General features: G+C 59.9%; 59 protein-coding genes and 1 tRNA gene (2 of these 60 only partly in view). 24 read left to right on the forward strand and 36 right to left on the reverse strand.

What is annotated here, in order from left to right; genetic code table 11:
- The 8 genes from radA to B9P63_RS13600 all read right to left on the reverse strand — a co-directional run.
- Positions 1-104 carry the start of a DNA repair protein RadA gene (radA, locus tag B9P63_RS13565; protein WP_085309717.1) on the reverse strand. The gene continues 1,264 nt to the left of window position 1, outside the view, so 104 of the gene's 1,368 nt are visible here — the first part of the coding sequence; the start codon lies at positions 102-104; the stop codon falls past the left edge of the window.
- Positions 105-134: 30 nt separating this feature from the next.
- Entirely contained in the window at positions 135-581 is a 447-nt protein-coding gene (locus B9P63_RS13570; RefSeq protein ID WP_085310045.1) for a paraquat-inducible protein A, read from the reverse strand.
- 2 nt (positions 582-583) lie between these two features.
- Positions 584-1,000: a hypothetical protein gene (locus tag B9P63_RS13575; protein ID WP_085309719.1), complete on the reverse strand. Its 417-nt coding sequence runs from the start codon at positions 998-1,000 to the stop codon at positions 584-586.
- Between the two features lie 106 nt (positions 1,001-1,106).
- Positions 1,107-1,853, reverse strand: a complete 747-nt coding sequence (locus B9P63_RS13580; RefSeq protein ID WP_085309720.1) for an ABC transporter ATP-binding protein — start codon at positions 1,851-1,853, stop codon at positions 1,107-1,109.
- Complete coding sequence (locus tag B9P63_RS13585; RefSeq protein WP_085309722.1) at positions 1,850-2,635, reverse strand: MlaE family ABC transporter permease; 786 nt, start codon at positions 2,633-2,635, stop codon at positions 1,850-1,852. The genes B9P63_RS13580 and B9P63_RS13585 overlap by 4 nt, the downstream gene beginning before the upstream one ends.
- Positions 2,632-3,666, reverse strand: a complete 1,035-nt coding sequence (gene alr / locus B9P63_RS13590) for an alanine racemase (RefSeq protein ID WP_085309724.1) — start codon at positions 3,664-3,666, stop codon at positions 2,632-2,634. Before alr ends, B9P63_RS13585 begins: the two co-directional genes overlap by 4 nt.
- Positions 3,667-3,870: 204 nt before the next feature.
- Positions 3,871-4,788, reverse strand: a complete 918-nt coding sequence (locus B9P63_RS13595) for an isopenicillin N synthase family dioxygenase (protein WP_085309726.1) — start codon at positions 4,786-4,788, stop codon at positions 3,871-3,873.
- Positions 4,788-5,840, reverse strand: coding sequence for an agmatine deiminase family protein (locus B9P63_RS13600; RefSeq protein ID WP_085309728.1), 1,053 nt, complete (start codon positions 5,838-5,840; stop codon positions 4,788-4,790). The genes B9P63_RS13595 and B9P63_RS13600 overlap by 1 nt, the downstream gene beginning before the upstream one ends.
- A 96-nt stretch (positions 5,841-5,936) precedes the next feature.
- Here B9P63_RS13600 and B9P63_RS13605 point away from each other — a divergent pair, with 96 nt between their 5' ends.
- On the forward strand, positions 5,937-6,662 hold the full coding sequence (locus tag B9P63_RS13605; protein ID WP_085309730.1) for a sterol desaturase family protein: 726 nt from the start codon (positions 5,937-5,939) through the stop codon (positions 6,660-6,662).
- Between the two features lie 62 nt (positions 6,663-6,724).
- Here B9P63_RS13605 and B9P63_RS13610 read toward each other — a convergent pair whose 3' ends face one another.
- From B9P63_RS13610 to pyrC, 3 genes are all read right to left on the reverse strand, one after another.
- A complete protein-coding gene (locus B9P63_RS13610) occupies positions 6,725-8,215 on the reverse strand; it encodes a replicative DNA helicase (protein WP_085309732.1) in 1,491 nt (496 codons plus the stop codon).
- 195 nt (positions 8,216-8,410) lie between these two features.
- Positions 8,411-9,091, reverse strand: coding sequence for an orotate phosphoribosyltransferase (locus tag B9P63_RS13615; RefSeq protein ID WP_085309734.1), 681 nt, complete (start codon positions 9,089-9,091; stop codon positions 8,411-8,413).
- 66 nt (positions 9,092-9,157) lie between these two features.
- Positions 9,158-10,204 carry a dihydroorotase gene (pyrC, locus tag B9P63_RS13620; protein WP_085309736.1) on the reverse strand — a complete coding sequence of 349 codons (1,047 nt, stop codon included), beginning with the start codon at positions 10,202-10,204 and terminating at the stop codon, positions 9,158-9,160.
- Positions 10,205-10,313: 109 nt separating this feature from the next.
- Between pyrC and B9P63_RS13625 the strand changes: the two genes are divergently transcribed.
- Complete coding sequence (locus B9P63_RS13625) at positions 10,314-10,574, forward strand: hypothetical protein (protein WP_085309738.1); 261 nt, start codon at positions 10,314-10,316, stop codon at positions 10,572-10,574.
- A gap of 43 nt (positions 10,575-10,617) precedes the next feature.
- Here B9P63_RS13625 and B9P63_RS13630 read toward each other — a convergent pair whose 3' ends face one another.
- A complete protein-coding gene (locus B9P63_RS13630; protein WP_085309740.1) occupies positions 10,618-11,568 on the reverse strand; it encodes a phosphoadenosine phosphosulfate reductase in 951 nt (316 codons plus the stop codon).
- Between the two features lie 146 nt (positions 11,569-11,714).
- On the opposite strand from B9P63_RS13630, the gene B9P63_RS13635 reads away from it, so the two are divergent.
- The 4 genes from B9P63_RS13635 (at position 11,715) to B9P63_RS13650 (ending at position 15,906) form a co-directional block, all read left to right on the forward strand.
- Entirely contained in the window at positions 11,715-12,614 is a 900-nt protein-coding gene (locus B9P63_RS13635; protein WP_085310047.1) for an AAA family ATPase, read from the forward strand.
- 63 nt (positions 12,615-12,677) lie between these two features.
- Positions 12,678-13,949, forward strand: a complete 1,272-nt coding sequence (locus B9P63_RS13640) for a vWA domain-containing protein (RefSeq protein WP_085309742.1) — start codon at positions 12,678-12,680, stop codon at positions 13,947-13,949.
- Complete coding sequence (locus B9P63_RS13645; RefSeq protein ID WP_085309744.1) at positions 13,946-14,923, forward strand: XdhC family protein; 978 nt, start codon at positions 13,946-13,948, stop codon at positions 14,921-14,923. The genes B9P63_RS13640 and B9P63_RS13645 overlap by 4 nt, the downstream gene beginning before the upstream one ends.
- Entirely contained in the window at positions 14,920-15,906 is a 987-nt protein-coding gene (locus tag B9P63_RS13650; protein WP_085309746.1) for a molybdopterin-binding protein, read from the forward strand. Before B9P63_RS13645 ends, B9P63_RS13650 begins: the two co-directional genes overlap by 4 nt.
- Here the strand turns inward: B9P63_RS13650 and B9P63_RS13655 are convergent.
- Both B9P63_RS13655 and infC read right to left on the reverse strand, forming a co-directional pair.
- Positions 15,903-16,499, reverse strand: a complete 597-nt coding sequence (locus B9P63_RS13655) for a class I SAM-dependent methyltransferase (RefSeq protein ID WP_085309748.1) — start codon at positions 16,497-16,499, stop codon at positions 15,903-15,905. The two genes, B9P63_RS13650 and B9P63_RS13655, sit on opposite strands and share 4 nt — an antisense overlap.
- A 72-nt stretch (positions 16,500-16,571) precedes the next feature.
- Complete coding sequence (infC, locus tag B9P63_RS13660; RefSeq protein WP_342743603.1) at positions 16,572-17,054, reverse strand: translation initiation factor IF-3; 483 nt, start codon at positions 17,052-17,054, stop codon at positions 16,572-16,574.
- Here infC and B9P63_RS19430 point away from each other — a divergent pair.
- Together B9P63_RS19430 and B9P63_RS13665 are read left to right on the forward strand one after the other, a co-directional pair.
- Complete coding sequence (locus B9P63_RS19430) at positions 16,995-17,327, forward strand: hypothetical protein (protein WP_245830674.1); 333 nt, start codon at positions 16,995-16,997, stop codon at positions 17,325-17,327. The two genes, infC and B9P63_RS19430, sit on opposite strands and share 60 nt — an antisense overlap.
- A gap of 12 nt (positions 17,328-17,339) precedes the next feature.
- Entirely contained in the window at positions 17,340-18,068 is a 729-nt protein-coding gene (locus B9P63_RS13665; protein WP_085309752.1) for a hypothetical protein, read from the forward strand.
- Positions 18,069-18,323: 255 nt separating this feature from the next.
- On the opposite strand, the gene B9P63_RS13670 is transcribed toward B9P63_RS13665, so the two are convergent.
- From B9P63_RS13670 to cysG, 6 genes are all read right to left on the reverse strand, one after another.
- Complete coding sequence (locus B9P63_RS13670; protein WP_085309754.1) at positions 18,324-19,172, reverse strand: ferredoxin--NADP reductase; 849 nt, start codon at positions 19,170-19,172, stop codon at positions 18,324-18,326.
- A 133-nt stretch (positions 19,173-19,305) separates the two neighbouring features.
- Positions 19,306-19,683, reverse strand: a complete 378-nt coding sequence (locus B9P63_RS13675; protein ID WP_085309756.1) for a DUF934 domain-containing protein — start codon at positions 19,681-19,683, stop codon at positions 19,306-19,308.
- The gene (locus B9P63_RS13680) at positions 19,680-20,441 is read right to left on the reverse strand and encodes a phosphoadenylyl-sulfate reductase (protein ID WP_085309758.1); all 762 of its coding nucleotides are present in this window, start codon (positions 20,439-20,441) and stop codon (positions 19,680-19,682) included. The genes B9P63_RS13675 and B9P63_RS13680 overlap by 4 nt, the downstream gene beginning before the upstream one ends.
- A complete protein-coding gene (locus tag B9P63_RS13685) occupies positions 20,431-22,098 on the reverse strand; it encodes a nitrite/sulfite reductase (RefSeq protein WP_085309759.1) in 1,668 nt (555 codons plus the stop codon). Before B9P63_RS13685 ends, B9P63_RS13680 begins: the two co-directional genes overlap by 11 nt.
- Positions 22,098-22,406: a DUF2849 domain-containing protein gene (locus tag B9P63_RS13690; protein ID WP_085309761.1), complete on the reverse strand. Its 309-nt coding sequence runs from the start codon at positions 22,404-22,406 to the stop codon at positions 22,098-22,100. Before B9P63_RS13690 ends, B9P63_RS13685 begins: the two co-directional genes overlap by 1 nt.
- Entirely contained in the window at positions 22,406-23,788 is a 1,383-nt protein-coding gene (gene cysG / locus B9P63_RS13695) for a siroheme synthase CysG (protein WP_085309763.1), read from the reverse strand. The genes B9P63_RS13690 and cysG overlap by 1 nt, the downstream gene beginning before the upstream one ends.
- A gap of 143 nt (positions 23,789-23,931) precedes the next feature.
- On the opposite strand from cysG, the gene B9P63_RS13700 reads away from it, so the two are divergent.
- Positions 23,932-24,393 (forward strand): Lrp/AsnC family transcriptional regulator, encoded by a 462-nt coding sequence (locus B9P63_RS13700; RefSeq protein WP_085309765.1) that lies wholly within the window; start codon positions 23,932-23,934, stop codon positions 24,391-24,393.
- An 83-nt stretch (positions 24,394-24,476) separates the two neighbouring features.
- On the opposite strand, the gene B9P63_RS13705 is transcribed toward B9P63_RS13700, so the two are convergent.
- Complete coding sequence (locus tag B9P63_RS13705; protein WP_085309767.1) at positions 24,477-25,655, reverse strand: cytochrome P450; 1,179 nt, start codon at positions 25,653-25,655, stop codon at positions 24,477-24,479.
- Positions 25,656-25,717: 62 nt separating this feature from the next.
- On the opposite strand from B9P63_RS13705, the gene B9P63_RS13710 reads away from it, so the two are divergent.
- On the forward strand, positions 25,718-27,457 hold the full coding sequence (locus B9P63_RS13710) for an ATP-binding protein (RefSeq protein ID WP_085309769.1): 1,740 nt from the start codon (positions 25,718-25,720) through the stop codon (positions 27,455-27,457).
- Entirely contained in the window at positions 27,454-28,671 is a 1,218-nt protein-coding gene (locus tag B9P63_RS13715) for a sigma-54-dependent transcriptional regulator (protein ID WP_085309771.1), read from the forward strand. The genes B9P63_RS13710 and B9P63_RS13715 overlap by 4 nt, the downstream gene beginning before the upstream one ends.
- Positions 28,672-28,730: 59 nt before the next feature.
- Here B9P63_RS13715 and B9P63_RS13720 read toward each other — a convergent pair whose 3' ends face one another.
- Complete coding sequence (locus B9P63_RS13720) at positions 28,731-28,946, reverse strand: hypothetical protein (protein WP_085309773.1); 216 nt, start codon at positions 28,944-28,946, stop codon at positions 28,731-28,733.
- 318 nt (positions 28,947-29,264) lie between these two features.
- Here B9P63_RS13720 and B9P63_RS13725 point away from each other — a divergent pair, with 318 nt between their 5' ends.
- The 3 genes from B9P63_RS13725 (at position 29,265) to B9P63_RS13735 (ending at position 32,413) form a co-directional block, all read left to right on the forward strand.
- Positions 29,265-30,266 carry a DctP family TRAP transporter solute-binding subunit gene (locus B9P63_RS13725; RefSeq protein ID WP_085309774.1) on the forward strand — a complete coding sequence of 334 codons (1,002 nt, stop codon included), beginning with the start codon at positions 29,265-29,267 and terminating at the stop codon, positions 30,264-30,266.
- Between the two features lie 85 nt (positions 30,267-30,351).
- Complete coding sequence (locus tag B9P63_RS13730) at positions 30,352-31,032, forward strand: TRAP transporter small permease (protein WP_085309776.1); 681 nt, start codon at positions 30,352-30,354, stop codon at positions 31,030-31,032.
- Positions 31,033-31,036: 4 nt separating this feature from the next.
- Positions 31,037-32,413, forward strand: a complete 1,377-nt coding sequence (locus B9P63_RS13735; RefSeq protein WP_085309778.1) for a TRAP transporter large permease — start codon at positions 31,037-31,039, stop codon at positions 32,411-32,413.
- A 275-nt stretch (positions 32,414-32,688) separates the two neighbouring features.
- Here B9P63_RS13735 and B9P63_RS13740 read toward each other — a convergent pair.
- From B9P63_RS13740 to B9P63_RS13765, 6 genes are all read right to left on the reverse strand, one after another.
- Positions 32,689-32,763, reverse strand: a tRNA-Glu gene (locus B9P63_RS13740).
- Positions 32,764-32,855: 92 nt separating this feature from the next.
- The gene (gene recJ / locus B9P63_RS13745) at positions 32,856-34,598 is read right to left on the reverse strand and encodes a single-stranded-DNA-specific exonuclease RecJ (protein ID WP_085309780.1); all 1,743 of its coding nucleotides are present in this window, start codon (positions 34,596-34,598) and stop codon (positions 32,856-32,858) included.
- Between the two features lie 4 nt (positions 34,599-34,602).
- The gene (gene glpX / locus B9P63_RS13750) at positions 34,603-35,571 is read right to left on the reverse strand and encodes a class II fructose-bisphosphatase (protein ID WP_085309782.1); all 969 of its coding nucleotides are present in this window, start codon (positions 35,569-35,571) and stop codon (positions 34,603-34,605) included.
- 167 nt (positions 35,572-35,738) lie between these two features.
- Positions 35,739-36,431, reverse strand: coding sequence for a ceramidase domain-containing protein (locus tag B9P63_RS13755; RefSeq protein WP_085309784.1), 693 nt, complete (start codon positions 36,429-36,431; stop codon positions 35,739-35,741).
- An 11-nt stretch (positions 36,432-36,442) separates the two neighbouring features.
- Positions 36,443-37,735 (reverse strand): homoserine dehydrogenase, encoded by a 1,293-nt coding sequence (locus tag B9P63_RS13760; protein ID WP_085309786.1) that lies wholly within the window; start codon positions 37,733-37,735, stop codon positions 36,443-36,445.
- A gap of 105 nt (positions 37,736-37,840) precedes the next feature.
- Positions 37,841-38,215, reverse strand: a complete 375-nt coding sequence (locus B9P63_RS13765) for a hypothetical protein (RefSeq protein WP_085309788.1) — start codon at positions 38,213-38,215, stop codon at positions 37,841-37,843.
- 125 nt (positions 38,216-38,340) lie between these two features.
- Here B9P63_RS13765 and B9P63_RS13770 point away from each other — a divergent pair, with 125 nt between their 5' ends.
- Positions 38,341-38,931 (forward strand): TetR/AcrR family transcriptional regulator, encoded by a 591-nt coding sequence (locus B9P63_RS13770; RefSeq protein WP_085309790.1) that lies wholly within the window; start codon positions 38,341-38,343, stop codon positions 38,929-38,931.
- A gap of 133 nt (positions 38,932-39,064) precedes the next feature.
- Here the strand turns inward: B9P63_RS13770 and B9P63_RS13775 are convergent, their stop codons facing one another.
- Positions 39,065-39,976 carry a pirin family protein gene (locus B9P63_RS13775; protein WP_085309792.1) on the reverse strand — a complete coding sequence of 304 codons (912 nt, stop codon included), beginning with the start codon at positions 39,974-39,976 and terminating at the stop codon, positions 39,065-39,067.
- A 100-nt stretch (positions 39,977-40,076) separates the two neighbouring features.
- Positions 40,077-41,084: a GTP 3',8-cyclase MoaA gene (moaA, locus tag B9P63_RS13780; protein ID WP_085309794.1), complete on the reverse strand. Its 1,008-nt coding sequence runs from the start codon at positions 41,082-41,084 to the stop codon at positions 40,077-40,079.
- A gap of 97 nt (positions 41,085-41,181) precedes the next feature.
- Here moaA and B9P63_RS13785 point away from each other — a divergent pair, with 97 nt between their 5' ends.
- Positions 41,182-41,670: a hypothetical protein gene (locus tag B9P63_RS13785; RefSeq protein WP_085309796.1), complete on the forward strand. Its 489-nt coding sequence runs from the start codon at positions 41,182-41,184 to the stop codon at positions 41,668-41,670.
- A gap of 24 nt (positions 41,671-41,694) precedes the next feature.
- On the opposite strand, the gene B9P63_RS13790 is transcribed toward B9P63_RS13785, so the two are convergent.
- From B9P63_RS13790 to glmU, 3 genes are read right to left on the reverse strand one after another with little or no spacing between them, the layout of a single operon-like run.
- On the reverse strand, positions 41,695-42,378 hold the full coding sequence (locus B9P63_RS13790) for a DNA alkylation repair protein (RefSeq protein ID WP_085309798.1): 684 nt from the start codon (positions 42,376-42,378) through the stop codon (positions 41,695-41,697).
- Positions 42,375-44,195 carry a glutamine--fructose-6-phosphate transaminase (isomerizing) gene (glmS, locus tag B9P63_RS13795; protein ID WP_085309800.1) on the reverse strand — a complete coding sequence of 607 codons (1,821 nt, stop codon included), beginning with the start codon at positions 44,193-44,195 and terminating at the stop codon, positions 42,375-42,377. The genes B9P63_RS13790 and glmS overlap by 4 nt, the downstream gene beginning before the upstream one ends.
- Positions 44,195-45,550: a bifunctional UDP-N-acetylglucosamine diphosphorylase/glucosamine-1-phosphate N-acetyltransferase GlmU gene (glmU, locus tag B9P63_RS13800; protein WP_085309802.1), complete on the reverse strand. Its 1,356-nt coding sequence runs from the start codon at positions 45,548-45,550 to the stop codon at positions 44,195-44,197. Before glmU ends, glmS begins: the two co-directional genes overlap by 1 nt.
- 140 nt (positions 45,551-45,690) lie before the next feature.
- On the opposite strand from glmU, the gene B9P63_RS13805 reads away from it, so the two are divergent.
- Positions 45,691-46,374 carry an HAD-IA family hydrolase gene (locus B9P63_RS13805; protein ID WP_085309804.1) on the forward strand — a complete coding sequence of 228 codons (684 nt, stop codon included), beginning with the start codon at positions 45,691-45,693 and terminating at the stop codon, positions 46,372-46,374.
- A gap of 1 nt (position 46,375) precedes the next feature.
- Positions 46,376-47,569 (forward strand): DegT/DnrJ/EryC1/StrS family aminotransferase, encoded by a 1,194-nt coding sequence (locus B9P63_RS13810; RefSeq protein WP_085309806.1) that lies wholly within the window; start codon positions 46,376-46,378, stop codon positions 47,567-47,569.
- On the opposite strand, the gene B9P63_RS13815 is transcribed toward B9P63_RS13810, so the two are convergent.
- Complete coding sequence (locus tag B9P63_RS13815; RefSeq protein ID WP_085309808.1) at positions 47,566-48,429, reverse strand: helix-turn-helix domain-containing protein; 864 nt, start codon at positions 48,427-48,429, stop codon at positions 47,566-47,568. The two genes, B9P63_RS13810 and B9P63_RS13815, sit on opposite strands and share 4 nt — an antisense overlap.
- A gap of 47 nt (positions 48,430-48,476) precedes the next feature.
- On the opposite strand from B9P63_RS13815, the gene B9P63_RS13820 reads away from it, so the two are divergent.
- The 3 genes from B9P63_RS13820 to B9P63_RS13830 are packed head-to-tail and all read left to right on the forward strand — an operon-like array spanning position 48,477 to position 50,569.
- Positions 48,477-48,770: a DUF2061 domain-containing protein gene (locus tag B9P63_RS13820; protein WP_342743600.1), complete on the forward strand. Its 294-nt coding sequence runs from the start codon at positions 48,477-48,479 to the stop codon at positions 48,768-48,770.
- Entirely contained in the window at positions 48,748-49,647 is a 900-nt protein-coding gene (locus B9P63_RS13825; RefSeq protein WP_085309810.1) for a fatty acid desaturase, read from the forward strand. Before B9P63_RS13820 ends, B9P63_RS13825 begins: the two co-directional genes overlap by 23 nt.
- A 16-nt stretch (positions 49,648-49,663) precedes the next feature.
- A complete protein-coding gene (locus B9P63_RS13830; protein ID WP_085309812.1) occupies positions 49,664-50,569 on the forward strand; it encodes a DMT family transporter in 906 nt (301 codons plus the stop codon).
- A gap of 66 nt (positions 50,570-50,635) precedes the next feature.
- Here B9P63_RS13830 and B9P63_RS13835 read toward each other — a convergent pair whose 3' ends face one another.
- Both B9P63_RS13835 and B9P63_RS13840 read right to left on the reverse strand, forming a co-directional pair.
- On the reverse strand, positions 50,636-51,361 hold the full coding sequence (locus tag B9P63_RS13835) for an NUDIX hydrolase (protein ID WP_085309814.1): 726 nt from the start codon (positions 51,359-51,361) through the stop codon (positions 50,636-50,638).
- A 45-nt stretch (positions 51,362-51,406) separates the two neighbouring features.
- Entirely contained in the window at positions 51,407-51,889 is a 483-nt protein-coding gene (locus B9P63_RS13840) for a DUF983 domain-containing protein (protein WP_095533049.1), read from the reverse strand.
- A gap of 228 nt (positions 51,890-52,117) precedes the next feature.
- Here B9P63_RS13840 and B9P63_RS13845 point away from each other — a divergent pair, with 228 nt between their 5' ends.
- The 3 genes from B9P63_RS13845 to B9P63_RS13855 all read left to right on the forward strand — a co-directional run.
- On the forward strand, positions 52,118-52,615 hold the full coding sequence (locus B9P63_RS13845) for an EF-hand domain-containing protein (protein ID WP_245830676.1): 498 nt from the start codon (positions 52,118-52,120) through the stop codon (positions 52,613-52,615).
- Between the two features lie 91 nt (positions 52,616-52,706).
- On the forward strand, positions 52,707-53,297 hold the full coding sequence (locus B9P63_RS13850; RefSeq protein WP_085309816.1) for an RNA polymerase sigma factor: 591 nt from the start codon (positions 52,707-52,709) through the stop codon (positions 53,295-53,297).
- A protein-coding gene (locus tag B9P63_RS13855) for a hypothetical protein (RefSeq protein ID WP_085309818.1) crosses the window boundary here: on the forward strand, positions 53,294-53,659 show its 5' portion. 24 nt of this gene lie beyond the right edge of the window; 366 of the gene's 390 nt are visible here — the first part of the coding sequence; it begins with the start codon at positions 53,294-53,296; the stop codon falls past the right edge of the window. The genes B9P63_RS13850 and B9P63_RS13855 overlap by 4 nt, the downstream gene beginning before the upstream one ends.

Here is a 53,659-nt window from a genome sequence, read left to right on the forward strand (position 1 = left end):
TCCTCGACGATGGAATTCCACGCGCCGCACGCCTCGCAGCGCCCTGACCATTTCGAGGTGATGTTTGCGCATTCGTTACAAGAGAATGAAGGTTTTTTAGCCATACTGTCTTTTGGCCGAGTGCAACCGCCGCGTCAATTGGATGTTCTCATCTTGTTCCGCTTTTTTGTAAGCATTCCCAAGGCCAATTGCAGCAAAATACAGCCCGAGAACAGATAAAGCCCCCAAGCTGTCTCGATCCGCCCGACGCCGATGCCTTTGGAGACGGTGATATAAACCGCGATCAAGAAGATATCCGCCATAGCCAGTTTGCCAAGGATCGCCAGCGCAGGCAGGGCGCGCGCGCTGAGCAGATCGAAATGCACCAAGGCCAACCCGAGCGTTTTCACATAAGGCGCGAACAGCGCAAAGAAGGTAACGAGCAGCGCAAGAAAAACATCACTGCTCCAAAGGCTTTGCAGCCCTGAAATTATGCTTATTTCGCTAAGGCCGAACAGGGGTAAAATCCCGGCGCGCATCAAGGGGGCGAACCATGCGACTGGAAAGGCGATCAGCAGCGCGAGGTTGAGCAGTTTGAGCAATTTCATAGTTGCGTGATCGCCCAAAGCCCGAAAAAGCCGAGCGCGGCGATCAGGTGCAGCGCATCCAGCGCCCACCAGCGCCGTCCCTGCATGCGCCACGACAGCGCGAACAGGAACGTCACGGCCACAGGCAGCGCCATGCCCGATCCTGCAGTGATCACGCCCTGGTTGATGATCTGCGATGCGAGGCGCGCGATGTCTGTTCCGCTCAAACTGGCGAGGGGCGGCACATATTTCGCGGCGATCCCGACAAACGCGATCGTGAAAGCGCCAAGCGCCGCAATACGCGAGGGGCCTTTGGCGCTGAAGACGCGGATCAGGGCCAACGCGCCGATGAATTCGATATATAGGAAAGTCTTGATCATCAAGAATGTGAGGATCGTGTAGTTTGGCTCGAAAAGCGTGCTGAAATTGCTCACGTGCAGGTCGCCTCGATTATGCCTACTGAAACCAAGGTGGCGGTAAATGCAACGCGTTGCAAGTGGGGAGGGACTTCGAATTTCCGAGAAAATTCGTGCGCGCAGTTCAGCGCACCGATTCAATCGGCCCGTTTGCGCGTCCATGAATGAATTGATCCAGATAGGGATCGCCTGCATTGTCCATATCGCCTACGGGGCCGGTCCATTGGATAACTCCGTCGTGCAACATCGCCACATGATCGGCGATCGCGCGTACAGAGCTCATGTCATGGGTAATCGTCATTGCGGTCGCGCCCATTTCCACCACGATTTCGCGGATCAGATCGTTGATCACGCCCGACATGATCGGATCGAGGCCCGTTGTCGGCTCGTCGAAAAAGATGATCTCCGGCTCGGCGGCAATCGCGCGCGCAAGGCCGACGCGCTTTTGCATGCCCCCCGAAAGCTCCGCAGGCAGGCGATCGGCGACATCCGCCTTGAGACCCACGCGGCGCAGTTTTTCAATTGCAATCTCGCGTGCTTCGTCCTTGGGCCGCTTCAGCGCGCCGCGCATCAAACGGAATGCAACATTCTGCCAGACGGGCAGGCTATCGAACAAGGCGCCGCCCTGAAACAGCATCCCGAAGCGGGCGAGAAAGGCATCGCGCTCGGCTTTGGCGGCGTCCTGACCATCGACCATAATCACGCCGCTGTCGGGCGTCACGAGGCCAAGTACGCATTTTAACGCCACGGATTTTCCCGTGCCGGAACCGCCGATAATCACCATCGACGTGCCGCGCGCGATCTCCAGATCGACGCCGCGCAGGACGTGGTTGTCGCCGAAGGATTTTTTGACATTAGAGAGCGTGATCATACCGAGAAGAACACCCCCGTCAGAACGAAATTCGCGGCCAAAATCAAGATCGCTGCCGCTTCGACCGAGCCTTTGGTCGCAGCGCCCACGCCTTGCGCGCCGCGCCCCGAGTTCATGCCGTAATAGCAGCCCATGAGCGTTGCAATCACGCCAAATACCGCGCCCTTGGCAAGGGACGAGAACACATCCCGTAGCTCCAGAAAGTCAACAGTGTTCACTATGTAGGTCGAGGCGTTGAAGCCCAGCGTGCCCGTCGCCACTGCATATCCGCCCAGGATACCGATAATATCGCCAACGCCCACCAAGATCGGCACGCAGATCAAGCCTGCCAACACGCGCGGCACCGTGAGGTATTGCATTGGATGGGTCGAAAGCGTGACAAGCGCGTCAATCTGCTCGGTCACTTTCATCGTCGCGATTTCAGCGGCAATGGAGGAGGTCACGCGCGCCGCAATCATCAAGCCGACCAAAACGGGGCCAAGTTCGCGCACCATGCCGATGGCGACAATCTGCGGCACCACGGCCTCGGCATTGAAGCGTGCGCCGCCCGCGTAGATTTGCAAGGCCAGCGCGCCGCCCGTGAAGATCGCGGTGAGGCCGACAACGGGTAGGGATAGCCATCCCACTTGCATCAGCGCAATGCCAAGTTCCTTGACATAAAAGGGGCGGCGAAACATGTGGCGCAGTGTGCTGAATCCGTAGATTGAAATGCGCCCGAGCGCCGCGAGCATGCCAAGCGTTGCAGCGCCAAGCACTGCGAGGGGATTAAGCAGCAGGCTCATCCCACGTACCGCCGCGCATAGCGCGCGCCGAGCGAGGTCAGGATTTCATAGCCGATCGTGCCGGCATTGCCCGCCAGCGTGTCCACCGATTGGTGCGGTCCGATCACTTCAAGCGCGCCGGGCATCTCGCGTGCGTCAGTGACGTCGACGCAAATGCTGTCCATCGATATGCGCCCCGCGATGGGGACGGGCGTGCCATTGGCAAATAGCTGCGTCTTTGGCCCCAGCGCCCGCAAAATGCCATCCGCATAGCCGCTCGAGACCGTCGCAATCCGGCTGTCACGCGCTGCGATCCATGTGTTGCCATAGCCAACGCTTTCCCCCGCCAGCACGTCGCGGGTCTGGATCACCGGTAGATGCAGCGACACCGCAGGCGCGGCGTCGAAGAACGGCAGCCCGCCATAAAGCCCGATGCCGGGGCGGGTCACGTCGAAATGATACTCGCGCCCCAGCAAGATCCCCCCCGTCGCCGCCAGCGAGCGGGGCGCGTCAATGCCATCGCTCATCTCGTGAAACGCCGCCAGTTGCCGCGCGTTCATCTCGTGCTCGGGCTCGTCCGCGCAGGCCAGATGCGACATGATCAGCTTCGGCCCCTGCGGCACGACGAGCGAGCGCACTGCGCTCCACTCGCCCGCTTCCATGCCAAGGCGGTTCATGCCCGTATCAAGCTGAATGCCAAAGGGCGTGCCGGGCAGCGCTTCGAAATGGCGCAGCATCTGATCGATGGAACTTAGAAGCGGGATCAGTGCCAGATCGGCGATCGTGTCGGTATCGCCAGACATATGCCCCGAGAGCACGTAAATCTCCGGCTCCGGCCCCAGCGCTTGACGGATATCCGCGCCTTCCTCTGCAACGGCGACGAAGAATTTGCGCGCACCGCTCTGTGCAAGGCGGCGCGCGGCGCGCCCGATGCCGGTGCCATAGGCGTCGGCCTTCACGACCGCGCCTGTTTCGGCTGTACTCATCGCGTCGAGGGCAGACCAGTTCGCAGCCATCGCGCCCAGATCGATTGTTAAAGTGCCTGTGCTCATCCCTAAGGTGTTTCGCACGGCAGGCTCGCGCGTCAAGAGTAAAAGCTGCGGCGCTTACGGCTCTCGGGCAATTGGGCACAGGCCGCGGCTGCAATTTATCCAAGCATCCGGAATCAGAATACTCGGGATACTGCATGGAAAGCACCAAGTTGGTGATGAGGGCCGCGCCTGCCTCATTGTCCTACCCATTTCGGCTCAGTCAGCTTATGCGTCTGTACCGGCCGGCTTGTGGGCGTCATAGCTGGCTTCCAGTTCAGAGCGCAAAAATGCCCCGAAATTCAGTGGCTCGAACTTTGGCGCGCCAATCAGCGGCGCGATATCCGCACTCACATTTGGATCATAAAAGAAGGGACAGGAATAGCGCTCGCGCCCCGTTTTGTTGATCACGCGGTGCGGCGTCGAGCGCAGCGCGCCGTTCGACATCCGGTGCAGCATATCGCCTACATTTACCACAAAGGCATCTGCGCGCGGCGGCACGTTGATCCAAGTGCCCGCAGGCGATAGAACCTGCAAGCCGCCTACATCGTCGGTGGCCAGAAAGGTCAACGCGCCGAAATCCGTGTGCGGCGCAGAGCCGTAGAGATCGTCGGGCGCGCTTTCGGGCAGGGGCGGGTAGTGCAAAAGGCGCAGCCATGTGGTTGGCGGCGCGAACATCTGCATCGCCGTGTCTTGCGCGCCAAACGCGCGCAAAGCGATACGCAGCGTGCGATCCGCCAGCGCGCACATCTCGCTGTTGTAGCGCTCCAGGGTTTTGCGAAAACCGCTGAGTTCGGGCCATTTGTTCGGCCCCGACAGATATATCGCCGGATCAATCGCCGCGTCCTCGCGCATCATCATAAAGCTGGCCGATTGGTTGGGCTTGGTCACGTTTGCCAGTGTCGTGGTCACATCGGTGGAGGTGTCGATCCCGATATAGCCGCGATGGGTGTGATCGACCTTGATCCGTTGTTTTTTCGCCATATCCAGCGCATGAAAGCGGCGCGAGGCGTCAAACAGTGCTCTGCGCAATTCAGCCGAAATACCATGCCCGACGAGATAGGCAAAACCCACCTCGCTATAGGCTTTGAAAAAGGCGCGCTCGATATCGGGGGCGTTCAGATCAAGGACGGGAATGCTGTTCATCAGGCGCTCGGGAGTTGCTGGGTGGCACAGTGAATACCGCCGCCGACTTCGCCAAGCGCATCGACGTTCAGGGTCACGATCTCACGCCCCGGATAATGGCGCACAAGCGCTTCGCGGGCGATTTCGTCAGTCTCGGCATCTCCAAACTGCGCCGCGATCACGGCGCCGTTACAGGCATAGTAGTTGGCGTAGGAGGCAACGAATTCGACGTCTTTCACGCGCCGATAGCTTGGCTCTGGAATGACCTCCAGATCGACCCCTGCCGCCTTCAGATTGTCGTAGGTCTCATAGGCGGCCACGTGGAACGGGTCCTCCCAATCAGGATTGTCGCTCAGGTTGATCAACACGCGGTTCGGCCCTGTGAAACGCGCAAGGGAATCGATATGATAATCGGTGATATCCTCGCCGCGCACGCCCTGCGCCCAGATCATCCGCTCTGCGCCAAAGGCTTTGAGCAGACGGCGCTCTACCTCTGCGCAGCTAAGACCGGGATTGCGGTTTTCGTTCACCCAAGAGCTTTCATGCGCCATCAACAGCCCATGCCCGTCATGTTCCACGCCGCCCGCTTCGCCAAAGAGACCGCTGTCCAGAAGATCAAAGCCGAGGCGGTTTGCAATGGCACCAGCGAGAGCGCCGTCGTGCGTGTGAACCTGTTTGTTGCCCCAGCCGTTGAATTTGATGTGACTCACCACGCGGCTTGATCCACGGTGCGCCACAAGCGGCCCTGCATCGCGCGCCCAAAGGTCGTCAGTGGGGATATCCCAAAGCGTGACCTTAGCGCTTAGCATTTGCTTTGCCCGCGCTTGATCACTTGGCGCAGCCAATAGGATCACCGGCTCGAAAGCGGCGATCGTATTGGCGATATCGGCGATGGTGCTCTGCAAGATATCAAGGAACGCGCGCTCTGGATGCACTGCGCGGCTCGCGGGCCACATCATGAACGTCGCTTCATGGGGGCCGTCTTCGGGGCGCACATGCAAAGGTTGGCTGGCCATAGCGGACCTCGCAAAGGGTAGGGCTGCGCTGGCGGCTAGGAAATGACGTCGTTTCATAAAACCCCTCCCACTGGCGCTTTTGCAAAGCTATGCTAGCGTGGCATTCAAAAGCGTGCGCCGCAAGAAAATTGGCGCGGGGCGAGGAGGTATCGGATGACACGGCTTGCGATCTTGATGCGTCACCCCTGCATTGTGCTCATGACGGGCGTTTGCGGGTTTGGTGCGATTGTGCTCGGTCTGTTTGGCCCGCTTTGGGCATGGGGTTTCGTGCCGCTGGGGATCGTGGCGCAATATCTCAACGAGTATAATTTGCACCGCCACATTTTTCACCTTGCGCCGCCGCAGCGGCAATGGGCCTTCGATCTGCTCTACCGCGCGCATTACGGGCATCACGACTTCCCCACCAACGAGAAGTTGTTCTTCGTGCCGATCTGGGTGGCGTTGCCGATGCTTGCGTTCAACTTCCTCGCGCTTTGGGGCGTTCTTGCGCTGTTTGGCGTGGCGTCTGCGCTCTGGATCGCGATCGCCATTGTGCCTGTAGGCGGCGTTGCGACGTTTCTCGGCTATGAGTGGTTCCACATGAGCGCGCATCTCAATATTCCGAAAGGAGCCTTGGCGCGCCGCGTCACAAGGCTTCACAACCAGCATCACTTTCGCGACTTTTCCAAATGGTTCCATGTCTCGCCGGGCGGGGAGATTATCGACCGCGCACAGGGCACGGCGATTGCGCACGGCGCGCTTAAAGCGCAGCAGCGTATGGAGTTTATCCGAACACTGGGACTGCGCCCTGATGACCCACGTCTGGTGTCCGCGCGGATGCGCTTTGCCGCAAAATATGGGCTTGGCGCTGATGAGATCGCACAAGCGGCACGGCGCTAGCGCTTTCTTGGAAAGAAAGCGCCGCGAAAGCCATCAAGGGGTTCGGTTAGCTGCGCGGTTATCTAGAAGCTCGTGTCGTCATTGCCGACCTGCCATGATTTCGCAAGGTTTCCAAAGCGGGTGAATTGGGCTTCAAAGCTCAGCTCGACATTGCCAATCGGGCCGTGGCGCTGTTTGCCAATGATCACATCCGCCTTGCCATGCAAGCGCGCCATTTCGTCCTGCCATGCAGCCATCGCCTCAAGGTTATTGTCGTCAGGCTTTTCGCGCTCTTTGTAATACTCGCCGCGATACACGAACATCACCACATCCGCATCCTGCTCAATCGAGCCGGATTCGCGCAAATCCGAAAGTTGCGGGCGCTTGTCTTCGCGGTTCTCGACTTGGCGCGACAACTGCGACAGGGCGATCACCGGGATTTGCAATTCCTTAGCAATCGCCTTGAGGCCCATGGAAATCTCGCCAATCTCCTGCACGCGGTTCTCTGACGTACCGCGCACCAGCTGAAGATAATCTACGATGAGCACATCAAGCCCGTGGGTCCGTTTGAGGCGGCGCGCACGCGCGGAGAGTTGGGCAATCGGGATCGCGGCTGTGTCGTCGATATAGAGCGGGCAGGCTTCCAGCTCTTTGGCGGCCTCGACAAAGCGGCGGAATTCGAATTCTTCCATATCGCCTTGGCGAATCTTGTGCGACGAAATTTCAGAAGCCTCGGATAGGATACGTCCTGCAAGCTGCTCCGCGCTCATTTCCAGTGAGAAAAAGCCGACCACTCCGCCATCCACTGCGCCCTCTGTGCCATCGGCGAGTTTGCCGTGGCGAAAGGCTTTTGCGACGTTGAACGCAATGTTTGTGGCAAGCGAGGTTTTACCCATGGACGGGCGACCCGCGAGAATTAGAAGGTCGGATTTGTGCAGGCCACCCAGCATCTTGTCCAGATCGACAAGGCCGGTAGAAATGCCCGCCATGCCGCCGCCGCGCTCGTAGGCGGCGTTGGCGACGTTCACCGCATCGGTGATCGCGCGCAAGAAAGATTGAAACCCACTATCCGCGCTGCCCTTTTCCGCCAGCTTATAGAGCGCTTGCTCTGCCTCGACGATTTGCTCGGCTGGCTCGGAAGCCACATCAACATGCGCGGCTTTGGCAGCAATGTCGCGGCCAAGCCCCATAAGTTCGCGGCGGATCGCAAGGTCATAGATGATCTGCGCATAATCGCGCGCGGCAAACGCGGAAATCGCAGCGCCCGCAAGGCGCGCGAGGTACGTGGGGCCGCCGAGTTCCTTGAGGCCTTCATCATCCTCCAGAAACGCCTTGAGCGTGACAGGAGAGGCGAGGTTGTTCTTTGAAATACGCGCTGCTGCGACCTCATAAATACGCTGGTGCACGGGGTCATAGAAATGACGTGGCAGGATAATCGACGCGACGCGGTCATAGATGTCGTTATTGGTCAGGATCGCGCCCAAGAGCTGCTGCTCTGCCTCGATCGAGTTGGGCATGGTTTCAGCGGCGGCAATATCCACCTGCGTTTGATTGATCGACGCAATTTCGTTCATAACTCACCTTCGATATCCCGAGTGATCTGATACAAAAACCAGCGCGGGACATGCAAATTGTATGTTTCTGTGGATAACCTACTTGTGGGTGAAGTTCCACAAGATATTGGGTTTTCGCCTGTGTTGCCCGCTAGATGATGCAAAAGAAAAAGGGCGCGGCAAAGCGCGCGCCCTGATCTGCAATCGGGATCGGACCTAGCCCTTTTTGTTGGCCTCTTGCCAGGCGCGCGGATCATTGAGGAAGGCCTCGACGGCGTCCAAAGTGGCGGTATCAAAGGTATTTTGCGCCTTGGCCTCGGCCAGAACATCCCACCACGTGCACAGATGATGCAGTGTGACGCCGTGATCGCCGAGCGTCTTTTCGGTTTCGGGGAAAATATCGTAATAAAAGATCACAGCGGTATGGGCGCAGGTGGCCCCGGTTTCGCGAATCGCATCGACGAAGCTAAGTTTGGAGCCGCCGTCAGTCGTGAGGTCTTCCACCAGCAGCACGCGCTGGCCCTCACTCATATCGCCCTCGATGCGTGCGCCGCGCCCGTAGCCCTTGGGCTTTTTACGCACATAAGTCATGGGAAGCGCCATACGCTCGGCCACGAGTGCCGCAAAAGAAATGCCTGCGGTTTCTCCGCCTGCGATATTGTCGAACGCCTCAAAGCCCGCATTGCGCATGACGGTGACGGTCATGAAGTCCATCAGCGCCGAGCGGATACGCGGGTAGGAGTTCGGTTTGCGGCAATCAATATAGGTCGGACTGGGCAGGCCGGAGGCGAGAATGAACGGCTCGGCAGCATTGAAATGCACCGCCTTGATTTCCAGCAGCATGCGGGCTGTGAGACGGGCGATTTCTTCGCGGGGGGGATAGCTAGATGGGATCATGATGTGGCTCGTTTTGTGAGTGCGGGGGCGAGAGGGCCAGCCCTCTCGCGCTCTCCCGAGGTATTTTTAGACCGAAGAAGGCAAGACCGACCAATTCAGGGGGAAGCCGGGGTCGAAGACCGTGACCTCGCCAACGCCGGTGATGATTTTCTCGGGGTAGCTGGCGGGCGTTCTGCGCAGGGTGATGGTGTCCTGATTGACGGGCAGGCCGTAGTGCGCGGGGCCATTGAGAGAAGCGAAGGCTTCCAGCTTGTCGAGCGCGCCCGCAGCCTCGAACACCTCGGCAAGGATCGACATGGTGTTGGTCGCGGTGAAGCAGCCCGCGCAGCCGCAAGCGTTTTCCTTGAGATCATCGGAATGGGGTGCGCTATCAGTGCCAAGGAAGAAGCGCGCCTCGCCAGACGTAGCGGCCTCCACCAAAGCGAGGCGATGCTCTTCGCGTTTGGCGACGGGCAGACAGTAGTAATGCGGTTTGATCCCGCCCACGAGGATGTGGTTGCGGTTGATTACAAGGTGATGCGTGGTGATCGTGGCGCCGAGGCTGTCATCCTGCGCGCGCGCGTAATCGACCGCGTCCTTGGTGGTGATATGTTCCATCGTGACCTTGAGGCCCGGGGTCGCGCGGCGCAGCGGATCGAGGATTTTGTCGATGAACACAGCCTCGCGGTCAAAGATGTCAACGTCGTGATCGGTGACTTCGCCGTGTAGGCACAGTGGCAGGCCGATCTCGGCCATAGCGTCCAGCACAGGCTGCACGCGCGCAAAATCGCGCACGCCGCTGGCGGAATTGGTCGTCGCGCCTGCGGGATAGAGTTTCACCGCTTTGATAAGACCGCTCGCATGGGCGGCGCGCATATCGTCCGGATCGGTGTCTTCCGTCAGGTAGAGCGTCATCAGCGGCTCGAACATCATACCATCGGGCAAAGCGGCCAAGATGCGCGCTTGATATGCCAGCGCATCCGCGCCTGTGACCACGGGGGGCACAAGGTTGGGCATGATGATGGCACGCGCGAAATGGCGGGCAGTTTCCGGCAGCACCGCGCGCAGCATATCGCCGTCGCGCAAATGAAGGTGCCAGTCGTCGGGGCGGCGGAGTGTGAGGCTATCTGTCATGCCCGCTCGCATACACCGCCCCTTGTGGTTTGCGCAAGTCTGCGGCGGGCTGTAGAACAGAGTGCATAGTACGCTGGGAGCATCGGGTAGACCCGGAGGGAGTGTCGGTATGATCGTGACGTTGATTGCAGGGTTCTGTGTCGGAGTATTCTTCGGGCAAGCAAGCGTGCGCATCGGCGATCTGCTTGCGAAAGCGGGCATCACCCTAGGCGCTGAGGAAATCACGCTGGCCAGTTTCGCGCTTTGCCTTGCAGGGGTTGCGATGATCTTGCTGTTGATCGGGGTCGACAGCTATCCGGTCTTGCTGTGCCTGTCTGCGGCGATTGGCGTGGCGCGCAAGCCACTGCTCGCGCGTATCACCGGAAAATAGGCAAGGAGAATAGACCGCGACAGAGGCAGCGCGCATGCCGGCCTTAACTTGTCGGAGCGCTGGTTTCTGCAGCTTGCAAGGCGGCAATCTGCTCGCCGCGTTTCTTGAAGCGCGGCGCATTCAGCGCCTTAGCAGCATGATCGCAGATTGCCCGTGCAAGGCTCCAGCGTTTCGCATCTTCCATATCACCTAAGATAGCGCGCAAATAGTTGCGATCCATGCGGCGCTGGCGGTGCAATCTGTAGAACTCGGCTGACACATTCTCGCCCGCGCCAATCGCGCCAAGCAGGGCATAAAGGATATCGAGGCGCATCATCTGGATATCGAGCGCTGCCCCGAAATAGGGCATACGCAGTTTGTCCACGTTAGAGCGCGTGAATAGCGCGGCGTGCATCGCGTCCATCTCGACCCGTGGATCGTAGATCACCGTCGCACGCTCTGCTGCGTCAAGCATGTCGGGCGCATAGCCATAGCGGTCCGTAAAGCTGATCCGGCGCATGCGGCGAAACCGCTCGTCCCACTCGCTGACGCGTGGATCTAGCGTGGCTTGCGGGCTCAGGGCCAGAACCTGTGCGCCGGGCGCTGCAACCGAATAGGCGCAGGCGGCATAACCGCATGATCCTGCGCCATAAAAGATAACCTGTTCGAAATCCTCGAAAAAGCCGTCATCTATCAGGCGGTCGAAATAGCGGTAAACTGCCGGATCGCGAAACCAAGTCTGGCCCTCGCAAAAGAAACTCAACAGCGACCAACCTTCTTCGCGTACCATCTCGAAACCCACAGGATGCGCTTCGCTGCTTGTCGATTGCACTGACTGCAACGTCTCGAACGTCACCAGCAGGGTTTTGCCTGCGTCGATGAACGCTGCGTTATGGCGTGCGCTTAGGGGTTGGAAATATCCGGCCTCGTCGGCAATATCTTCGAGCGCGGACAGCCAGGCTGCGCCGGTTTGCCCGGCCAGCGATTGATCCAGCATATGAAGTGGCTCTTGCATCGACTTAGCTCCTGCACGTCTCGAAACGGCCCGTCTTTTGCGGACCTCTTGCTGGCAATCTGCCTGCGAATTGGGGCAGGATTGGGAAAATGGCGTGCTCATGTCTTGGCAGGGGGCTTTGCGAATCGATGGAAAAGGAACAGGCGATGGACAGTATTGACGATGTGCAAAAGGCGCTGGGCAGCGCCGGATACGTCTGCGGGCGCGATCTTGCGACGGTAGTATTTCTGTCCCTGCGTCTCGGGCGGCCATTGTTTCTTGAGGGCGAGGCGGGCGTCGGCAAAACCGAAATCGCCAAGGCGCTCAGCATCGCGCTGGGCCGCAAGCTGATCCGCCTGCAATGCTATGAAGGGCTCGATGCCTCCAGCGCAGTCTATGAGTGGAACTTTGCCGCGCAGATGATCGCCATTCGCAGCGCCGAGGCCACAGGCGGCGTGGATCGCAAATCTCTCACTTCTGATCTGTTTTCCGAAGAATTCCTGATCGAACGCCCGCTCCTTGATGCGATGCGCCCGCAGGCAGGCGGCGCGCCTGTGCTCTTGATCGACGAGTTGGACCGCACCGATGAGCCATTCGAGGCGTTCCTTCTGGAAGCTCTAAGCGATTTTCAGGTCACTATCCCCGAACTCGGCACGATCAAAGCGCCTGAGCCGCCCATCGTGATTCTGACATCAAATCGCACCCGCGAAATCCACGATGCGCTGAAACGCCGCTGCCTTTATCATTGGGTGGACTACCCCAATTTCGAGCGCGAAATGGAAATCCTCACCGCCAAAGCGCCCGAAGCCAGCGAAAACCTGTCGCGCGAAATCGTCGCTTTCGTGCAAAGGTTGCGCACAGAAGACCTGTTCAAGAAACCGGGCGTGGCGGAAACCATCGACTGGGCCAAATGCCTGCTCGCGCTCGATGTACTGACCCTCAGCCCCGAAGTCATTGCCGACACGCTTGGGGCGATCCTGAAATACCAGGATGACATCGCGCAATTGCAAGGCTCGGAAGCCAAACGCATCTTGGATGATGCCAAACAATCCTTGGAAACCCTCTAATGCTTCTTTGGTCCAGAAATACCTCACGGGGGTCTGGGGGTGTGAAACCCCCAGCCTCGATCCATGGTTGAACACATTCCTCTTGAACTCCCCGAAAACCCGCGCTTTGCGGCAAATATTACCTATTTTGCGCGCGCACTTCGCAAGGCTGGTCTGCCCATCGGTCCGGGCCGCGTCATCGACGCGATCCACGCGGTCGAAGTGGCAGGCTTCACCGACAGGCGCGATTTTTTCTGGACCTTGCAAGCCTGCTTCGTAAGCCGCCCTGAACACCGTGCGGTCTTCTCCCAGGTCTTCCGGCTCTACTGGCGCGATCCGCGTTTTATGGAGCACATGATGGCGATGATGCTCCCTGCGATCCGGGGCGTGCAGGAGGAAAAGCCAGCCAAAGCAGCGGAAAAGCGCGCCGCCGAGGCGCTGCTTGACGGTGCCAACCGCGACGCGCCACAGCCCGAGAGCGCTGAGGACGAGGGCACCGAGATCGAGATCGACACATCGCTCACCATGTCCTCCGAAGAACGTCTGCGCTCCCTTGATTTCGAGCAGATGAGCACCGACGAAGTGGCGCAGGCCAAACGCATTCTCGCTCAGCTCAAACTCCCTGTTGCGCCCCTGAAATCGCGCCGCCTGCGCAGCGATGCCTCCGGCTCCAGCATCGACTTTGCCGCCACCATGCGCGCCTCCATGCGACGCGGCGGCGAAATTCAATCGTTGTCTAAACAATCGCGCCGCATCCGCTGGCCCAACCTCGTGGTGCTCTGCGATATTTCCGGCTCCATGAGCCAGTATTCCCGCCTCGTGCTGCATTTCCTGCACGCGGTGTCCAACGACAAAGGCGCAGGCTGGGCGCAGGTCCACGCCTTCACCTTTGGCACCCGCCTCACCAATATCACCCGTCACCTGAAGCAGCGCGATGTGGACGCCGCGCTTGCTACCGCGGGCGCAGAGGCGCAGGATTGGGAGGGCGGCACGCGTATCGGCGAGTGCATCGAGCGTTTCAACAAGGACTGGTCGCGCCGCGTTCTGGGGCAGGGCGCGCTGGTACTGCTCATCACTGACGGCCTAGATCGCGGCGAACCCGATCGCCTTGCCGCGCAAATGCAGCGCCTGCATCTGTCAAGCAAACGGCTGATCTGGCTCAACCCGCTGCTGCGCTGGAGCGAATTTGCCCCCAAGGCCCAAGGCATCCGCGCCATGCTCCCGCACGTCGACAGTTTTCGCGCGGGCCACTCCATTGCCTCTCTGGAGGATTTGGCGCAGGCTCTCTCAAACGCAAATGACACAGGTGAAAAGTCCCGCCTGATGCGCGCGATATCCATGGAGCAAACCAAATGAGCGAGCCGACATTCGATCTGATCCCCGAGCAGGCCCTCGCGTGGCATCGCGCGGGCACGGGCGCGGCGCTTGCCACGGTGATCGAGACATGGGGCAGCGCCCCGCGCCGCGTCGGCAGCCAGCTCGCGATTAACGGGCAGGGCGAGATTGTCGGCTCGGTTTCGGGCGGCTGCGTCGAGGGCGCGGTGATCGTTGACGCCATTGAAAGCATTGCCATGGGCGATGCGCGCGAGTTGGAATTCGGCGTCTCTGATGGTGATGCTTTCGCCGTTGGCCTTGCCTGCGGGGGCACAATCCGCATCCTGATCGAACCCGTTGGCGCGGTTCTGCCCGAGCAAATGCTTGCCGATCTGATCAGTGCACGCGCCGCCCGCCAGCCCGTCGCTTATGATGTTGATCTCGCCACAAACACCCGCGCGCTGCATATGAACGGATTCACCCAGCGGTTCGCCATGGACCGCTCCGGTTTTGAGGAGGGCACACGCCGCTTCATTGCCATTCACAATCCGCCCCTGCGCATGATCGTTGTCGGTGCGGTCCATATCGCGCAGGCGCTCATGCCTATGGCACAAATGGCAGGCTACGATCCCGTGCTGCTTGATCCGCGTGATAGTTTCGCAAGCGCGGCGCGCTTTCCGGGGCAGCGCATTCTGAACGACTGGCCCGCAGACGCCGTTGCAAAGATTGGCCTCGATACGCGCACCGCCCTTGTATTGCTTACCCATGATCCCAAGCTCGACGATCCCGTCCTTGAAATTGCCCTACGCTCGGATGCCTTCTACATCGGAGCTTTGGGGTCCAAACGCACCCACGCCAAACGTGCCGCGCGCTTGGAAGAGGCCGGGTTTACCTCCGTTGACATCGCCCGCATCCATGGTCCTGTGGGCCTCGACATTGGCGCGTCCAGCCCCTCGGAAATTGCGGTTTCGATCATGGCGCAAATCACCCAAGTGCTGCGCAAGGGCCACCCGTGAAGTTCGGCCCGATTCCGTTAGAGGCGGCCCTCGGCTCCATCCTCGCCCATTCCGTCAGCCTTGAAGCGGGACGTTTGCGCAAAGGCGTTATTCTCGAGGAGCACCATATAAACCAGCTCAAAAAGGCGGGCCTGAACGAGGTCACCGCTGCGACGCTAGAGCAGGGCGATGTCGAGGAAAACGAGGCCGCCCGCCGCCTTGGCGCGGCGCTGCTTGCTGGCACCACGGGCCTATACGCGACACAGGCCGCTACAGGCCGCGTCAATCTTATCGCCGACGGACCGGGCCTTGCGCTCCTTGATGTTGCGCGCGCCACCGCACTCAATGCGGTGAACCCGATGATATCTTTTGCAAGCGTGCCGGCGCATCACCAGATGCACGCAAAGGGCATGCTTGGTACCGTCAAAATTATCTCCTACGCGGTTCACGAGGACGATCTCGCTGCGGCCTGCGCCCATGCGCGCGGGGCTCTGCGCCTTGCGGTCCCGCGTCACAACACAGTCACGCTGATTGTCACGCAAATCAATGAAAACACAGATGAAAGCAAGGCGATCAAAGCCACTGGCGCGCGCCTCGCTGCGCTCGAAAGCCCTTTGATAGAAACCCTGATTTGCGCCCATAATACGGATGCGCTGACCCAAAGTATCCGCGCGGCGCGGGGCGAGGTGATCCTCATTCTCACAGGCTCGGCTACTTCTGATCCCCATGACGTTGCGCCAATGTCATTGATGCTTGCAGGCGGCACGCTTACCCGTTTTGGCATGCCGGTCGATCCCGGCAATCTGCTGTTTCTGGGCGCGCTCGCTGGCAGGTCGGTGATCGGCCTTCCGGGTTGCGCGCGCTCCCCTGCGCTCAATGGCGCGGACAAAGTGCTCTCGCGCGTGCTCTGCGGCGTTGACGTCACCAGCGCGGATATTGCCGGTATGGGGGTCGGGGGGCTGCTCAAAGAAATTCCGACGCGGCCAAGGCCGCGCAGCGCTTAATCTGGCTTGCGCGCAATAAAATCAAGGAGCGCGGACAGGCCCACATGCGCAGAGCCGGAGCGCTGCTCGGCCTCATATTCTTCGCGCGCGAGGATATCACAGCCTGCGAAAATTTCATCAAAATCCTGCGCGGTGTACATGTTTTCCACAAAGGGCGGACCGCCGGTGTCGAAGTCCAACTGCTTTGGCGTATAACCGTGGATCATCACGAGCCCGCCGGGCTTGGTCGCGGCCAGCATATTGCGCCATAAAATATCGCGCTGCGCAGGTCCGACAAACTGAAAGAATAGCCCTAGCGTGATGTCATAGGCCTCGTTCGGCCAGTCCCACTCAAAAAGATCGCTTTGGATGAACGTCGGTGAGGTGCCGTTCTCTGCCGCCAGCTTTTGCGCTTTAGCCACGGCAGAGGGGGCAAACTCGACGCCCGTCACCTCCAGGCCGCGTTTTGCCAAATGCACCCCGTTGCGCCCCTCGCCCTCAGCGATGGAGAGCACCGATTGTCCCGCCTCAAACAGCGCCGCGTGCTTCAACAAAAATGGCACCGGCTCCGTTCCAAACAGATAGCCCTCTTGCGCGAAACGTTTTTCCCACATGCCCGTTTTCCCTAACTGAAAAAGGCCCGACAGACATGTCAGGCCTTTAAATTTAAATGCAATCACACAGCGTTATCTAGGCAGCGGCCCGATCAACATCACCATCTGGCGACCTTCCATTTTTGGAAAGTTCTCCACGCGGCCATGCTCTTTGGTGTCGGCCGCAACACGCTCGAGCAGTTCGCGGCCAAGGTTCTGGTGCGCCATCTCGCGGCCGCGGAAACGCAAAGTGACCTTCACTTTATCGCCGTTCTCCAAGAACTTATAGACGTTGCGCATCTTGACTTCATAGTCATTGGTATCCGTGTTGGGACGGAACTTGACCTCTTTGATCTCGATGATCTTCTGCTTTTTGCGCGCTTCGGCTTCGCGTTTCTGGGTCTCGTATTTGAACTTGCCGAAATCCATGATCTTGCACACCGGCGGGTTCGCGTTGGGCGAGATTTCCACCAGATCGAGGCCGGCTTCTTCAGCCATAACCAATGCTTTGGCCGGATGGATGACACCGACATTCTCGCCGTCCGCACCAATCAGGCGAATCTCGGGAGAGCGGATTTTGTCGTTGACGCGTGGTCCGGTGTCGCGCTGTGGCGGCGCATTATGAGGTCTGCGGGCTATGGGATTTATCCTTTGATAGCTTTAAAATCAGGCCTTCAAGGTACAGGCAGCCGCGCCTCTCTTCAAGCGCCAAATGGGCAAAACTGCGCTCATTTCACGTGTTTTCCCCGTGTTGCTGCCGTGGTTTCCCCTTGCGTCCAAGCCTTTTTGCGCCCATCTCGCGATTGCAGCATTCTGGCAGATGCGCCGGAAGCAAAAGTTTATCTCTAAGGGGAGAGATCCATGAAAAATTTGATCTGGGTTGGGATCGCAGCGCTCGTACTGGGCGGTGGTTATATGCTCTACTCCAACAACGCCGCCGAGCAGGCCGCAATTGTTGAAGCAGAAGCCGCGAAAGCCGCCGAAGCGGCCGCGATTGTCGAAGCCGAGGCTGTGAAAGCCGCTGAAGCGGCCAAGATGGCCGAAGAAGAAGCCGCCGCGAAGCTCGCGCAAGAGGCCAAGATGGCCGAAGAAGCGGCTGCTGCTGCTGCGGAAGAAGCTGCCGCCGCCGCAAAACTGGAAGAAGAAGCCGCTGCAGCTGCCGCCAAGCTGGAAGAAGAAGCCGCCGCCGCTGCCGCTGTTGCAACCGAAGAGGCCGCCGCAGCCGAAGCGGTAACTGAAGAGTTGAGCGAAGAAGCTGCCGCTGTTGCAACAGAAGCGGCTGCCGCAGAAGCCGCTGCCGCTGCTGAAGCCGCTGCCGCTGCTGAAGCCGCTGCCGCTGCTGAAGCCGCCGCCGCTGCTGAAGCCGCCGCAGAAGCCGCCGCCGCTGCAACCGAAGAGGCCGCTGGCGGCATCGCCGATCTGCTGACACCCGAAGGGTTTAGCATGGATAAGGTCGCCGAAATGATTGATGGATCCGAGCTTGGCATGGTTCAAAAGACCACGCTGAAGGCGGCGTTGAACGGTGCCAAGGACAATCCTGACCTGCTCAAAGGCGTTCTTGATCAGATCAAAGGCGCGCTTGGCATGTAAGCCATTCGCCCTTTCGCGAAAACGATCAAACCTCGCTCGTAAGGGCGGGGTTTTTTCTTGTCTGGGCACTGCCGCTCAGGCTTGCTCTGTCGGTGGGTCTTTCAAACATCAGCGGCGCAGTGTGCGCGGGAAAAGGCGCGCAGTGCCACTATGTGATGGGCGATTTGACCGTGAGTTTTAAAAGTTAACAATCTGTTAATAAACAGGAATTGTTTCGCGCGCGAAACAAAATCCGTCCGCGCGCAAGCGAGCTGATCAATCCAGAAATGCTTTCTCGACCACATATTGCGCAGGCTTGGAATTGGCACCTTCCTCCAGTCCTGCAGCCTCAAGCATCGCTTTCAGCTCAAGGTTGAACGCAAGGTTGCCGCAGATCATCGCGCGGTCATTTTGTGGGCAAAGCGGCTCCACTCCAAGCTCCGCATAGGCCTCGCCAGAGTTGATCAGATCAGTAATCCGGCCCATCTTTGCGCTCTGCTCGCGCGTGGTCGTAGGGTAGTATTTGATCTTCTTCCAGAACCCCTCGCCAATCACCTCGTTGAGCATTTCGTCATGCTCCAAGGCCTCGATCAACTCGCGCCCGTACGTCAGCTCTCCGGCGGTGCGGCAGGTGTGGGTGATGATAACCTCATCATAATCCTCGTAGGTTTGCGGTTCGCGCAAAAGCGACGCGAAGGGCGCGAAACCCGTGCCCGTTGCAAAGAACCAAAGCCGCTTTCCGGGGATCAGCGCGTCATGCACCAAAGTGCCAACCGGCTTGGGGCGCATGATAATTTCATCGCCGACTTTGATGTGCTGCAAACGCGAGGTCAAAGGCCCGTCGGGCACCTTGATGGAATAAAACTCCAGTTCTTCGTCCCAAGACGGCGAAGCGATCGAATAGGCACGCAAAAGCGGTTTCGCCTTGCCGGTTTTCTCGTTCACATCGCCCATAAGGCCGATCATCACGAACTCGCCCGAGCGAAAGCGCATTGACGCGGGGCGCGTCATGCGGAACGAAAACAGCCGGTCGGTCCAATGGGTCACCTGCGTGACAGTCTGCGCGTCGGGCAAGGTCGGTAGTTTGGGCGTTGCTATGTCACTCACGGGCATCATCTCATTCATATGCGTACAAACGGAAAGTCTCTCCCGCCTTTCTGTAATCTGGATCGCCGCGCATTGAAAGGGCGCGGGGGCGGCTTGGGATTGCATTTGGGTCTGTGTAGGTGAACCTTGAAACCCACTTCTTTGACATATCTCAAATCACACCTCTCAGACGGGCCTGATAATCGCCCTCTTGCCAGTGCGCGCGTGCCAGCCAGTCTGCTTCGGGTTGGCGCGCGGCCAAATCTGCGCTGATTTCCACCTCGTCAAAGCCTGCACGTCGCGCCATGGCGTATTGATCGGCGATCACATGCCCGCTTGCGCGCAGCCGTCCGCTATAGCCGCGCAGCCGAAGTTGGCGCGCGATACTAAAGCCGCGCCCATCGGCGAAATTCGGAAAATCGACGCGGATCATCTGGATGGTGTCACTCAGGTCCAGAGTGCTTGGATCGGCGTCCGATGGCAGATCGAGTGCGATGTCGCCTGCCGCGTCATCAGGTACGAATCCTGTGTCATTTACCAAGATACTCATGTGGTTTCCTTCGCGCTGTGCGGTGCGCGCGCGGCGCGCCCGTTGATGAAATGCCCGTTGATGAAATGAATACCGCACTCGACCTTTTCGCGGCCGCGCCAACGGCCTGAACGTGCGGTTTCACCCGCTAGTGTAGGGCTGGTGCACGGCGCGCAGCCGATTGACAGATAGCCCTTTGCGAGCAGTGGATGTTTGGGCAGGCGGTTTTCCTCCATATAGGTGCGTAGGTCTTGTGCGCGCCAATGGGCCAGAGGATTAACCTTGATCAAGCCCGTGGCAGGGTCCGCTTCGAACACGTTTAGCGCGCGGCGCGGCCCGCCTTGGTAGCGCTTGCGCCCGGTGATCAGCGCGCCAAGATCGGGTATCGCCTCCAGCGCCGCTTGCAAGGGGGCGCTTTTGCGCAAGGCACAGCAGGCATCGGGGTTTTCGCGGTGCAACTTGCCGCTTGGATCACTGTGCTCCAATGCGGCGCGCGCGGGCTGGATGATGCGCAGATTGCGCAGGTTCAAACGCTCCGCCAATTCTTGTTGATAGACCAGCGTTTCGGCGAAATGCTGCCCCGTCTCAAGGAAGAGAACCGGCAGGTCCGGCTTGCTTACTGCGACAAGATGCAAGAGCACCGCCGCCTCAGCGCCAAAGCTGGAAACAAGCGCGACCTGCCCCAGCTCGGGTGCCTCAAAGCTGATGCGCAGCGCTTGCTCTGCGCTGCGCGAAGCCAGTTGCGCGTTCAGGCTTTGGGCGAGGGTCTCAAGCTGCATTTTCCTGTGCTTTCTCTGGGTAAAGCGCCGCTTTGAACGGGGCCATGCCAAGGCGGCGGTAGCTTTGGATAAAGGTCTCATCCTCGCTCAGGCGCATTTCCAGATAGGCCGCGATCAAGCGCTCTATGGCGGGGATGATCTGCGCGCTGGAAAAGCCGGGGCCTGCGCGCTCGCCGATCGCCGCCGTTTCGGTGTGATCGCCGCCAAGGGTAATCTGGTAGCTTTCCTGCCCCGCGCGATCGAGGCCGAGAATGCCGATATGGGCGACATGGTGATGGCCGCAGGCATTGATGCAGCCGGAAATTTTTATCTTGAGCGCGCCGATATCGTGCTCCAGTTTCAAATCATCAAAACGGGTCGCGATCTGCTGCGCGATGGGGATCGAACGCGCAGTGGCCAGCGCGCAATAATCCATTCCGGGGCAGGCGATGATATCAGAGATCAGGCCGATGTTGGCACTGGCAAGGCCGTGTCGTTTGAGGATGCCGTGCACGTCGGGCAGATGCGATTGATGCACATGGGGCAGGATCACGTTCTGCTCGTGGCTGATGCGCAGCTCGTCATGGCCAAAGCGTTTCGCGATATCCGCGAGCACGCGCATTTGCGCGCCGCTCGCATCCCCGGGCGTCGCACCATGCGCCTTGAGCGAAACCGTGACGATACTGTAGCCTTCGGCCTTATGCGGATGCAGATTGGTGTCAGCCCAAGAGCGAAACACCGGGTCCTTGGCGCGCGATTCTTCAAAAATTGCTGTGTCGCTTTTCTTGAAAGCGGGCGGTGCGAAGGAGGCCTCGATGCTTTTCAATATCTGCTGATCAATGCCTGAAAAACGTGCTTTGATTGCGCCAAAGCGCTCCTCCACCAGCGCGCGGATTTTCTCAAGCCCGTTCTCGTGCACTGTGATCTTGATCCGCGCTTTATATTTGTTGTCGCGCCGCCCGAGCAGGTTGTAGACGCTCACGATCGCTTCCAGATAGGGCAGCAAATCTTCGCGCGGCACGAAATCGGCAATCACTTTGCCCAGCATCGGCGTGCGCCCGAGACCGCCGCCGATGATCACCTCGAAGCCCGCAGTCCCGTCGCGTTCAACCATACGCAGCCCGATGTCATGCGCGCGCGTCACGGCACGATCATTTGGTGATCCGGTCACAGCGACCTTGAATTTTCGCGGCAGGAACTGGAATTCGGGATGGTCTGTGGACCACTGGCGGATCAACTCTGCCACAGGGCGCGTATCGGCGATTTCGTCCGCCGCAGCGCCGGCAAAATGATCTGCTGTGACATTGCGGATCGTGTTGCCCGAGGTCTGGATCGCGTGCATGTTGACGCGTTCCAGATCATCAAGCATATCGGGGATGTCGCGCAGTTCTGGCCAGTTGTACTGGATGTTCTGGCGGGTGGTGAAATGGCCATAGCCCTTGTCGTATTTTTCCGCCAAACGGGCGAGCATCTCCATCTGCGCACTGTTCAGCGTGCCGTAGGGAATGGCCACGCGCAGCATATAGGCGTGCAGTTGCAGATAGACACCGTTCATGAGGCGCAGGGGTTTGAATTCATCCTCGCTCAAATGGCCCGCGATGCGCCGCTCCACCTGCGCGCGGAACTGGGCGTTGCGAGAGGCGAGGAAGCTCTTGTCGAACTCGGAATAGGCGTACATCAGATGCGCTCCTGTTTGCCGTGTAGGTAATTGGATGGGCCGTTGCGCCGGAACCTTTCGCGAAAGTGCACAGGCTCGGGGCCATGTGTGCCTGCGGCCATCTCCGCGAGATAGGCACCGACGACGACGCCGGTTTGCGCTTCGGCCTGAAGCAGGCGCAATTCTGCATCGGCCTCATCAGTGAGCAGCGCCGCTTCACGCAGATCGCGTGTCCAGCAATCGCGCTCGGTCAGATAGACGACATCGCCCTCCAGCAGTGCATTGGCGGTGATGACTTTGGGGGTGAACTGGTGTGTTGAACGCGGCATTATGCAAATTCCTCTTGGGGGAGCGTTGCGAGGGCTTGGGCCGCGCCGCGCGGGGCGAGGCCGATGAAAATGACGGCAGGGCCGGTGAGCGTGGTGGCGGCCTCGGGAAGGGTTTCTATGGTGGCAGGGACGATGCGCTGATCGGCGCGCGAGGCGTTTTCGATCAGCGTGACAGGCACCGCGCGATCTGCCCCGTGCATGAGCAAACGGCCCTGCACGAAGCGCGCCGCTTTTTTGCCCATGTAGATGGCGGCAACCGTATCCGGTTTGCTGAGCGAGGCCCAATCGTGATCGGCAAAGCCTTGCATGTCGTGACCCGTGACGAAGCGTAGCGCGCCGTTGCGCCCGCGCCGCGTAAAGCTCTGCTGGATCGCGGCGACAGCGGCGGAGGCGGAGGTGATGCCGGGAATGATCGTGTAGGGGATCGCGTGGGCCTCGCAGGTCTCGATCTCTTCATCAAGGCGGCCAAAGAGCGTGGGATCCCCCGATTTGAGCCGCACGACCTGCGCGCCGTTTTGCGTGTGCGCAGCGATTAGCGCGTTGATCTGCTCCTGCGCCATGGAGGGGCCAAAGCCTTCCTTGCCCGCATCCACGATCAACGCTTCGCGCCGTGCAAGTTCAAGGACTTGAGGCGTCACGAGGCGGTCATGGATGATCACATCCGCTTCGTCGATCGCCTTGCGCGCTTTGAGGGTAAGGAGTTCGGGATCGCCCGGACCTGCGCCGACAAAAGCAATCTGCGCGGTGCGGGATTTTCGCTGAAGGTGCTTTGCGAGCGTGCTGTCCAGAGTGTCTTCGATTGCGGCGTTCGTATGCGCGGCGGGGCCGGCGGTGAAGTAATATTCGCGCCAGAAATCACGGCGCGCGCGGCCCGTGGGCAAGGCGTCAGCGGCCTTGCGAAAACGCTTGCCGATCCGCGCGAGCGTGCCGAGCGTTTGAGGCAGGCGTTCCTCCAGATCGGCCTTGATCGCGCGGGCAAGCACGGGTGCTGCGCCCTCGGTGCCGATGGCAATGGTCACTGGATCACGGTCCACGATGGCAGGGGTGATAAATCCGCTGGCGTGCAGGTTATCGACCACGTTGAGCAAGGTCCCTGCGGCATGCGCAATCTGTGCGGTGGCCTTGTCGGCGGCATCGTTTTCGTCGGCGGCGTAGATGAGTTTTGCGCCTTGCGCATCACACGGTTTAAGGGCGCGGCGGTGAACTTGCAGCTTGCCCTGCGCCGCCCACTGCGTGATTTCCTGCGCGGGGGCTTGGGCGAAGACATGCAGATCAGCGCTGGTTTTCAGCAAGAGGCGCAGCTTGGCCAGCGCCGCTTCACCGCCGCCCGAAAGCAGGACGCGCTGGCCCTTGAGGGCGACGAAAATGGGAAAATGATCCATGCGGCGGACTCCGGTGCGTGTTTCTGGAAGTAGTTTAGGAAATTATTCTGCTAAAGCGCCAGATACCTGCGGTTGAAAGGGAAAAGGTTTTGTCATTTGGTGCTGGGGTGGCTATCTGTTCTGAAAAAGGGAGGGGCATGCGAATGGCTGTTCGAATAGACGAGACGGATCGAAAAATCCTGCGTGCGTTGCAAGTGGATGCGGACCGCTCGCTTGATGAAATTGCGCGCGAAGTGGGGTCCTCGAAGACGCCCGTGTGGAACCGGATTCGCAAAATGCGCGAGGCGGGGGTGATTGGAGCCCAGACTGTGAAGCTGGACGCGGAAGCGTTGGGATTCGAGGCCTGTTTCTTTGTGCTGATCCGCACCTCCGAACATGATGCGGATTGGCAGGCGGCGTTTTTGAAGGCGCTTCAGGATCGCCCCGAAGTACAAGAAGCGCATCGCCTGGCGGGGGATATTGACTATATCCTGAAAGTTCGCGTTCAGAATGCGCGCGCCTATGACGTATTTTATCAGGCGCTGATTTCAGAGGTGAAAGTGCATAATGTGACGGCGCTTTTGTCGATGGAAGAGATCAAGAGCACCAGCGCCTTGCCGATTTGAGAGGCTTCGGATCGCTTTGGCGATCCGACCGGAGTGGGGGCCAGCCCCCACACCCCCGAGGTATTTGCCGACCGAAGAAGGGGTCAGGTTTGGAGCATGAGGCGCTCGAGGCCGTGGAAATGGTAGAGGTTGGCATATTTAGGCGGCTCAGTGATGCGCAGGTTCGCGAAGCGTTCAAAGAGTTTGGGGATGGCGATTTGCAGCTCGAGACGTGCGAGCGGCGCGCCGACGCAGAAATGGATGCCGCCGCCGAAGCTGGTGTTGGTTTGAACTGGCCGGCCGGGGTTGAAGGTGTTGGCGTCTTCCCACACCCCCTCGTCACGATTGGCGGCGGCGAGCATCAGCGCGATTTCATCGCCGCGCTGGAAGGTCTGGTGGCCCATTTGCACTTCCTCGTAGCAAATGCGCGTGAACACATGAAGGGGCGGATCGAAACGCAGGATTTCCTCGACTGCGGCGTCGATGTGATCGGGGGCGAGGCAGGCGCGGGGCGTTTGCTGCTCCAGCAAGGTTTTGACGCCGTTGCCGATAGTATGCACCGTCGCCTCATGGCCTGCGTTCAGCAGCAAAATGCAGGTGGTGATCAGCTCGTCGGTGCTTAGGGTTTCGCCGTCTTCTTCTGCCTCGATCAGCTTGGTGATCAGATCATCGGCGGGGGCTTTGCGTTTGTCTGCAACGTAGCCGCGCAGGAAACCGGAGAACTCGGCGGCGGCGCGCGCGGCGCGCTCTTCTATCAAGAGGTCCCGGCGGGCCTGATACATGGCGACCATATCGTTGGACCATGAGAGCAGTTGATCGGCCATGGATTCGGGCACGCCGAGGAGACGGCAGATGATGATCACGGGGATCGGCGTGGCGTAGGATGTGATCAGATCGAAGGGCGCATCCTGCGGAATTTGATCCAGAAGATCATCGCAGAGCGCCGCAATCTCTGGGCCGAGTTCCTTGATGCGGCGCGAGGTGAATGCGCGCAGAACCAGCCCGCGCAGGCGTTTGTGGCGCGGCGGTTCCAGCTCGAGCATGGAGTGCGCTTCAATCGCGTAGAAGGGCAAAAGATGGGCCGGTGCATCCACTGGTTTGATCGGTTCGCGCCCGAAGCGGCGATCGCGCAGGATCGCGCTGGTCATCGCGTTGGAAAACACCGCCGTCATCCCGTAGGCAGGCCAATGCAGCGCTGGCGCGATCGCGCGCGCGGCGTCATAGGCGGGATAGGGGTTTTGCACGAAAGCGGGGTCGGTGGGAATTTGAAGCCAGTTCTGCATAGGCGCTGCTTTTAAGGCAAGCGCTGGCCTTTGCAAGCGGGGTGGATATAAACGGCGGTGTCATGAGACTACTTTTGCGCGAACGCGCGCTGATCATCGTGTTTTTCCTCGCGCTCGTTGCCGCCTTGGCGGGGGGCATCTGGCGCTATGGCTATGTGCAGGCGCTTGCACAGCTGGAGCAGCGCGGCCAGGCTGATTTGCGCCTCGCGGGGGACCGGCTGACGCGCAATTTGCAGCGCTTTCAAGAGCTTGCGGTACTGCTCGCGGATCACCCGACATTGGCTGCGGTCCATGCTGGCGGCGATCCACGCGCAGCGCGGCAATTGTTATTGGAAGCGGCGGACAAGACATCGGCGCGCAACCTGATTTATGTGGACGCAAGTGGCCGCGTTCTGGCATCGGCGCAGCCCGGTATCCCCGTGGGATTGGCGCAATCGATTTATTTCCGGCGCGCCATGCAGGGCGCGCTCGGGGCGCATCACGATGTGACGGGGCCACAGAACAACCGGGCCTACTATTTCGCCGCCCCTAGTTTCGGACCGCAAAAACGCGCGCAAGGGGCGTTGATTGTCATCATCGACGTGGAGGCGGTAGAATTCGAGTGGCGCGGCGGGCGCCCTGCAGTGTTCTTCACCGACGATCTTGGCGATATCTTTGTGTCCAACCGTACGGAAATGTTGCTGTGGTCGCGCACCGATCTGCAAAGCGAATTTGTGGATCTGAGCGGCGCGGTGCAACGCAAACGCGTGCGCTATGTCGGGCCGTTCGAGATGTGGCAGATCGAATGGGGGCCCTACCTGCCCAAGCGTGCGCTGCATCTGGTGCTGCCTTTGCCGGTGATCGGACTGACCGGTGAGGCGTTGATCGACGTCGCTCCGGCGCTGCGGCTGGCGGGTTTACAAGCGGCGATCTTTGCCGCCCTTAGCCTTGCGGTGGGGGCGCTGCTGTTTCTGGTGGCCGAGCGCAGGCGCGTGCTGGCGGTGCAAAATGCAAAGCTGGAACAAAGGGTTATGGAGCGCACAGAAGAATTGCGCGCGGTTCAGAGCGAATTGGTGCAGGCGGGCAAGCTTAGCGCGCTGGGGCAGATGTCAGCGGGTATTAGCCATGAGCTTAATCAGCCGCTGATGGCGATCCGCTCGTTCGCGGAGAACAGCACATTGTTCCTGCAGCGCGGTCAAACTGAAATTGCCGCCGAAAACCTGACGCGTATTTCCGAGTTGGCGCGGCGCATGGGGCGGATCATCAAGAACCTGCGTGCCTTCGCGCGCAATGAAAGCGAAGCGATTGCGACGGTTGATCTAGTGGGCATTATCGAGGGCGCGCTTGATCTGAGCGCGGGGCGACGGCGCGAGGGGGATGTTGCGCTGGAGTGGGATGCGCCGCACGGGCCGGTTTTGGTGCGCGCGGGCGAGGTGCGCCTCGGGCAGGTATTCTTGAACCTGATCACCAATGCGTGCGATGCGATGGATGGGTTGGAGCAGCGCCGCCTGTCGATCAAGGCCGAGCGCAAGGGCGCGCGCGTCTTTGTGGAAGTGGCTGACACAGGCCCCGGCATTGAAGCGCCGGACCGTATTTTCGATCCGTTCTATACCACGAAAAAGGTTGGCGCGTCGGAAGGAATGGGGTTGGGATTGTCGATATCCTATGGCCTCGTGCAAAGTTTCGGCGGCGAAATCAAAGGCGAGAACCGCCCGAAGGGCGGGGCGCTGTTCACGCTGGAACTGGACAGTGCCGCAGATAGCGCCGCAGGTGGTGCCGCAGAGGGCTCCGCTATAAGTAATGCAGGGAAAGATGCGCCATGAGACAGGTTTTGCTGGTCGAGGATGACGCCGCCGTGCGCGAAGCACTGGCGCAAAGCCTGAGCCTTGGTGCCTGCACGCCGGTGCCTGCGGCCTCTTTTATCGTGGCGAAAGATCATATTTCACCGGATTTCCAAGGGGTGATTGTGTCGGATATGCGCATGCCCGGGCGCGACGGGTTTCACCTTTTGCAATATGCGCAGGGGATCGATCCGGATCTGCCGGTGATCTTGCTCACGGGGGAGGGTGATATTCCCATGGCCGTGCGCGCGATGGGCGAGGGGGCATTCGATTTTCTTGAGAAACCCTGCGCGCCCAGTGATCTGATGGTGGTGATCGAGCGGGCGTTGAGGACGCGTGCACTGGTGCTGGAAAACCGTGCAATGAAGGCGCAACTGGAAACGGGGGACCCTGCGGCGCGGTTGATTTTCGGGGTTTCGCAGAAGGCAGAAGCGCTGCGCGTACAAGTGCGCCGCGTCGCACTTTCGCGCAGCGATGCACTGGTGACGGGCGCACCGGGTACGGGCATTTCCAAAGTGGCCGAAGTTGTGCATTTGTGCTCGCCCGCCGCACGCGCGCCTTTCGTCAAATGCAGCGGCGCGGGGCTGGAGCGCACCGCGCTCGAGATTGCGCTGCACGATGCCAAGGGCGGTACACTTTTCGTGGATGACATTGGCGCGATGCCAGCGCAGGTGCAGTTTCATTTGCTTGAACATCTGGAGCAGGGCGGCGCGCTGCGCCTGATCGGCGGGGGGGCAAAAATCGAAACGCTTGAGCAAAGCTTGAACGCCGATCTCTTCTATCGCCTTGAAGCGGGTCGCGTTCATATTCCTGCGATCGCCGAGCGCCCCGAGGACATTCCGACGCTGTTTCGCCGCTACGTCGCGCAGGCGGCCGAGCAATCTGGCATCAACGCGCCCGAGATCAGCCCTGAAACCGTTGCTGCCTTGATGGCGCAGGATTGGCCGGGCAATGCGCGTTCCCTGATGAGCGCGGCGATGCGTTTTGTGATGGGCCTAAGCACCCCGGCCGCCGCGGGCGAGGAGCTTGGCCTTGCAGAGCAATTGGCGCAGGTCGAGCGCGCCTTGCTGCTTGCCGCGCTGCGCCGTCAAAAGGGACAGGCGAGCGCCGCGGCAAAAGCGTTGAAATTGCCGCGCAAGACCTTTTATGACAAGCTGGCGCGCTATGGCATCAAGCCCGAGGATCATCGCAGCTAGGCGTTAATGGTGCGCAGCATAGCGCGTTTTCGCTTGGTAATGTGGTGTTTACGGATTCCCTATTTGGAATCGATCTGCTCGCCGGTAAGGAAGTGGATGACCCGGCGCCTGACCCGTGCGTCGTGCAGCGCGAACCGCAAAATAACGTAGAGCATGGCGAATGTGACCGCGACGCGGGGCCAGTCGAGCACGAGCAGAGTAAAGATGGACAGCGCGATGAGGCTGATCCGCACGATGGTCAGAACTTTCGGCACGTTCTCGATTTTGATCTTCACGAAGGCACCCCTTTTGCGGCTCGCTGTGTTGGGTTTGATTTAACCATTTCTCGCGCGGCTCGCAATCGCCGTAATCGGGGATGGTCTGTGCGGTTTTTCGCACAGTCGTGGCGGACCCATGTGTGAAATTTCGCACGAATAATGTTTGCGGTAACAGTATTTGCCGCTAAGGCGCTGATCAAAAACGTGAAAACTTTCAAGATTACGGCACTCACAAAAACTTGAGCGAGCGCGAGCAAAGTCGCATCCTGCTGAGCACAGAGGGCACTGGACGACTCAGCGCGCTCGCGAACTAACCTTTCTCTGGGAGGAGATCACATGAAATATCTAGCATCCGCCGCAATGGCGTTGGCACTTACAGTCACGGCGAACACGGCTATCGCGGCTTGCGATGACGGTGAAATCGTCATCAAATTCAGCCACGTCACCAACACTGACAAGCACCCCAAAGGCATCGCCGCGACGCTTCTGGAGCAGCGCGTCAATGACGAGATGAACGGCAAAGCCTGCATGGAGGTCTTTCCCAACTCCACGCTTTATAACGACGATCAGGTCTTAGAAGCGCTGCTTCAGGGCGACGTTCAGATGGCCGCGCCATCCCTGTCCAAATTCGAGCAGTTCACCAAGACATTCCGCCTGTTCGATCTGCCGTTCATGTTCAAGAACATCAACGCGGTTGACGAATTCCAGACCTCTGAAACAGGTCAGGCAATGAAGGAATCGATGACGCGCCGTGGTCTCTTGGGCCTTGCGTTCTGGCACAACGGCATGAAGCAGATGTCCGCCAACAAGCCGCTTGAATTGCCGACAGACGCGGCGGGCCTCAAGTTTCGCGTACAAAACTCTGACGTTCTGAAGGCGCAAATGGCGGCAATCGGCGGCTCGCCGCAGCCAATGGCATTTTCTGAAGTCTACGGCGCGCTACAAACTGGCGTTGTCGACGGACAAGAGAACACATGGTCCAACATCTACGGGCGCAAGTTCTTTGAAGTGCAGGACGGCGTAACTGAAACCAACCACGGTATCATCGACTATCTCGTCGTGACCTCGGTCGATTTCTGGGACAACCTGCCGGGTGACGTGCGTGATCAGCTTGGCACGATCGTGACCGAAGTTACCTTTGCGCGTAACTCCGAATCCACAGCCGTAAACGCTTCCGCAAAGCAGTCGATCATCGATGCTGGCGGTATTGTACGCGAGCTTAGCACAGAGCAACGTGCCGCGTGGGTCGCAGCGATGAAGCCTGTTTGGGAAGAGTTCAAAGGCGACGTTGGCCAGGAAAACATCGACGCCGCTCAGGCGATCAATGCCAAGCACTAAGCCCTTGGGCTAAACCATCTGCGCGCCGCGCCAAGTGCGGCGGCGCGCAGACTTCGGATTTTCTGACAATCTGGGAGGGAGCGCTATGTCTGCGCATTACGAGCCAAAGGGCGCGCTTGGCCGCGCCGTGCACGAGATCGAGGAAACGGTCATCGCGATCATCCTTGGTTTGATGGTTTTAATCACGTTCATCAACGTGGTTCTGCGTTACGGTTTCAACACAGGCCTGATCTGGGGCCTTGAAATGACAGGGTTTTTGTTTGCCTGGCTGGTACTGTTCGGCATCAGTTACGCGGTAAAGACCACGGCCCATCTGGGTGTGGATGCGGTGATCAATCTGGTTTCGCCGACTGTGCGCCGTGCGCTGACGCTGCTTGCCGCAGCAATTTGCATCGCCTATGCGTTTTTGCTGTTCAAGGGGTCATGGGATTACTGGGCACCCTTCGCTGGGCTGGACACGACATCCGGGCGCATCTTCCCCACTGGCTTCGAGGCCACGCGCGATCAAGCCTGGTACGAGGTGATCGACATTCCGCTGCCCGAATTCCTGCGCTTTCTGGAACCGATGATGAACCAGGGCGAAGAATACGAGAAACTGCCGCGCTTCATTCCCTACGCGATCCTGCCGTTCGGCTCGGGTCTGCTGCTCTTTCGTTTCATTCAGGCGGGCGTGCGCCTGTGGAATGGCACCTCCAAAACCTTGATCGTCAGCCATGAGGCCGAAGAGGCGATCGAAGACGTCAAACACATGAACGCGGGGAACTAAGCACATGGAAGTCGCAATCCTCTTTACCATGGTCATCGGGTTGATGCTGATCGGCGTGCCGATCGCCGTCTCCCTTGGCTTTTCCTCCATCGTCTTCCTGCTGGCGCTTAGCGATACTTCGCTTGCCTCCATTGCGCAGACCTTCTTTCAGGCGATGGCGGGGCATTACACGCTGCTGGCCATTCCCTTCTTCATCCTTGCCTCGTCCTTCATGTCCACGGGCGGCGTGGCGCAGCGGATCATCCGCTTCTCCATCGCCATCGTCGGCCATTTCCCCGGTGGCCTTGCGATTGCGGGCGTTTTTGCCTGTATGCTCTTCGCGGCGCTTTCCGGTTCCAGCCCTGCGACGGTCGTTGCCATCGGTTCAATCGTGATCGCAGGCATGGTGCAGGTCGGCTACACCAAAGACTTCGCCGCAGGCGTCATCGCCAACGCGGGTACGCTGGGCATTCTGATCCCGCCCTCCATCGTGATGGTGGTCTATGCCTCGGCCACAGACGTCTCCGTGGGCCGTATGTTTTTGGCGGGTGTTATTCCCGGTCTGATGGCCGGCACCATGTTGATGTTGACGATCTATATCATCGCAAAGGTTAAGGATTTACCAAAGGGCGAGTGGAAAGGCTGGGGCGAAGTTTGGGCCTCTGGCACCGAAGCGGGCTGGGGTCTTTTCCTGATCGTGATCATTCTTGGCGGCATCTATGGCGGTATCTTCACCCCGACAGAAGCGGCGGCGGTTGCGGCGGTCTATGCCTTTTTTATCGCCAACTTCATCTACCGCGATATGGGCCCGCTGCGCCAAGGCAATGGCGAGCGCAATCTCTCGCTCATGGAAAAGCCCATCGCGCTGGTGACTGCGTTTTTTCATAAAGACACGCGCGACACGCTCTTCGATGCGGGCAAGCTGACCATCACCTTGATGTTCATCATCGCCAACGCCTTGATCCTGAAGCATGTTCTGACGGACGAGCAAATCCCGCAGCAGATCGCGGGCGCAATGCTTGCGGCGGGCTTCGGCCCTGTGGTGTTCTTGATCATCGTCAACGTGATCCTGCTGATCGGTGGTCAATTCATGGAGCCCTCGGGCCTCATCGTGATCGTCGCGCCGCTGGTATTCCCGATCGCGATCCAGTTGGGGATTGATCCGATCCACCTTGGCATCATTATGGTCGTGAACATGGAAATCGGCATGATCACGCCGCCTGTGGGCTTGAACCTGTTCGTCACGTCCGGCGTTGCCGGGATGCCGATGATGCGGGTCGTGAAAGCGGCGCTGCCGTTTCTCGCAGTGCTCTTCGTGTTCTTGATTATCATCACCTACGTGCCTTGGTTCTCGACCTTCCTGCCCACCTACTTCATGGGGCCGGAAATCATTACGAACTAAGGCCGGGACGCCGCACTAAAGAAAAGGCCGCGCTTGGAATGCTTCGAGCGCGGCCTTTTCATGTTTGGTGCAGCGATATGTCATGCGACGCTCAAACACCGCGCAGAATCGCGTCATCAACGAGGCTGAATAAACATGTCGGTGCGCCCTCTGGTAATGCCAGAAGGCGAGAGGGCTCTGAAACCTGTGCGAACAAATTCAATCTTGAGGTAGAGCAAAGCAACCGAATCGAAGCTATACTATGTCAGTCATGTTAAGGGGGAATTTACACCAGCTGGCAGCCCGTACGAGAATCGAACTCGTCTTTCCAGGTTGAAAACCTGGCGTCCTAACCGATAGACGAACGGGCCAGCTAGCTGGTGTGAGGCGACTTCTAGGCAAAGACGCCGAGCCGCGCAAGAGTAAAAATCAGGTTTTTTCACAGAAGTTTATGTGCCCTAATTCAGGCGGGTGCAGCGTCCTCTAAACGCAGCTGCGGGCTCTGGCGACCGCCCCATGAATTGATCTCGAGGCGCCCTGCAAGGTGGAAGCGTTTGCCGCCGTGATTCTCCAAGGCCGGGCCAAGGGGTGTGTCCATGGCGCCAAAGCAAATCGCTTCAAGGCGCGCGCCGAGGCCATCGCTGAAGGTGATTTTGAGATGGGTCTCGCCGACGCGTTTGGTAAAGCTGATTTCAACGTCGGGAAAGGCGAACCTAGGGGCGGGAGCCCCTGCGCCAAAGGGGCCTGCTTGCTCCATCTGCTCGATCATCTCGATTTGTGCAGCGCCCGGCATGAGCATGCCGTCAAGGCGAAGATCGGACGGGCCTGCGTCACCCGCGCCTTGCTTGGCCATAAGCTCGGAGAGGCGCGCCATGGCGGGTTCCAACTGCGCGCGGCTGAGCGACAGGCCTGCGGCCATTTTGTGACCGCCGCCTTTTTCAATGAGGCCTTCATGGGCGAGTCTCTGGATGGATGCGCCAAGGTCGACGCCGCTGATCGAGCGTCCCGAACCTTTGCCCACGTCGCCGTCAAAGCCGATCACGATTGCAGGACGATGCGCAGCGTCCTTGAGGCGTGAGGCAACGATGCCGACGACGCCGGGGTGCCAGCCCTCTCCAGCGGCCCAAGCGAGGGGGGCGTCAAAGCCGCGCTGTTCGGCCTGTTCCAGCGCAGCGGCGCGTACATTGTTTTCGATCTCGCGCCGCTCTGTGTTGAGCATGTCGAGGCGTTCGGCCATGGCCTGCGCCTCGTGGGGGTCACGCGTCGCCAAAAGGCGCGCACCAAGGTCAGCCTTGCCGATGCGCCCGCCCGCATTGACGCGCGGACCCAGCAGGAAGCCGAGGTGATAGGACGAGGGCGCGGTATCCATGCGCGAGACATCCGCGAGCGCGGTGAGGCCAATGCGTGACCGACGCCCCATCACGGTGAGGCCCTGGCGCACCAGCGCGCGGTTCACGCCAATCAGGGGCGCGACGTCAGCGACCGTGCCAAGGGCGACAAGATCGAGCATTTTCAGCAGGTTAGGGCCAGTTGCGCCGTCATCGCGCAACTGGCGACCTGCTTCGACAAGCATCAAGAAGACGACGCCAGCAGCGCACAGATGCGCGAGATCACCGGTTTCATCGGCGCGGTTCGGATTCACCACCGCAAGCGCGGGGGGCAGCGTTTCGCCGCCAAGGTGGTGATCAAGCACGACCACATCCGCGCCAATGGCCGCGGCGATGGGGCCATGAGAGAGCGTGCCGCAATCGACGCAGATGATCAGGTCGTGATCGCGCGCAAGCATCGACATGGCTTCATCGTTGGGGCCGTAGCCCTCGTCGATACGGTCGGGAATGTAGAGCGTGGCGGATTGATCGAAATGGCGCAGCCAGTCGATGATCAGCGCGGCAGAGGTGCCGCCATCCACATCGTAATCGGCGAAGATCGCGATCTTTTGGCGGTTTTTGACAGCGGCGAGAATGCGCGCGGTCGCCTTTTCCATATCGCGCAGGGAGCGTGGATCGGGCAGCAGGTTTTTGAGGGTGGGCGCGAGGAAATCTGCGGCCTCCTCGGGCCTGACCGCCCTGCGCGCAAGAATGGCGCAGATCGGGGCGGGCAGGCCGGTTGCCTGCGCCATGGCCTCGGCCTGGCGCGCGATTTCAATGTCCGGACCGACCCAGCGCCGCCCGGTCAGAGAGCGCTCCACGTTGAGGAACGCCCTCATTATTTTAAACGCTCACGGGGTTGCGGTAGGACATGCGCCGCACAGAGCCGGTCTTGGAGCGCATCAGCAGCGTTTCGGTTGTGACATAGCCCACCTCGCGCTTGATCGCAGGCAAAAGCGTGCCGCCTGTGACGCCTGTCGCGGCGAAGATCACATCCTGAGTGACCATATCATCGCGGCTGTAGATGCGGTCGAAATCGGTGATGCCGGCTTTGCTCGCGCGGCCACGCTCGTCATCGTTGCGAAACAGCAAACGGCCGTAGATTTGTCCGCCCATACATTTGAGCGCCGCAGCGGCCAAGACGCCCTCGGGCGCGCCGCCTGAGCCCATATACATGTCGATGCCCGTGAGATCGGGTTCGGCGCAGTGCATGACGCCGGCGACATCGCCATCTGTGATCAGGCGGATAGAGGCCCCGGTCGAGCGGACCTCGGCGATCATTTCATCGTGGCGCGGACGCTCAAGGATGCAAACGGTAATGTCAGAGGGCGCACAGCCTTTGGCGGTGGCGAGCGCGGAGACGCGCGTGGCGTAGGGCATATCGAGTGTGACGATGCCCTCGGGGTAGCCCGGGCCAATGGCGAGCTTGTCCATATAAACGTCCGGCGCGTGCAGCATGGAGCCGCGCGGGCCCATGGCGATCACCGTGAGCGCGTTTGGCATGTCCTTAGCCGTCAGGGTGGTGCCCTCAAGCGGATCAAGCGCGATATCAACGCCCGGGCCGTTGCCTGTGCCGACTTCCTCGCCAATGAAAAGCATGGGGGCTTCATCGCGCTCGCCCTCGCCGATGACGACGACGCCGGCGATGTCCAGTAGGTTCAATTGCTGGCGCATGGCGTTGACGGCCGCTTGATCGGCGGCTTTTTCATCGCCGCGCCCGATCAGGGAGGCGGAGGCGATGGCGGCTTGCTCGGCGACGCGCGCGAGGCCGAGGGAGAGCATGCGGTCATTGAAATCAACTGGCTTGGACATGAGGGCTTCCTTAGAGAATTGTTAGCCTTGGCCTAGCGGGCGGGGGCGCGCAAGACAAGGGGAGCGGGCGCGCTGTGGCGAGTGTTTGCGCTGACATTGGGCGTTGGGAGCGAGAGGGCCAGCCCTCTCGCGCTCTCCCGAGGTATTTTTGGACCAAAGAAGGAGGCTCAGGCAGGGTCGCTGGCATCGAGCGTGCGGATCAGGCCTTGGAGGAGCATCGCGATCATGACGCCGTTCAGGCCGTGCCAGATGAAATGGGTGCCTGCGGGGAAGCTGTTGCAGATCGCCATATCGACTGTGCGCGCGCAGAGCGAGACTAAGAAGGCAAGCGTGGCGGCGATCACCCAAGGGGCCATCGGGCTGGAGCGGCGCCATGAGAGGATAGAGAACACGATCAGAGCGATGACGGCGGGTGCGTATTGGCCCGAGCCGTTCAGCGGATCGCGGCGGGGCTCTGTGAGTTCGGGCGCGGAGCCGTCGCTGGCAGCGAGGACCACCACGGTGATGACTGCGGCGATTGCCAGAAAGATGATTGTGAGCTTGCCAGGGTTCACGCCGCCGATGCGGCGGATGGCGACGAAGACGAAGACGGCCACAAAGCTCCAGATCGGGATGGTATCAGCAAAGGCGGACCAGACCTGCGCGAACGTGTGAAACAAGAATGAGCCGATGCCGATGAGGCCTGCGAGGGTGATCAGGATCCAAAGATCTGCCTCGCGTCGATTTTGCGCAACTGCGGTGCGCGCAGCCCAAAGTGCGGCAAGAAGGAACATCGCGTTGCTGATCGCGTTCAGCGGTTCTGCCCAGAAACTGGCGTCCGTGCGTTCGCAATAGATATCAACGGCTTGGGTCCAGTCCATCGTGCTGCACCTTAGAGGTTTTCGATGCGCAGCGCGACCGGCGCAGTAGAGACCACATCGGTTGCATTCATCGCTGTGATCGCTTCATCGAGTGCTTGGCGCATACATTTATGGGTGACGATCAGCACGGGCGCGGTTTCGTCCTGGTGGCCGTATTGGCGCATGCGGTCGATGGAAATGCCTGCCTCGCCCAGAATGCTGGCGATTTTAGCCATTGCACCCGGTTTGTCCTTGAGGCCGACGCGCAGATAGAATGGCGCGGGGGTGGAGGCCATGGCGGCGGGGGCTTTGACAAGCTGCGCTGCAGGAATTCCGAAGGTCGGGATGCGGACGCCGCGTGCGATATCCATAACGTCGCCCATCACCGCTGAAGCGGTCGGCCCCATGCCTGCGCCGGGGCCGCGCAGCACGATTTGCTCTACGCTGTCGCCCTCGATCACCACCATATTGGTGCCACCATCAAGCTGGCCGAGCGCGGATGTGTCGGGCACGAGGCAGGGCGTCATGCGCTGCTCGAGACCACGGCCGGTCATTTGGGTGACGCCGAGCAGCTTGATCTTGAAGCCCATATCAGCGGCATGTTTGATGTCGGAAAGTTCTATCCGCTGGATGCCTTCCAGCTCGACTGCGTCGAAGTCGACTTGCGTGCCAAAGGCGATGGACGCGAGCAGGGCGAGTTTATGGCCCGCGTCGATACCGCCGACATCGAGGTTCGGGTCTGCTTCCAGATAGCCAAGCTCGGCGCATTCTTCAAAGAGCGCTTCATAGCCGCGCCCGGATTTTTCCATATTGGTTAGAATATAATTGCAGGTGCCGTTCATCACGCCCATGACGCGGGTGATTTCATTGCCTGCAAGGCCCTCGAGCAGGGATTTGATCACAGGGATGCCGCCAGCGACAGCAGCCTCGTAGCGGATCACCGAGCCTGCGTTTTCAGCCGCCAGCGCGAGGGCTTGGCCGTGATGGGCGAGCAGGGCCTTGTTGGCAGTAACCACGTCCTTGCCTGCGGCCAGTGCCGCTTCTACGGCGTCCTTGGCCGGGCCGCTTTCGCCGCCGATGAGTTCTACGAAAACGTCTACGTCATCGCGCGTGGCCAGTGCGACCGCATCGGTTTCCCAAGCATAGCCTGACAAAGACACGCCGCGATCGCGGCTTTGATCACGCGCGCAAACGGCACTGATCACCACTTCGCGCCCTGCGCGCGCGCTCAGAAGTGCGCTTTGTTGGCGGATGATCTTGACCACGCCCGTTCCCACGGTTCCCAGACCTGCAATTCCAAGGCGCAAAGGCGTTCGCTGGTTCATCCGGGGTCTCCTTCGGGATAATTTCTGGCGTGTGTTGCTCTGCGTTTAGCTTTGACGCTGCACAGGTGCAATGTTGCATTGCGCTCTTTCGCGGTTTCGCCTTGCTTATTCGGGAGCGATCGGCGCGTTGATCCCGCGCTCCATTCGTTTGCGCAAATCTGCGTCGAAAAGCGGATCGCTTGCGGCTTGTACATCGCGGCGCGCGCGCAGGGCGTCTATGCGGTTCTGCATAGGATCATCGCTGTTCTGCCCGGGCGTCGGTGCAGCCTGAAGATCATCGCGGCGCGCGGTCAATTCTTCCTGCACCTCTCCGGTGATGCTTGGCTCCGGTTCTTTCAGAAGTTCCTCAATCGGGACCAGTTTAGGGTAGGGGCTTTTGGCATCGAATTGTTCTTCGGAGACGTCGAGTTCCGGAAATTTCTGGCATCCGAGCAGGGCGGTCGCTGCGAGGGCAAGGATAAAGGGGGTGGAGGCGCGCATGATTAAATGGTCCAACTGCTTTGCACCCCTTTGTGCCGTAGCCGCGCGCGGGGGGCAAGGGGAGCACAGGGCGCGTGTGCGATTAGTGGTTTTTTTTGAACGCGTGTTCAGTTAACATAAGCTCCATGGCTCGAACCCAAGGATCCCATTCCGGCACCACCCGCCCGCGCGTGCGTGCGGCGGCGCAGCGTCTGTTTGCACAAAGCGGCTATGCTGCTGTTTCCATGCGCCAAATTGCGAGCGAAGTGGGGGTGCAGGCTGGCGCACTTTATAATTATACGCCTGACAAACAGGCGCTGTTGTTCGATCTGATGCAGCAACATATGGACGATCTGCTTGCGGCGCGCGCGTTGCAAACACATGGCGCAGGGCCGCTTGCCGCTTTGGAGCAGTTCACGCGGTTTCACATCCGTTTTCACCTTGATCGCCCCGATGCGGTCTTCATCGCTTATATGGAATTGCGCAATCTGACCGCGCCACATTTCGAGCAGATTGAGCAATTGCGCAGGCGCTATGAGAGCGAACTCACCGATATTCTGCGTACAGGGCAAAGGGCGGGGGTGTTCGAGATCGCCGATATACCCGTCGCAACGCGTGCGGTGATCGCGATGCTGACGGGGGTCACGACTTGGTATCGCGAAAGCGGCGCGCTTAGCCGCGTCGATGTTGAGGACGTCTACTGGCAAATGGTGCGCGGGGCGGTTGGGGCGCGTTGATGCGCTCCCCTTTTCCCGGTTAGTGAGCGGGTTTTATCCGCCGCTCACAGGTAAAAGTGGGCACCGGTTTTTCGGGTTAGTGAGCGGGTTTTATATGCCGCTCACAGGTAAAAGTGGGCACCGGTTTTCCCGGTTAGTGAGCGGGTTTTATAAACGTCCCGTTGCGCAATTCCTTCACGGCCTGCTGCAATTCTTCGCGCGTGTTCATTACGATAGGGCCGTGCCAGGCCACAGGTTCTTTGAGCGGCTGGCCCGAGATCAAAAGGAACCGCACGCCGTGCTCGCCCGCTTGCACCGTGATCTCTTCGGAGGCACCGAAGCGCACCAAAGTGCGGTTGCCTGAAAGGTCACGGATGTTAACCTCCTCGCCGCCGACCTCCTTTTCCAAAAGCACACCCATGGGCGCAGAGCCATCGACGAAGGCCGCATCGCCCTCGAATACATAGGCGAAGGCGCGGCGGTGGTGGCTGAGCTTGAACGTCTTTTTCACGCCGGCTGGCACATGGATATCAAGATATTGTGGATCGGCCGCAATGCCATCGACGGGGCCCGTTTTGCCCCAGAAGTCGCCGACCACGACCTTCACGCGGGTGCCGTCGTCGTCAATAATCTCGGGAATTTCCTTTGATTCAACGTCCTGATAGCGCGGCGCTGTCATTTTCAGCGACGCGGGCAGGTTTGCCCAGAGCTGGAAGCCATGCATCTGCCCCTTGGCATTACCGTGCGGCATTTCCTGGTGCATAATCCCCGAGCCGGCAGTCATCCATTGCACGTCCCCTGAGCCTAGCGTTCCGGTGTTGCCAAGGCTGTCACCGTGATCGACGGTGCCGTTCAGCACGTAGGTAATGGTTTCGATGCCGCGGTGGGGGTGCCATGGAAACCCCTTCTCGAATTTGTCGGGGCTTTCGCCGCGAAAGTCATCAAAGAGCAGGAACGGGTCTAGTTCTGTGGGGTCCTGAAAGCCGAACGCGCGGTGCAGATGCACGCCCGCGCCCTCAAGTGTCGGGGTTGCAGTGGATGTTTCAAAACGGGAACTGACGGACATGATGTGCCTCCTTTAAGGGTTAAGGAGAACATAGTGTTAAAGGGTCAGTGCGCAATTAAGCGAAAACCAACGGGTTGTGTGCATGGGTGCACAGGAGGCGTTACCCGCCGGTATGGCTCATGTGGCGTGTGACCTGACCATCGGCCTTTTGGCGCGAATAGTCGAAATCATGGCCCTTTGGCTTCAGGCCGATGGCCTTTCGAATTGCTTCTTGTAGGGGCGCTACGTCCTTCGGGTTGTTGCGCAACGGCGCGCGCAGGTCGGCCATGTCTTCCTGACCGAGGCACATATAAAGCTCGCCCGTGCAGGTCAGGCGCACACGGTTGCAGCTTTCGCAGAAATTATGCGTCAGCGGCGTGATGAAACCAATCTTCTGGCCGGTTTCCTCTAGGCGGACATAGCGGGCCGGACCGCCTGTGCGTTCGTCAAGTTCCGTCAATGTGTAGTGCTGCGCGAGCTGGCTGCGCAGATCATTGAGCGACCAGTATTGTCCGACGCGGTCCTCGTTTCCAAGATCGCCCATCGGCATGACCTCGATCCAGGTCAGGCCCATTTCGCGTTCAGCGCACCATTGCGTCAGCCTTAGCAATTCGTCCTCGTTGAAGTCTTTTAGCGCAACCGCGTTAATTTTTACTTTAAGACCGGCGGCCAAAGCGGCGTCAACGCCTTTCAAGACCTGCGCAAGGCGGCCCCAGCGGGTGACGCGCGCGAATTTTTCCTCGTCCAGCGTATCGAGCGAGATGTTCACACGGCGCACGCCCGCAGCATAAAGCGGCTCTGCGAATCGTGCGAGCTGGCTGCCATTGGTCGTTAGCGTCAATTCATCCAGAGCGCCGCTGTCGAGATGGCGGGTCATGCCTTGGAAAAACGTCATGATATCGCGGCGCACCAAGGGCTCACCGCCCGTGATGCGCAGTTTTCGCACACCCATGCCGATGAACGTCGTGCACATGCGATCAAGTTCTTCGAGGGTCAGTAACTCTTTCTTAGGAAGAAACTGCATATTCTCGGACATGCAGTAGACGCAGCGAAAATCGCAGCGATCGGTTACCGAGACGCGAAGGTAGGTGATCGCGCGTGCGAAGGGGTCAATCAAAGGAGCTGTCATATCTTAACGGTAGTGCGACAAGCGAAAGCCCGCAAGTGCGGCGATGCACTTTGGCGGATGTTATTGCGCTTTGCGGTGCAGGGCGTAATTTGGCGATATGAATCGTTTGATTTTCCTTGCGGCGCTGATCGCGCTGTCCGCTTGCGCGCAAACCCCGAACGGGGGCGCGCGTCCCGAAGCTGTTTCGCCGCGGAGTGATCAGATGCGCCCGTTGTCGCGTCCGGCAGGTTTGGGCCGCGTCGTGCCCGCAGCGGCGAAAACGGTCGAGGAATTCGACGTGACAACGCCGCAGGAACGCGCAGCGGCGGCCGCTGTGCCTGTGCAGGGGGGCGAAACGCGCCTTGGACTGACCGTCGCCTCGCTTGGCGATCCGTCGCAGGCAGGTTTCTGGATCAAGACACCGCTGGTGAGCGCACCGGGCAAAGGGCGTGTGGTTTATCCTGGCACGGGCAAATCCGTGCAGCTTGATCTGATCCCGATTGAGGGCGCGGGCTCTGCGGGCAGCCGGCTTTCGTTAGCGGCGTTCCGCATTATTGATGCACCGCTGACGGAGCTGCCCGAGGTCGAAGTCTTCTTGGGCGGTTGATCGCGCGCCTTGATAACCTTGGCCCTATTCTTCGCGCATCAATCGCGCGGCTTCCTTGCGTGCGAAGGGTTTTAGCGTCTCGCCATGTTGCTCAAGAAACGCGGCGACGCGCGCGCGGTCGTGTTTGCTTAGCTCGCGCAGCCACCACGCGATCGCCTTCTGGATGAACCACTTGTGATCGCTCGCATAGCTCTCGATCCAGCTGAGAATACGTTCGCGTGCGGCGATCTCTTCAGGTTTGGGGTTGTTCTGTTTGGTCCAGGGCAGGGTGATCACCAGCGCTGCGCGCCGCGTCCAGAGGTCGTCGCTACGCGTCCATTCCTCGATCTGGTCAAGGCGGGATGGATCGGCGACGAGGCGCTTTTGACCCGCCATGCAAACATGATCGGCAATCGCCCAGCTGTCGAAATCAGGCACCCAGCTTTTGATCAGATCCCAAGCGGCATCATCGGGGCGAATGCGTGCTTGGGTCAGCAGCTTTGCCGCGGCGATGCGCGCCTCATAGATATCTGTGTCCCAAAGCGCGCGCGCCAGCGCGACGCGGGCCTCGACATCGAGGGCGCTGCGCCACTCTTTCGTCAGATCATTGAGCGCGGGATTGGGAATGCCAAGGTATTCGCGCGGCGCTTTGTGATACTTTGCCATGCCGGCTGCGCGGCCTGGCTCGATCGCATCGCGTAGCGCGTCCAGTGCTTCCGAGAGGATCATTCGACTGTCACGGATTTGGCGAGATTGCGGGGTTGGTCCACATCCGTGCCTTTGGCGACGGCGGTGTGATAGGCAAGCAGCTGCGCGGGGATCGAATAGACGATCGGGCTGATCAACGTGTGACACTCTGGCATAACGATTTGCCCCCAAACGTCGCCTGCATGCTCAAGCCCTTTGCGATCGGAAATGAGCAACACCTTGCCGGAGCGTGCCATGACCTCCTGCATGTTGGAAATGCTCTTGTCATAAAGATCGTCGGAGGGGGCGAGAACAACCACCGGAACCTTCTTGTCGATCAGCGCAATGGGGCCGTGTTTAAGTTCGCCCGATGCATAAGCTTCGGCATGTATGTAGCTGATTTCTTTTAGTTTTAATGCACTTTCATGTGCGATTGGATACATCAGTCCACGCCCGAGGAACAGAATGTCACGCGCTTCCGCGAGCTTGCGCGCGTGCGCTTTAATCGCGCCGGATTGCTCTAGCGCGACGTTCAGCAGACCGGGCAGCGCGCGCATGGCGGCGGCGGTTTCGCGCAGGTGCTGCTCGCTCATGGTGCCGCGATCGCGCGCAGCCTTTAAAGCCAATGAAAGCAATACGGTAAGCTGACAAGTGAAGGCTTTGGTGGAGGCGACGCCAATCTCTACACCAGCAAAAATCGGGTAGGTCTGATCGCTTTCGCGGGCGATCGAGCTTTCGGCGACATTGGTTACCGACAGGATTTTGTCTGCCTTGCCAGTGCAATAGCGCAGTGCGGCCAAAGTGTCGGCGGTTTCACCGGACTGGCTGACGAAAAGCGCTGCGGTCTGGGCGGGAATCGGCGGCTCGCGATACCTAAATTCAGAAGCGACATCGACTTCGACAGGGATGCGCGCCAGTTTTTCAAACCAGTATTTCGCAGTGAGGCAGGCGTAGAATGCGGTGCCACAGGCGACCATTGTCAGGCGCTCGATCTTGGTGAAATCGATATCGCCGCCGGGCAGCACGATATCATCGCCCGCAGCTGGCAGGTAGTTGTTGATCGCTGCGCCTACGACGGCAGGCTGTTCCGCGATTTCCTTGGCCATGTAGTGATCGAAACCGGCCTTGTCGACCTTGGCGGTGTCGATCTCGATCACGCGCATTTGGCGTCCGACCTGATGTCCTTCGGCATCCCAAATGAGCAGGCTCTTGCGGGTTAGAACAGCGCGGTCGCCTTCCTCCAGGTAAGTGATGCGATTGGTCAAAGGCGCGAGCGCGATCGCATCGGAGCCGATATACATCTCTTCGGCGCCATGGCCGATTGCGAGGGGCGAGCCCTTGCGCGCGGCGACCATAAGGTCGTCCTCACCGTGAAACAGGAAGGCGAGGGCGAATGCGCCTTCAAGACGCGCAATCGTCTTTTCCGCCGCCTCGATCGGGCCGAGGCCGCTTTGCATGTAGTGATGCGCCAGCAATGCAACGGTTTCCGTATCGGTTTCTGTCACGAAATCAATGCCATGGCCTGCAAGTTCGGTGCGCAATTCGCGGAAATTCTCGATGATGCCATTGTGCACCACAGCGACGGGGCCGGCCTGATGGGGGTGGGCGTTGTCGGTGGTCGGCGCGCCGTGCGTCGCCCAGCGGGTGTGGCCGATGCCGGATTTGCCCGCGAGCGGGTTGTGCACCAGAAGATCGGAGAGATTGACCAGTTTGCCAACCGCACGGCGACGATCCAGAACGCCGTTGTTCACAGTCGCGATACCGGCGCTGTCATAGCCGCGATATTCCAGCCGCCGCAGCGCTTCAACCAATGTCGGCGCAACCTCATGCTGCCCCAAAACCCCTATAATTCCGCACATTATACGGCTCCCTTCGTCTTCAAAAACTTCTTTTTCTTTAAAATATCGAACAATTTCACTGCCAGCCCTGCCTTGTTCACTTGCGGCGTCCGCGCAATCGCAAGCGCCTCGTCGGGGACATCTTTGGTGACCACCGTGCCGCTGCCGGTCATCGCGTTTGCGCCAACGCTGACAGGTGCCACAAGCAATGTATTGGAGCCGATGAAACTATCTGCGCCAATCTCGGTGTGATGTTTCATGACGCCATCGTAATTGCAGGTGATTGTACCCGCGCCGATATTGGCGCGCGGCCCCACATGGGCATCGCCGATGTAGGACAGGTGGTTGACTTTGGCACCCTCGTCGATCACCGCATTCTTGATTTCGACGAAATTTCCAACGCGGGTGAACTCGGCAAGCTCTGTGCCCGGGCGCAGGCGCGCGTAGGGGCCGACGACCGCACCGCGGGACACGTGGCAACCCTCCAAATGGCTGAACGCCCGGATCGTCGCGCCGTTTTCAACCGTGACTTCGGGGCCGAACACCACGTTGGGTTCGATCACTGTGTCGGGGCCGATATAGGTATCATGCGAGAGGTAAACCGTGTCGGGGGCGTGCATGGTGATGCCTGCCTCCATGAGCTCCAAACGGGCCTTAGCCTGAAAGATCGCATCCGCTTCGGCCAGTTGCGCGCGTGAATTGACGCCAAGCGTTTCGCTTTCGTCGCACGTGACGGACGTGGCGCTAAGGCCTTTGGCCTGCGCGATTTCAACGATGTCGGTGAGGTAGTATTCCCCCGATGCGTTGTCATTGCCAACGGCATCGACCAGATCGAAAAGCACCGAAGCCTTGGCGCAGATAACGCCGCTGTTGCAGAGTGTTATGGCGCGTTCTTCATCGCTTGCATCTTTGAATTCAACGATCTTGGAAAGGCTTTTACCTTGCATGACCAAGCGGCCGTAGCGCCCTGGATCGTGCGCGACAAAGCCAAGGACAATCACATCATGCGCGGCGCGTGCGTCGCACATGGCTTGCAAGGTTGCGGGGCTGATAAAAGGCGTGTCGCCGTAGAGCACGATCGCGTCGCCGTCAAAGTCACGCAGGGCCTCTTTGGCCTGCGCGACGGCATGGGCTGTGCCGAGTTGCTCCGTTTGCAGGACGACTTCGGCGGTCTCATCATAGGCGCTTGCCGCGGCGCCGACGGCCTCGGCACCGTGACCTGCGACGACGATGGTCTTTTCCGGTTCCAGATCTTGCGCGCTTTTCATCGCGTGCACGAGCATGGGCGCGCCGGCAACTTCGTGCAGAACCTTGGGCAGATCTGATTTCATGCGGGTGCCCTTGCCAGCGGCAAGAATGATGAGAGCGATGCTCATTTTGTCTAATACTCTTTGCAATTTGTTAGGGGCCGTTCTACCTAAACTTCGAGGTAGAGCAAGTCGCGAGTGTTCACCTTAGATTGCGGTGTGTAACACGCGTCTTTGCGGCGTGGCCATCGCTGCTTGCGGGAGGCACTATGCGCACGGTTATTTTCGATCTTGATGGAACGCTTGCAGATACGAGCGGTGATTTGCTAGCGGCGGCGAACAGTTGTTTTGACGCGATGGGCATGGCGGTGCGCCTTGAGCCAAAGGCAGATGCAGGCACCGCGCTGCGCGGTGGGCGCGCAATGCTGAGCCTCGGGATCGAGCGCGAGACAGGGCAGGCGGCGCAGGCGGCGCTTCTGGATGCGCAATACCCCGCTTTGCTGCGCGCCTACGAGCAGGCGATTGACGTGCATACGGTCATGTATGACGGGGCGATGGATGCGGTGGAGCGGCTGCGCAGCGACGGGTTTGCGGTTGGAATTTGCACCAACAAACCCGAATATCTGGCCGAGATTTTGATGACCAAACTGGGCGTGCGCGGTGCCTTTGGCTCGCTTGTCGGGGCGGACACGCTGGCGGTGCGCAAGCCCGATCCGGAGCCGTTTTTCGAGGCCGTGCGCCGCGCGGGGGGCGATGCTGCGCGCTCCTGCCTGATCGGCGATACTATTACGGATCATTCCACCGCGCGCGCCGCTGGCGTGCCGAGTGTGCTGGTCACCTTCGGCCCCGGAGCGCGTGCAGGGCAAGCGGATATTCGCGCATTGGAGCCCGATGCACTGCTGGATCACTTCAATGAACTGCCGGCTTTGGCCGTGCGATTGCTGGGAGCCTGACATGAGCGAGCGTTTTACCGGAAGTTTCACCCAGCAAGAACCGATCCCGCAGGCGGGGATCGACGCTGCGATGCGGGTTCTGCAATCGGGGCGTTTGCACCGCTATAATGTGGCAGCGGGCGAGCACGGTGAAACCGCGTTGTTGGAGCAGGAATTCGCGGCAATGGTAGATGCCAAATATTGCCTTGCCGTGGCCTCCGGCGGCTATGCGATGGCGACAGCCTTGCGCGCGGTGGGCGTGAAGGCGGGCGATAAGGTTCTGTCAAACGCCTTCACGCTGGCGCCTGTGCCGGGCGCGATTGCGGCAGTGGGCGGCGTGCCTGTTTTCGTTGGCGTCACGCGCGATCTGACGATTGATCTGGATGATCTGGCGGCTAAGGCCGATCAGGCCAGCGTGCTGCTGCTGAGCCATATGCGCGGACACATGTGCGACATGGACCGCCTGATGGCAATTTGCGGCGCGGCCGGGATCAAAGTGATCGAGGATTGCGCGCACACGATGGGCGCGAAATGGGGCGACACGCATTCAGGGCGTCACGGCGTCATGGGCTGTTATTCGTGCCAGACCTACAAGCATGTGAATTCGGGCGAAGGCGGTCTGCTGGTTTCGGATGACGATGAACTAATGGCGCGCGCCATTATGCTTTCGGGCAGTTATATGCTGTTCGAGCGGCATTTGGCAGGGCCACCCAAAGAAGCCTACGCGCAGATCAAATATGAAACGCCCAATATTTCGGGGCGGATGGATCATTTGCGCGCCGCCATTTTGCGCCCGCAATTGGCGGACCTGGAAACGCAGGTTCAGCGCTGGAATGATCGCTACAGGGCGGTGGAGCAGGGCCTCGCCGATACGCCGGGGCTCACGGTGATCAAGCGCCACGCGAAGGAGAGCTATGTGGGTTCGTCCATTCAGTTCCTTTTAGAGGGCTGGAATGGCGAGGCTGTGAACGCTGCGATTGCGCGCTGCGCCGCGCGCGGTGTCGAGCTGAAATGGTTCGGCGGCGCCGAGCCTGTGGCCTTCACGTCGCGCTATGACAGTTGGCGCTATGCCCCGAGCGAGGCGATGCCGGGCACCGATGAAATCCTGCGCGGCATTGTTGATATGCGCCTGCCTTTGACGTTCTCCGAGAGTGATTGCGCGCAGGTCGCGCGGATTATTCGTGCAGAGGTCTCTGCGGTCTATCAGGCCAGTTAGAGGCCGGCTTCGCGTGCGGCATTGCTCAGGTAGTCGCCAAAATCGCGCGCCGAGATATCGGCCTCGCGTACCAGCGTATCGAAGTGCTGTGTGAAGGCGCTGACGCGTTCTGTGTCGCGAAAGGTCACGTAGTATTGGCCAAGGTAGACCGCGCTTAGAAGCGGGCCAAAAACCGTGACAGGCGCCGAAAAAAGCCGATGCGAATCAAACATATAGATGCGCAAGCGCGGATAGTGGCTGGCGTGGATGTCGAGCAAATGTGCCACCTGAGCGCGTCGGATATCCTGCGATAGCCCTGCGTAATATCCACTTGCGGTCAGAAAGCTGCGCAGCTCGCTGATGGGAAAGGCGATCTCGTAATCGGAATGCGCGCTGCTCATCCAATCGAGGCGATCCTTGCTGGCACCGATCACCTGCGCGCTGGTGCGGCCAAGATGGGGCGCATATTCCCAAACCACCATATCTTCGGTCTTGAGCATGTCGGGCAGGGTCGCGGGAACATGGCGGATTTTGTAGCCCTTTGCCTCCTGATGCCACGCGAAAATCTGTTCGTCCACCAGCGCGCGGGGGGCCTGCGACATGCTGAGCGATGTGGCCAGCAGATCGGCGGCGCTTTCGGGGCGCTCGGAGAGGGCCAAAAGCCAATCGGCGGAAACTTTGAGCGCGGAGGCGCAGGCACCGACCACATGGGCGTTGGGCAGGCGCGCGCCGTCCCCGCCAAGGAGCTGGGATACGGTCGAGCGATCCACCCCGATGCTTTTTGCGAGCGCGCTTTGCGACAGGCCGCAGGCTTGCATGGCCTGATTAAGGCGTTCGCGAAACAGTCGGGCGCGGGCGCGTTTGTCGATAATATCCATCATATTGTGATTATTATCACAAAGCGTGAGTTTTGTTAATCATATTCAGAATGTTCACCACGCCCATCGCAGACTACCCCTTGGCTATGACACAGATACCCCATCAAATCAGCCATCAGACAAAAACCCGCGCACTGCTAAAGGCAGTGCTTTGGACCTTGATGGGTCTGCTCGTGATGATCGGGGTCGGTTTTGCCATGACCGGATCTCTGGCCACGGGTGGCAAGATGGCGGTGATCAATAGCGCAATCGGGATGGTCACCTATTTCCTTTACGAGCGGCTGTGGGATAGGATCTCTTGGGGTCGCCTTGGAGGAACTAATGTCAACGACGCGCCGTTTTGAATGGCCCACATGGGCGCTTTTGCTGGCCTGCTACGCCCTGTTCTTCGCGGCAAGCACATGGCTATTCGCGCTATCACTGCCGCTTGGCATCATTGCGATGGTTCTCGCGGTCACGCTGCACTCTTCACTAAGCCATGAGGCGCTGCACGGTCATCCGTTTCGCAACCGCCATTTGAACGCGGCGCTGGTGTTTCCGGCGCTGAGTTTCGCCATTCCCTATATGCGGTTTCGCGACACGCATCTTGCGCATCATGTGGATAGCGTCCTCACAGATCCCTATGATGATCCCGAGAGCAATTATTTCGACCCTGCCGTCTGGGCAGGGCTGAGCGCGCCGCATAGGGCGGCCTTGCGCCTCAACAATACGCTTGCGGGGCGGATGTTGCTTGGACCTGCAATCGGGCAGCTGGCCTTTATGAGAAGTGATTTCGCGCTGATCCGGGCGGGGGACCGGCGCGTGTTGATATCCTGGCTGGCGCATATCCCCGCGGCGGCGCTGCCTGTGGTTTGGATTGCCAGCTTTGCTGCGATGCCGCTCTGGGCCTATTTCGCATCCGTCTACGCGGGGTTGTCCGTGTTGAAAATCCGCACGTTTCTGGAACACCGCGCCCATGAAAACGCAAGTGGGCGCACGGTGGTGATCGAGGATCGCGGGCTTTTGGCGCTGCTGTTCCTGAACAATAATTTCCACTGCGTGCATCACAGCCATCCGCGCACGGCATGGTATGATCTGCCCGCGCTCTACACCGCTGGCAAAGAGCGGTTTCTGGAGGTGAACGAGGATTACGTATACCGCTCCTATGCGCAGATTTTTCGCGCGTATTTCTTCAAGGCGAAAGACCCCGTGCCTCATCCGCTCTGGTCAAAGGATAGCTGATCGCGGATAGGAGGGCATGGACCTTTGGATACTTGCCACGATCGCGGCCACGATTTTTCAGACCCTGCGATTCATGCTGCAAAAGCAACTCAGCATGGGTGCGCTTAGCACGGGCGGCGCGACATTTGCGCGTTTTGCCTATTCCGCGCCGCTCCTCGCGGCGGCCCTTGGCCTTTGGCTTTTTGCAAGCGGGGCCGAGATTCCCGAGGTTTCAGCGCGCTTCTGGATCATGGGCGCAATTGGCGGGCTGGCGCAGATACTCGCGACAGTTTGCGTCGTCGCGCTGTTTCGCGCGCGCAATTTCGCGGTGGGGATCACGTTCAAGAAAACCGAGGTGATGCTGTCGGTGTTGGTCGGACTCGTGATTTTGGGCGAGGGCGTGTCCGCCCTTGGGTTTGCGGCGATTCTGGTCGGCTTGTGCGGCGTTCTGACCTTGTCCAAAACGCCGGATGCGGCGGGACATTGGACACAGCGCATATTCACGCGCGCGGCGGCGCTTGGGCTTGGCTCGGGGGTGTTGTTCGCGATTTCCGGCGTGACCTACCGTGCGGCAACGCTGGATGTAGGTTCTGATGCGCCGCTGCTGCGCGCGGCCCTGACCCTATCGGCGGTCACGATGATGCAATTCTCGGCGATGGCGCTCTGGCTCCGATGGCGCGAACCCGGGCAAGTGCGCGCAGTCTGGGACGCGCGCCGCAAAGCGGTCTGGATCGGGTTGAGCAGCGTTGCCGGCAGTTTGGGCTGGTTTGTCGCCTTCACCTTGCAGACGGCGGCCTACGTCAATGCGCTCGGGCAGGTGGAGTTGATTTTCTCGCTGCTCGTGTCGGTCCTTGTGTTCAAGGAAAAGCTGAGTCCGCGTGAAGGTTTTGGCATCGGGCTGTTGTCGCTAAGCGTGCTGTTGCTGGTCTGGGCTGTCGCCTAAGAGGGGGCGCTGCCCCCGTCTGCACACGCAGACTCCCCCGCGATATGTTTTGAAAGAGGAAGCGCCTCAGGGTTTTAGGGCGGTCTCTAGCGGCGAGGCACCTGCGAGGCGCAGGAAAAGGCTTTGTTCTTCGGTGTTGAGGAACATGGGCACGCTGGCGGGGGGACTTGGATCTTTGGCGCGCCCTGCAATTTCGGCGAGAACGACTTCGGTAATAAAGGGCAGATCGAATTTGCGCACATCGCTTAGCGCGATCCATTGCAAGTGCGAGAGTTCGTCCGAGGCGGCGGAGAAATCATCGATATCGCCTTGCAGTGCATCTGCGTCGATCAAGAAGAAGCGCGCATCGAAGCGGCGCGGGCGTCCGGGGGGCGTTATCGCGCGAAACACGAATTGCAGCGCCGAGGCGTCGGGCAGATGGCCCGTGGCTGCGAAGCTCTGCCAGTCAGAAGGGGGCGCGCCGCTCCAAGCGCCAGCGCGCCCGAGAATAAGGCCGGTTTCTTCCCAAAGCTCGCGAATGGCAGCAACGCCGAGCGCATGGATGCGGTCTTCATCGCTTTTGCGCAGCAAATGCGCTGCGCAGTCTGCGTTGATCGGCGCGGCGAGCGGCACGTCGGCGTCCGCCGCATCCACAGCGCCGCCGGGGAAGACGAATTTGTTGGGCATGAACGCGGCTTGCGCCCCGCGTTGCCCCATGAGCACACGCGGCGCGGCGCTAAAACGATCGCGCAAAACGATGACCGTCGCGGCCTGCCGGATCGCGCTTTTGTCGATGGCGGGTGTCTGGGTCATGGGGGTCGCGCTCCTGTGCTCAGACCTGTGCTCGGGAGCAGACAATCACGCTGCGGGTTGCTCTTCAAGGGGCAGATGCTCTGCGCCAAAGCCGAACATCTGGCGCGCCCATTGATAGGCGACGATCATGCCTTTAAGGCGGGGCAGCAGGTACAGTGAAAGCGCGACGCAGCCCACCGCGAAGATCGTGAACAGGATCAAAGGCTCGGGGCGGAATTTGACGAATGCGATATGTAGCGAGGGTGCCATGAGGTGTCCGACGATGAGAATCGTCAGATAGGCAGGGCCGTCGTCTGCGCGCGCAGGGCGAAAATCCTGCCGGCACACGGTGCAGTTTTCACGCATCTTGAGATAGCTGCGCAGCAAGGGTCCGTTGCCGCAGCGCGGGCATTTGCGCCGCCAGCCGCGTGCAAGCGCAGGCCATAAAGGACGCGCGTCGCCATCATGGCCATGATCATCGTGTGTGGCTTGATCGCTCAGGTCGTGTTGTTGTGCATCGATCGGCGCATGTCTTTCATTGGATATCATCTATCCAGAACCCCTCTGTCTCGCTCTCCCTTAGCATGAGGCCTGCGGTATGGCTTTAATAGGGCACAAAGCGTCCTTGCGGCGCGATGTCGCGAATGTGCTTTGCATAAAAGGTAAAATAGCAGCGACGGAAACTGCGCGCTGCGGCGTTTGATCTATCATGGTAGGCAAAGCACGCCTGCTATGTGAAGGCCCGATAGGGGCCGTATCGATAGACGGAGTAGTATAATGAACATGAAAATGCGCACAGCAACGCGGATCGCCCTGACAGGGCTGGTGATCGCCACAGGTTTCGGCGCGCAGGCTTCGAGCGGCAACGGCGAGGGGCGCGGCCATGGCAAGATGGGTCACGAACGCCCGAGCTTTGCCGCGCTGGACACGGACGCCAGCGGCACGCTGACACGCGAGGAGATGGCGAGCCACGGGCGCGCCCGCTTCGAGGAGCGCGACGTGAATGGCGATGGCATGCTGAGCAAGGAAGAAATGCTTGCGGATGGCAATAAGCGCGCAGAGCGGCGCGCTGGCAAGATGATCAAGCGCCATGACGCCAATGGCGACGGAATGCTGAGCTTTGAGGAAATGGCGCAGGGCAAGTATGAAGAGCGGCAGAGCGAGATGTTCGAGCGGATGGACGATGACGGCGACGGCACCGTATCCGAAGCGGAGTTCGCCGGGATGCAGCATCATGGTCATAAGAAGCGCCATATGAACAAGAGCGACGATTAAGCCTTGAGCCGCTGCTTCGCCCGCCACTGCGCTGCGGTGCGCGGGCGGAGCAGCACTTGAGTGAAAGGACCTCCGTGCATACAAGACGCGAATGACCATGGCCTTGGACCAGAACGCAGATATCGGCGATGATGCGCTGTTGCAGCTTTATGCCAATGGCGATCAGGGGGCGGCGCGTAGCCTGACGTTGCGCCTTGCGCCGCGCGCCTATGCGCAGGCCTACCGCATGCTTGGCAACGCGGCAGAGGCGGAGGATGTGGCGCAAGAGGCGATGATGCGCATCTGGAAGATTGCGCCCGATTGGCGCGCTGGCGATGCCAAGGTGACCACCTGGCTTTACCGCGTCACGGCCAATCTGTGCACCGACCGGCTGCGCCGCGCGCGCGGCTCTTCGCTCGATTCGATCGACGAACCTGTGGACCCAAGCCCGAGTGCGGCGGATGTGATGCAGGGCACGGCGCGCACGGAGGCGCTGCAGGGTGCGCTGATGCAGCTGCCAGCGCGCCAAAGACAAGCGGTGGTGCTGCGCCACCTTGAAGAACTGGCCAACCCGCAGATCGCGGAGTTGATGGATATAAGCGTGGACGCGGTGGAAAGCCTGACATCGCGCGGCAAACGCGCGTTGGCGCAGATATTGAAGGGCCGCAAGGCGGCTCTGGGATTTGAAGGAGATGAGCAATGAGCCATGATGATGATCTCGTCGAAATGTTCGAGGAGGCACGCCGTGCGCCGCCCCCCGCGCCGTCGGCGGATTTTCTTGCCCGGGTTCTCAGCGAGGGGCAAGCGATGCAGCCCGCCCCTGCCGCCCCTGCCGCGAAGATGCGCGCGCGCCAAAAAAGGCGCAGTGCCCCGCTCAAGGGGCTGTTCGCGGGCCTTGGAGAGGCGATTGGCGGTTGGCCTGCCTTTGCGGGCCTTGCCAGCGCGGCTGCGGCGGGGCTTTATATCGGGATCAGCCCGCCGCAAGGGTTGATCCTGCCCCTTGGCGCGGCGCTTGGCGGCGATGCGGCCGCATTGACGCAGGTGTTCGAGGTCGGGGATGGCTTC

The organism is Planktotalea arctica, from assembly GCF_002105285.1.
GTDB lineage: Bacteria > Pseudomonadota > Alphaproteobacteria > Rhodobacterales > Rhodobacteraceae > Planktotalea > Planktotalea arctica.

What these genes read in the sequence shown, in the direction of transcription:
- B9P63_RS13580 (WP_085309720.1), bottom strand. Translation starts at nt 1,853, where the DNA reads ATGATCACGCTCTCTAATGTCAAAAAATCCTTCGGCGACAACCACGTC.
- B9P63_RS13585 (WP_085309722.1), bottom strand. Translation starts at nt 2,635, where the DNA reads ATGAGCCTGCTGCTTAATCCCCTCGCAGTGCTTGGCGCTGCAACGCTT.
- alr (WP_085309724.1), bottom strand. Translation starts at nt 3,666, where the DNA reads ATGAGCACAGGCACTTTAACAATCGATCTGGGCGCGATGGCTGCGAAC.
- B9P63_RS13595 (WP_085309726.1), bottom strand. Translation starts at nt 4,788, where the DNA reads ATGAACAGCATTCCCGTCCTTGATCTGAACGCCCCCGATATCGAGCGC.
- B9P63_RS13600 (WP_085309728.1), bottom strand. Translation starts at nt 5,840, where the DNA reads ATGAAACGACGTCATTTCCTAGCCGCCAGCGCAGCCCTACCCTTTGCG.
- B9P63_RS13605 (WP_085309730.1), top strand. Translation starts at nt 5,937, where the DNA reads ATGACACGGCTTGCGATCTTGATGCGTCACCCCTGCATTGTGCTCATG.
- B9P63_RS13610 (WP_085309732.1), bottom strand. Translation starts at nt 8,215, where the DNA reads ATGAACGAAATTGCGTCGATCAATCAAACGCAGGTGGATATTGCCGCC.
- B9P63_RS13615 (WP_085309734.1), bottom strand. Translation starts at nt 9,091, where the DNA reads ATGATCCCATCTAGCTATCCCCCCCGCGAAGAAATCGCCCGTCTCACA.
- pyrC (WP_085309736.1), bottom strand. Translation starts at nt 10,204, where the DNA reads ATGACAGATAGCCTCACACTCCGCCGCCCCGACGACTGGCACCTTCAT.
- B9P63_RS13625 (WP_085309738.1), top strand. Translation starts at nt 10,314, where the DNA reads ATGATCGTGACGTTGATTGCAGGGTTCTGTGTCGGAGTATTCTTCGGG.
- B9P63_RS13630 (WP_085309740.1), bottom strand. Translation starts at nt 11,568, where the DNA reads ATGCAAGAGCCACTTCATATGCTGGATCAATCGCTGGCCGGGCAAACC.
- B9P63_RS13635 (WP_085310047.1), top strand. Translation starts at nt 11,715, where the DNA reads ATGGACAGTATTGACGATGTGCAAAAGGCGCTGGGCAGCGCCGGATAC.
- B9P63_RS13640 (WP_085309742.1), top strand. Translation starts at nt 12,678, where the DNA reads ATGGTTGAACACATTCCTCTTGAACTCCCCGAAAACCCGCGCTTTGCG.
- B9P63_RS13645 (WP_085309744.1), top strand. Translation starts at nt 13,946, where the DNA reads ATGAGCGAGCCGACATTCGATCTGATCCCCGAGCAGGCCCTCGCGTGG.
- B9P63_RS13655 (WP_085309748.1), bottom strand. Translation starts at nt 16,499, where the DNA reads ATGTGGGAAAAACGTTTCGCGCAAGAGGGCTATCTGTTTGGAACGGAG.
- B9P63_RS19430 (WP_245830674.1), top strand. Translation starts at nt 16,995, where the DNA reads ATGGATGACACCGACATTCTCGCCGTCCGCACCAATCAGGCGAATCTC.
- B9P63_RS13665 (WP_085309752.1), top strand. Translation starts at nt 17,340, where the DNA reads ATGAAAAATTTGATCTGGGTTGGGATCGCAGCGCTCGTACTGGGCGGT.
- B9P63_RS13670 (WP_085309754.1), bottom strand. Translation starts at nt 19,172, where the DNA reads ATGAATGAGATGATGCCCGTGAGTGACATAGCAACGCCCAAACTACCG.
- B9P63_RS13675 (WP_085309756.1), bottom strand. Translation starts at nt 19,683, where the DNA reads ATGAGTATCTTGGTAAATGACACAGGATTCGTACCTGATGACGCGGCA.
- B9P63_RS13680 (WP_085309758.1), bottom strand. Translation starts at nt 20,441, where the DNA reads ATGCAGCTTGAGACCCTCGCCCAAAGCCTGAACGCGCAACTGGCTTCG.
- B9P63_RS13685 (WP_085309759.1), bottom strand. Translation starts at nt 22,098, where the DNA reads ATGTACGCCTATTCCGAGTTCGACAAGAGCTTCCTCGCCTCTCGCAAC.
- B9P63_RS13690 (WP_085309761.1), bottom strand. Translation starts at nt 22,406, where the DNA reads ATGCCGCGTTCAACACACCAGTTCACCCCCAAAGTCATCACCGCCAAT.
- cysG (WP_085309763.1), bottom strand. Translation starts at nt 23,788, where the DNA reads ATGGATCATTTTCCCATTTTCGTCGCCCTCAAGGGCCAGCGCGTCCTG.
- B9P63_RS13700 (WP_085309765.1), top strand. Translation starts at nt 23,932, where the DNA reads ATGGCTGTTCGAATAGACGAGACGGATCGAAAAATCCTGCGTGCGTTG.
- B9P63_RS13705 (WP_085309767.1), bottom strand. Translation starts at nt 25,655, where the DNA reads ATGCAGAACTGGCTTCAAATTCCCACCGACCCCGCTTTCGTGCAAAAC.
- B9P63_RS13710 (WP_085309769.1), top strand. Translation starts at nt 25,718, where the DNA reads ATGAGACTACTTTTGCGCGAACGCGCGCTGATCATCGTGTTTTTCCTC.
- B9P63_RS13715 (WP_085309771.1), top strand. Translation starts at nt 27,454, where the DNA reads ATGAGACAGGTTTTGCTGGTCGAGGATGACGCCGCCGTGCGCGAAGCA.
- B9P63_RS13725 (WP_085309774.1), top strand. Translation starts at nt 29,265, where the DNA reads ATGAAATATCTAGCATCCGCCGCAATGGCGTTGGCACTTACAGTCACG.
- B9P63_RS13730 (WP_085309776.1), top strand. Translation starts at nt 30,352, where the DNA reads ATGTCTGCGCATTACGAGCCAAAGGGCGCGCTTGGCCGCGCCGTGCAC.
- B9P63_RS13735 (WP_085309778.1), top strand. Translation starts at nt 31,037, where the DNA reads ATGGAAGTCGCAATCCTCTTTACCATGGTCATCGGGTTGATGCTGATC.
- recJ (WP_085309780.1), bottom strand. Translation starts at nt 34,598, where the DNA reads ATGAGGGCGTTCCTCAACGTGGAGCGCTCTCTGACCGGGCGGCGCTGG.
- glpX (WP_085309782.1), bottom strand. Translation starts at nt 35,571, where the DNA reads ATGTCCAAGCCAGTTGATTTCAATGACCGCATGCTCTCCCTCGGCCTC.
- B9P63_RS13755 (WP_085309784.1), bottom strand. Translation starts at nt 36,431, where the DNA reads ATGGACTGGACCCAAGCCGTTGATATCTATTGCGAACGCACGGACGCC.
- B9P63_RS13760 (WP_085309786.1), bottom strand. Translation starts at nt 37,735, where the DNA reads ATGAACCAGCGAACGCCTTTGCGCCTTGGAATTGCAGGTCTGGGAACC.
- B9P63_RS13765 (WP_085309788.1), bottom strand. Translation starts at nt 38,215, where the DNA reads ATGCGCGCCTCCACCCCCTTTATCCTTGCCCTCGCAGCGACCGCCCTG.
- B9P63_RS13770 (WP_085309790.1), top strand. Translation starts at nt 38,341, where the DNA reads ATGGCTCGAACCCAAGGATCCCATTCCGGCACCACCCGCCCGCGCGTG.
- B9P63_RS13775 (WP_085309792.1), bottom strand. Translation starts at nt 39,976, where the DNA reads ATGTCCGTCAGTTCCCGTTTTGAAACATCCACTGCAACCCCGACACTT.
- moaA (WP_085309794.1), bottom strand. Translation starts at nt 41,084, where the DNA reads ATGACAGCTCCTTTGATTGACCCCTTCGCACGCGCGATCACCTACCTT.
- B9P63_RS13785 (WP_085309796.1), top strand. Translation starts at nt 41,182, where the DNA reads ATGAATCGTTTGATTTTCCTTGCGGCGCTGATCGCGCTGTCCGCTTGC.
- B9P63_RS13790 (WP_085309798.1), bottom strand. Translation starts at nt 42,378, where the DNA reads ATGATCCTCTCGGAAGCACTGGACGCGCTACGCGATGCGATCGAGCCA.
- glmS (WP_085309800.1), bottom strand. Translation starts at nt 44,195, where the DNA reads ATGTGCGGAATTATAGGGGTTTTGGGGCAGCATGAGGTTGCGCCGACA.
- glmU (WP_085309802.1), bottom strand. Translation starts at nt 45,550, where the DNA reads ATGAGCATCGCTCTCATCATTCTTGCCGCTGGCAAGGGCACCCGCATG.
- B9P63_RS13805 (WP_085309804.1), top strand. Translation starts at nt 45,691, where the DNA reads ATGCGCACGGTTATTTTCGATCTTGATGGAACGCTTGCAGATACGAGC.
- B9P63_RS13810 (WP_085309806.1), top strand. Translation starts at nt 46,376, where the DNA reads ATGAGCGAGCGTTTTACCGGAAGTTTCACCCAGCAAGAACCGATCCCG.
- B9P63_RS13815 (WP_085309808.1), bottom strand. Translation starts at nt 48,429, where the DNA reads ATGATGGATATTATCGACAAACGCGCCCGCGCCCGACTGTTTCGCGAA.
- B9P63_RS13820 (WP_342743600.1), top strand. Translation starts at nt 48,477, where the DNA reads ATGTTCACCACGCCCATCGCAGACTACCCCTTGGCTATGACACAGATA.
- B9P63_RS13825 (WP_085309810.1), top strand. Translation starts at nt 48,748, where the DNA reads ATGTCAACGACGCGCCGTTTTGAATGGCCCACATGGGCGCTTTTGCTG.
- B9P63_RS13830 (WP_085309812.1), top strand. Translation starts at nt 49,664, where the DNA reads ATGGACCTTTGGATACTTGCCACGATCGCGGCCACGATTTTTCAGACC.
- B9P63_RS13835 (WP_085309814.1), bottom strand. Translation starts at nt 51,361, where the DNA reads ATGACCCAGACACCCGCCATCGACAAAAGCGCGATCCGGCAGGCCGCG.
- B9P63_RS13840 (WP_095533049.1), bottom strand. Translation starts at nt 51,889, where the DNA reads ATGATATCCAATGAAAGACATGCGCCGATCGATGCACAACAACACGAC.
- B9P63_RS13845 (WP_245830676.1), top strand. Translation starts at nt 52,118, where the DNA reads ATGAACATGAAAATGCGCACAGCAACGCGGATCGCCCTGACAGGGCTG.
- B9P63_RS13850 (WP_085309816.1), top strand. Translation starts at nt 52,707, where the DNA reads ATGACCATGGCCTTGGACCAGAACGCAGATATCGGCGATGATGCGCTG.